We start from the raw sequence: 53,088 nt of genomic DNA, 5'->3' as shown, positions 1-53,088 counted from the left end.
AGGCCGAAGATTCCGGTGTCGAGCAGTGCGTCCCGTGCGTCGAAAGTATCCATCGCCGCCAGGGCCACCTCCGCCCCGACCCGGTAGGTCGCCTCTGCACTCAGCGCCTGCAAGAAGGCCGTCAGGAACACCGAGGCGTGGACGCAGCGGGGGTCGGCGTGCGTGAGGGCCGTGACCACGGCCGACTCTCGGGCGAGCGCCCCGCCGGTGAAGCCCGCGATCCACACGGCGGCGACGCGCATCAACCCACCGTTTCCCGCACTCTCGAAACCGCTCGCCGTCCAGGCCCGGGCGCCGCCGTCGGGGGTGCCGTGACTCAGGGCCGCGCGGGTCAGGCTGCCCACGTCCGGAGGTCCGGCGCCCAGCCACGCGCGCAGGGCCAGCCGCACTCCCTCCAGCCCTTCCCCCCGCGCGTACCCCAGGAGGGTCGCCACGGTCATCTGGCTGTCGTCGGTGCCCTCGCCGGGGGCGAAGCCGAAGACGCTGCCGGGCTGGTAATCGGTGAAGGTCTCGCCGTAGCGGGCGCGAATCGCCTCCGGGGTCTTGAACTCGGTCGCGGCCCCCAGCGCGTCGGCGGCGGTCAGGGAGAGGAGGGTGTGGAGGTGGGGGTCGGTCACGCCCTCATTCTTCCAGCCAGGGAAAGCCCCAGGGGTCGGTCCGCGAGAGGGCGTCCACCCGCGCGGCGTCGTGGGTGCGGACGGGCAGCGGGAAGTGAGCGGGCGTGACGGGCACGGCGAGCACGGGCCGAACCGGGGCCGGGTTGACCCAGTGCGGCTCCCGCACCTCGCCGAGTCCGGGCCACTCGTAGGCGGGCATGGGCTCGAAGCCGCCTTCGGGCAACACGTAGACGAAACCGGGGGAGAGGAGTGCGCGCCCATCCTTGACCGCCGGGTCGCGCGGCGCGAGGGAGAGGAAGTAACGCATGGGGGACCAGCCGCCATCGGCCTCCTGCACCTGCACCGCCGTGTTCAACATCCCGGCCACGCGGTTTCGGTCGAGCAGGGCGTACATCATCGCCCACAGCCCGTCCGACGCGGCGAAGACGCCCGTGCGCTTGCTGAACTCGTCCGGGCCGAGGTCGTGCGGCGTGCGGGGCTCGAAGAGGGTGAGGTCGCCCCGTGCCGAGCCGTGCAGGAGCCAGCCCTCCCCGGCCAGCCACGCGAGAAAGGCCCAGCGGGGCACGTCTCCGGGGAGCCGCGAGGAGTCCCGTTCGTCTAAGGCCGCGCGAAAGGCTGGTACGGCCCCTCCCGGCAGGTCGAGGGGCGGGGCTTCGAGCATCCAGGGGCGCACGTTCGGGCTACGCCTCCCTCTCCGCCAGTTCTTCGAGCAGGTAGGCCAGCCGCGTCTGCGCGTTCTCCTGGCTGCCGTACACGCTGCGGACGAGTTCGCCGTTCGGGGCGAAGGCGAACCAGTGGGGGGTGCCCTCCGTTCCCCACGCTCGGGCGAGGTCACCGCTCACGTCGAGGGCGACGGGAAAGGGCAACCGGGCGAAGTCCCGCGCAAAGCGTGTGACGGTCGGCTCCACGTCCTCTCGCGGAAGGAGACGGTGGCCCCGGCTGGTGTGCAGCGCCATCAACTCCACCCGGTGGCCGAACTCGGTGTGCAGCCTCTTGAGAAAGGGAAGACCGCGCGAGACGCAGGCGGCGCATTCCAGGTTGAAGACCATCACCAGCCCCGCCCTGCCCCACTCGCCGGGCGGTGGCAGAGGCTCCCCGTGCACGAAGTCGGCGGGGGCGGGCCAGTTCATACGGAGGAGTCTACCCGCCGCTCGCCTGTGCTCGCCTATGCTGGTCCCATGCCGCGCGCCCTCCTCGTCCTGTCGGCCCTGGTCCTGTCCTCCGCCTCGCTCGCCGCCACCGTCGCCGAGGTGAAGAAGAAGGGCGTCCTCGTCCTGGGCACCGACCCCACCTTCGCCCCCTTCGAGTTCAAGGGGCCCGGCGGGGAGGTGCAGGGCTTCGACATCGACATCGCCCGCGCCCTCGCCGCCGACCTGGGGGTGCGGCTGGAGGTGCGCCCCGTGGGCTTCGGCGCCCTGATGCCCCAGGCGGTCACGTCGGGTCGAGTGGACATGGCGATGAGCGGCATCACGATCACCCCCGAGCGGGCGAAGGTCGTCAGTTTCAGCGCGCCCTACTACCGCAGCGCGCAGGTCTTCATCGTGCGGGGCGGTAATCCCGGCAAGTTCTCCTGGCCTGGCGACGTGAAGGGCAAGACGATTGGGGTGCAGGCGAACACGACCGGGCAGTACGTGGCGGGCGACGTACTGAAGCCCAGGGGCGCGACCATCAAGGTCTACGACGACTTCGCCGCCGGGCTCGCCGACGTTAAGGCGGGCCGCATCGCCGCCCTGATCGGAGACGCGCCCACCGTCGCCGACCTGCAAAAACGGCTGCCGGGCCAGTACGCGCAGGCCGGGAAGGACCTCGCCGCCGAGGACTACGGCATGGTCTTCGCCAGGGGCAGCGACCTCGCCGCCGCCGCGAACCGGACGCTGGCGCGGCTGCGGTCGAGCGGGGAATATCAGAAGCTGCTGAACAGGTGGATCGTGCAGAAGTAGGCCGAGGGTGGGTGCGGGGAAAAGGACGTTACTTCTCGTGCCCCGATTGCAGGTACATCAACCGGTTCGTCTCCGGGTTCGCCGCCCGGAAGCCGAAGCGTTCGTAGAAGCCGGGGCGCCCGGTGCCGTCGATCAGGCTGAGCCCCAGCGCCTCGCCGCGTAGATGCGTAAGCAGGGCCCCCATCACCGCCGTGCCGACGCCCTGCCGCTGCCAGTCAGGACGGGTGATCAGGTCGAGGAGTTGGGCACCGTAAACGTCTCCCGAGGCGCGCCCAAAGCCCACGAGCCGCCCTTCCTGGTAGGCACAGACGAAGGCGAGGGTCCGTGAGAGCATCCGCGCCGTCTGCTCGGGGCTCCTGCGACCATCCACGTTCCAGCCCACAGCGGTGCACAGGGCGGTGAGGGCGACGGCGGATACCTGTGGGTCGTTGAGAACGAGGTGCAAGGGTGTGGTCATAGGAGCACGGTCACGGCCCCGGGTGCGTGGTCGCCCAGGCCGACCGTCTACACTGGCCCCGCATGGCCGACCTCCTCACCGGCTTCCGCACCATTCTGGCGGGGGACTATCCGGCGCTCCTGCTCTCCGGCCTGGGCCTCACGCTCGCCGTGAGCCTGTGTGCGCTCGGCGTGTCGGTGGTGCTGGGCACGGCGCTGGGGGTGGCGCGGGTGTTCCGGCTGCCGGTGCTGGGCACGTTCGGCAGCGCCTACGTGGAGGTCGTGCGCGGCATTCCCCTGATCGTCCTTCTCAGCGTCGTGTACTACGGGCTGCCCGCGCTCGGGATCACGTTGGAAGGTTTTCCGGCGGCGGTGATCGCGCTGGGCCTGTACTCGGCGGCGTACACGAGCGAGATCGTGCGCGGGGGACTCACGAGCGTGCCGCACGGGCAGGTCGAGGCGGCTCGGAGTCTGGGGCTGAGCCGGGCGCAGGCCCTACGCTTCGTGATCCTCCCGCAGGCGTGGCGGGTGGCGCTCCCCGCGCTCGGCAACGAGTTCGTCAGCCTGATCCTGGGGAGCAGCCTCGCCAGCGCCGTCACCTTGCAGGAACTCTTCGCGCAGGGCAAGTACATCACGGGCGTGACCTACCGCCAGTTCGAGGTCTACGCGGTGCTCGCCGCCGTGTACTTCGTCCTCACCTTCGCGCTGACCCGCCTCGTGCGCGCCCTGGAGCGGCGGCTGAGCCGGGGGCAGACGCTTCCCGCCCGGCGGGTGATCTGATGCGGGTTCGCCGCCTGACCCTGGCCGCGCCGCGCGCTTTTGTCTGGGAGGAGGTGACCCTGCCTCCGCCCGGTCCCGGCGAGGTCCGCGTCCGCACCCACCTGAGCGCCGTGAGCGTGGGGTCGGAACTCGGCGTGGTGGAGGGCCACCTGCCCGGCTGGTCCTACCCGTGCCCGCTCGGCTACCAGACGCTCGGGCTGGTCGAGGCGGCAGGGGAGGGGGTGAACCTTGCGCCCGGCACGCGGGTCGTCACCACGCTGGGCCACGTGGGCGGCGGTGTTCACCGGGTCGAGACTGCCCTGCCCGTTCCCGACCCGGTGCCCGACCGGGTGGCCCTCGCCGCGATCCTCGGGGAGGAGACGCACAAGGGCATCCGCAGGGTCGCCCCTGGCTCCGGTGAGCGCGTCCTGGTCGCTGGAGCGGGCCTGCTGGGGCTGCTCACCGTCTTCAACCTGACGCGGCGGGGCATCTCCGATGTCACCGTGACCGAACCGGACCCGGCGCGGCGTGAGTTAGCCGTGGCCTTCGGGGCACGGGAGGTGGTGCCGCCCGGTCACGTGGGCCGCGACGACTTCGACGTGGGCTTCGAGTGCAGCGCCTCCCCGCAGGCCTTCGCGGAACTGCTCGCCCACCTGCGACCCGGCGGGCGCGTTTGCGTCCTCTCGGACGGGAACTGGGGGGCGCTGACACTGCCCCCCGCCTTCCACACCCGCGAGCTGACCGTCACGGCGTCGAGCGACGGCCAGGATTACCCGGCCTACGCCCGCTGGTTGTGGGGGCACGCCGATCCGGTGCTCGCACGGCTTTTCGAGGTGACCGTCACGCCCGAGGACCTGCCCGACGTCTTCGAGGGGCTGCGGGGCCTGCCGCGCCCCGTCTCCCCCGTCGTGGACTGGAGGGGTGGGGGGTGAGGGCGGACGAGACCGCCACCTTCACGCGCCCCCGGGAATTGCCGGGCGTGGAGACGCTGACGGCCCGCTACATCACCCACCGCTTCCTGCCGCACACGCACGAGGCGCTGGTGCTGGGGGTGATCGAGGGCGGGGCCGAGAGCTTTCGGTTTCGCGGTGGGCGGGTGGTCGCCCCGGCGGGGAGCGTGGTCGTGGTCCCGCCCGGCGAGGTCCACACCGGGGAGGCCGCCGGGCCCCAGGGGTGGGCCTACCGGGTGCTGTACCTGGGCGAGGGCTGGCTGACGGAGGCGGGCGTGGCGGGAGCGGTGGGCTTCGGGGCCGCCAGCCTGCACGATCCGGACCTCGCCGCCCGCGTCCGCCGCGCCCACGCCGCCCTGACCTCGCCCGGCGCCTCCCCGCTGGCCCGCGAGACGCTCCTGCGGGAGGCGCTGGGGCACCTCGCCGCGCGGCACGCCGACACCCGGCCCCGCCCCCTCCCTTCCATCCTCGCCCCGGACGCGGTGCGGGAGGCCCGCGCTTACCTCGACGCCCATCCCGAGACCGCCGTCACGCTCAGCGGGCTCGCCGCGCGGGTGGGCCTGAGTCCCGCGCACCTCGCCCGGTCCTTCCGCGCGGCGCTGGGCGTCCCGCCGCACACCTATCAGATGGCGGCCCGCGTTCGCCTCGCGCGCAAGCTGCTCGATGCGGGCGAAGCTCCTGCCGACGCCGCCCTGCGCGCGGGTTTTGCCGATCAGGCCCACCTGACCCGGGTGTTCAAGCGGGTGGTGGGGGTGCCGCCCGGAACGTACCGCCGGGGCCGCTAGCCCAGGGAGCAGGATTGTTCAAGACAGCCCTTCCGCCGCCCCGCTAAGCTCGCCCGCATGGTGTCTGCCTCTGCTCCTTCCTTCTTCCCCGCCTTCTGGCGCGGCTTCCGGGCGCTGGCACCGCTGTGGCTCGGCATCATTCCCTTCGCGGTCGCCTACGCCGTCACGGCGCGGGCGGCGGGGTTGACGGTCTGGGAGACGCAACTGCTCAGCCTGACGGTGTTTGCGGGGGCGTCGCAGTTCGCGGCGGCGGGGCTGTTCGGGGCGGGGGCCTCCGGCTGGGGCATCGTGGCGACCACCTTCCTGCTCAATGCCCGGCATGTGCTGTACGGCCTGAGCCTCGCGCGGCAGCTTCCCCTGGGGCGGGGGGAGCGGCTGATGGCCGCCCAGTTCCTCACCGACGAGGCGTACGGGGTGGCGGTCGTGCGCGGGCCGCAGGAGCCGGGGGGATTGACCTTCGCCTTCCTGCTCGGCGCGGAACTCAGCCTGTACGTCGTGTGGAACGCGGCCACCCTCGCCGGGGCGCTCGCAGGCGCGGTCCTCCCCGACCCCGCCGCCCTCGGTGTGGGGGTGGTCTTCCCGCTCGCCTTCCTCGGCCTGCTGGTGCCGATGCTGCGTGACCGGGTGACCGTGCTCGTCGCGCTCCTGTCCGGTCTGGGGGCGTGGGGCCTGTCCCGCGTGCTGCCGGGCGGATTGGTCGTGCTGCTCGCCGGGGTGGGCGGGGCCCTGCTCGGCGCCCTGTTGACCACCCGAACGGCCCGGGAAGGCGGCGAGGCGGGGGAGGGCGCGTGAGCGTCCCGGTCGTCATCCTGCTGATGTGGGCCGTCACGTACCCGGCGCGGCTGCTCGGCCTCAGCCTGGGCCGCCTGCGGCTCCCGCCCTTCTGGCTGGCCTTCCTGCGCTTCGTGCCCGTCAGCGTCTTCGCGGCCCTGATCGTCCCCGACGTGCTCGGCAGCCCGGAGTGGCCCCGCCGCCTGGTGGGCTGCGCGGTTGGCGGCCTGCTGATGTGGCGCACCCGCCACCTCGCCCTGGGCATCCTGGGCGGCTTCGCGGCGTACTGGGCGGCGCGGCTGGCGGGGTTGTGAGTGAGGTCAGAGAAGCCCTGCCCGGGCGTGTTCGAGCGCCAGGAGAACGAGGTCCCCCAACTCCTCGAAATAGTCGCGGCACTCGCCTGATAATCCCCGGACCACCCCGGCGAGCCTCCCCTGGCTTTCTCGCAACAGATGGAGAGTCAGGGCGTCTGCGGCACCCTCGCTCCGGGAAAGTCGTAGGAGCAGCCCGGCGGTATCCGCGTCCAGCATCATGAGGTCCACGTTCCTCACGCTGGACGGGCAGGGCGGGTACTTCCACTTGCGCCAGGTCGCCAACGACTCCCGCCAGGTCGTGTCTTGGTCTTGTTGAGGTCGCATGCGGCCACGGTAGCTGAGGGTGCCCTGAAAGCTGACGGGTGACCGCTGACGGCTCCCCCGCCACCCCACCCTCACCCGGCCGCGCTATCCTGGGCGGCGAATGACGGCACAGGCAGGGGTCATCGACGGGAAGTACGAGGTCGTCCGCGAACTCGGGCGGGAGGGCAACGTGACCCTCAGCGAGGTGCGCTCGGGGGAGGGTGTGACCCGGCGCCTGGCGTGGTTCGAGGTGTCCACCCCCGAGGGCCGCCAGGGCTTCCACGCCTACCGCTCGGCCCTGCGCGCCATCGAACCGGCGGGGCTGACCGACGTGGTCGCCCGGCCCGGCGCGTATTACGCGGTGTGGCAACCGGTGGCGGGGATGCCCCTTTCCGAGTTCGCCACCCAGCCCAAGAAGCAGGAGGAGACGCTCGACGCCGTGCGCGCCCTCGCCGCCCGCCTCGCCGAGCACGGGTACGCCCTGCCTGACGCGGACGTGGTGATCGACGGGCGCGAGCCCCGTGTGGCGTACCTGCGTCCCGCGCCGGGGGGCCGCTCTCCCGAGGAGGTCGTCCGGCTGAGCGAGGCGGCCCTTGCTGCTCTGAACGGGGGAAAGATACGGCGCAAACGTGAGCGGCAGCCCGACGCGTGGCTGGCCTTCGTGCCGGGGCTGCTGCTGCTGGGCGGGGCGGTGTACCTGGGGGCCCAGGCGGCGCAGATCTACCTCAACCCCCCCGTGCGCGAGGTGGTGGCGGTGGCGGGTAAGGGGGCGCAGGCCGCCGCCGAGAGCCTGACCGGGGCGGGCTTCCGGGTGGAGTACACCCTGGGTGACGCGAACAACGTGCCCATCGGCGCGGTAATCCGCCAGGACCCGGCGGCGGGCACCCAGCTTCCGGTGGGGCGCCTGGTCACCCTGACGGTGAACAACCCGCCCAGCCTGAGCGTGCCGCGTCTGGAGGAACTCACGGTCGCGCAGGCCCGAGCCGCGCTGCGGGACTCGTCCCTGACCCTGGGGCAGGTGTACCGGGTGGACGGCACCCTGACGAACACGCCGGAGGGCCGCATCGTCGCCCAGGTGCCCGAGTCGGGCGCGAACCTGCAACGCGGGCAGCCTGTCCAGATTCTCGTCTCGACCGGCGTGCGCGGCCAGGACACCTGGATCGCCGACCTGACCGGGCTCCCGTACCAGGCCGCCCGCGAGCACGCCCGCGCGGCCGGGCTGGTCGTCAACCGGGTGGTGGAGCGCGCGAGCGACGCCCCCGAGAACACCGTGCTGGAGCAAAAACCCGCCCCCTACGTGCGCGTCCCGGTGGGCAGCCCGGTCACCCTGACGGTCGCCGTCGCCCGGTACAGTACCCCCAGCCGCCCGGCGGGAAGCCTCCCCCTGCCCCCGCAGCCCCCCACCCCCGAGACCCCCGACACGCCCGAGGCAGTGCCGGGCGAGCCCACCACGCCTCCCGCCGGAACGGACGCCGGGCAGGCCAACGCCGAACCGCTCGCGCCCGAGAACATCCCCGCCACCCCGCTGCCGACGCCCGAGGGGAACGCCACCGGCGGGGAGGAACGTACCGTGAACTTCCGGTACGTCTTCCCCAGCGACCTCCCGGCCGGGACGTACACCATCGCCGTGCGCGACTCGAACGGGGAACGCGAGATCCTGGCTGCCACAGACGGCGGCCAGCTCGCAGGCGCCACCGCCGAGCAGCGCGACATCCAGGTCACGGGCGACGCCGTGTTCGTGATCCGGCAGAACGGGGCGGAGTACACGACGGTCACGCCGTAGGCATCTGGTTGGGGGTCGTGCGGCGTTTCGCTTTTCCCCACCCCGCGAACCTCCACCCCAGGCACGCGTCCTCCCGAAACGCTCCGGCCCGCCCGGACCTCCTTCTTGTCCGGGCGGGCCGTCCCTTTCCTCAGCGCGACGACGTTTCTGACTTCAGCGGTGGCACACGCAGGCCGCCGCGCCCGTCCCAGCCCTTGAAGGCGTAGAAGCGGCCCGGCTCGCCCGTCCGCAGGTAGTCGCTCAGCGGCTCGCGCATGGGGGGCGACTCCAGCCGTTCCAGCGCCTCGTCGGGGGTGCAAAACCTCGCCTCCACGATGAAGCCGTCGGGGTCGGCGGGGTTCAGCAGCCCCTCCCAGGTCGCCTCGAAGGCGACGGCGATGGCGCGTTCTCCCCGGCGCTCGTCCTCGATGTGGACGGTGTAGGCCATGTGCTTGATGCCGGTGAGCTTGAGGCCCGTCTCCTCGGCGATCTCGCGGTAGAGGGCTTCGAGCAGGGTCTCGCCCGACTCCACCACCCCGCCCGGCAGGGTGTAGCGCACCCGACCGAGCCCCTGCCAGTCGTTCCCGACGAGGAGCACCCGCCCGAAGCGGTCGCGCAGCACCCCGGCGGCGACGAGGAGGTCACGCCGCCCCATACTGCCCGCCCCCGTCCGCGCCGCCCATCTCCAGCAGTTGCCGCTCGCGCTCGTCCCGTGCGAGGGCCGCCACGACCGGCGCCAGTCCCCCCGCCATCACCGTTTCCAGCGCGAAGTTCTTGACCTCGCCCTCCAGCCGGTGATCGGTCACCCGGTTCTGCGGGTAGTTGTAGGTCCTGATCTTCTCGCTGCGCTCCCCCGTCCCGACCTGCGAGGCGCGCGTCTGGCGTTCCTGTTCCTCCCGGGCGGCCCTTTCCCGCTCGGCGAGGCGCGAGGTGAGGACGAGCAGCGCCTTCTCGCGGTTCTTGATCTGCGAGCGGCCGTCCTGGCACACGACCACGATCTCGTCGGAGGTCCCGGCGCGGTACACGGCGCGCACGGCGGAGTCGGTCGTGTTGACCCCCTGCCCGCCCGCCCCCTGCGAGCGGAACACGTCGATTCGCACCTCCGAGAGGTCGAGCCCCACCTCCCCCTGCTCGGCCTCGGGCAGCACGGCGACCGTCACCGTGCTCGTGTGGATGCGGCCCTGCGACTCGGTGGCGGGCACGCGCTGCACCCGGTGGACGCCCCGCTCCCACTTGAAGGCCCGGAAGGCGAAGTCCCCCGTCACCTCGGCGACCACCTTGCTCGCGCCGCCCAGGTCGCTCTCCGAAGCGTCGAGGACGCCCAGCTTGAGGCCCAGCCCCTCGGCGTAGCGGGTGTACATCCGCAGCAGATCGACGACGAAAAGGCCCGCCTCCGCGCCTCCCGCCCCGGCCCGCAGCTCCAGAATCACGTCCTTGGCGTCGTCGGGGTCGGTGGGGAGAAGCAGGACTTCCAGCTCGGCGTCGATCTCGGTGAGGCGGTGAGTCAGGGTCTCGACCTCGCCCGCCGCCAGCTCGCGCATGTCGGCGTCGGCGAGGAGTTCGCGGGCGCCCTCCAGGTCACTGAGCACCGCCTCCCGCTCGCGGTGGAGGGTGACGAGCGGCAGGAGTTCGCGGTGACGGCGGGTCAGCCGGGCGTATTCCCGACCGTCGGCGAGGGCCGCCGGGTCGCCGAGCGCCCGCTCGACCATGCCGAATTCGGAGGCCAGCTCCTCCAGGCGGCCTCCACGTCTCGCGTCCCTTACCACGGCGGACGCGACCAGATGAGCGCAAGGGTGGACACAGGCATCATGAACCCAGTCTAGCGCCCGACCCGGCTAGACGACCGGAAGGCCGCCCCTATTCCTTACCAGCACTGCCCCCCAGGATTGCCCCCTCGGTCTAACCCGCCCGCCGCCGCTTTCCTCCGGCCGACGTTACATTCCGGGGGATGAGAACCGTCACGGTGGGCGTGCTGGGTTGCGGCACGGTGGGACAGGACGTGCTGCACCTCCTGCGGCGCCGCAAAGACATCTTCGACAACCTCGGCGTGCGGGTCGAGGTGGCGGGCGTGCTCGTGCGCGACACGGCCAAGGCTCGCAGCGTCCCGGGGGGCACGCCGCTCACCACCGACCCCACCTTCCTCCAGGAGTGCGGTGTGGTGATCGAGGCGCTGGGCGGCATCGACTCTCCTCTCGCCCTGTTGCGGCCCTACCTGCGTTCCGACCGCCCCGTCATTACCGCCAACAAGGCCCTCCTCGCCGAGCGGTGGGACGAGTTGCGCGAGTACGCCCTGGACGGCCGTCTCTACTACGAGGCGTCGGTGATGGCGGGCACCCCGGTCATCGGCCCGATGAGCACCGTCCTGCGCGCGAGCACCTTCGTGCGGCTCCAGGCGGTCCTCAACGGCACCTGCAACTACATCCTCACCCAGATGGAGGGGGGCAAGACGTACGCGCAGGCGCTGGAGGAGGCCCAGGCCCTCGGCTACGCGGAGGACCCGCCCACCCTCGATGTCGGCGGCTTCGACACCGCCCACAAGCTCACCGTGCTCGCCCGCTTCTGCGCGGATGGGAACTTTCCCTACGAGGCCGTCCAGATCGAGGGCATCGAGGGCGTCACCCTGGACGACGTGGCTGAGGCGCGGGCGGCGGGGCAGCGGATCAAGCTGGTCGCCGAACTCGCGCGGGACGGGGACGGCTGGCACGCCCGGGTCTCGCCACAGCGCCTCCCCGAGACCCACCCTCTCTGTACGGCGGGGGCGAGCCGCAACGCGCTCGTCTACGAGGGGGAGGAGAGCGGCACCCTGATCTTCGCGGGGGGCGGGGCAGGGGGGATGGTCACGGCCTCGGCGATGGTGGGCGATCTGCTCGATTGGCTTATCGGGTTCCCGGGGCATGTGCCGCTGCATTGAGGAGGGTGAGGGGTTGAGGGGCAGGGCGTCGTGCCACGGTTTGCCCCCACCCCCCAGCCCCCTATCCCCAGGGGGGGCAGGGGGAGCTTTCCGCTGCGCTCGGCAAGGACACACGGGCGGCGCGGGTGGACGTGTTCCTCTGAACGCAACGTGTGATCTTGTCGCGTCCCGTCTGCGAGCCCACCGTCTCGCTGCGCGAGCAAGGCGGGGTCGTGGGCCAGGATCGTCCACTCACTTCCACTGATGGGGTGTCAGGATTCGCGTTTTGAAGAGCGAAGGCTTCAGCATCTTTTCTCCCTCCCCTTGCGGGACTCGTAGAGCTGTTTGCAGAGAGGGCTGGGGAGAGGGGGCGTGTGACCACCTCCAATGCCCTTTGCCACCCAATACGCTGTCTTTTTGCTCCTCCCCCCCTGTGGGGGAGGCTGGGAGGGGGGGCGTGCCACCAATCCCGCCGCCAGGAGGTTGCCCGCGCCTCCTCCCCCTCGTGGGAAACTCGCAGAGCTGCGAAGCGGAGGGGAAGCCCTCACCGCCTGCTCAGTTCCCGGCTCAAGGCGCCCCCCAACCTTCAAAACGTCATCGTCATGCCCGAACCAGCACCACCGCTCCACGCCCCGGAACCTCGACCTCGGTGTTGCCGCCCAGTTCGAGGGTCCGCCCACTCAACACGTCACGGTACGTGCCCGGCTGCACGTCGGTGAGAGGAATGCGGGCGCAGTCCCCGGCGCAGTTGAGGGCGACGTGGGCGTTCCCCTCCGCGTGCTCCCGGGTGTAGGCAAGGTGGTCGCCCCGCGCGTGGGTGACCTGGAAGGTGCCGCGCCGCAGGGCCGGGCTGGCGTGACGGGCGGCGGTGAGGGTGCGGGTCAGGTCGAGGGTCTGGCGGTCCCAGCTCGCCTCGTCGTGCCAGGGGAAGGCGCGGCGGCAGTCGGGGTCGGGGCCGCCGTGGAGGCCCACCTCGTCGCCGTAGTAGATGCAGGGGGCGCCGAGGTAGGTCATCTGGAAGACGGTGGCGAGGCGGTACGCCGTGGCGTCGCCTCCCACGGCGGTCAGGTAGCGGGCCGTGTCGTGTGAGCCCAGCAGGTTGAGCTGCGCGGCCACGATGTCGGGGTGGTAGAGCCGGGTGACCTCCGTCATGCGGCGGGCGAAGGCGGCGGCGTCCATCGGCTCCACGCGGCCCGTGCCGCTGCGCTCGTTCATGGGGTGGTCGAGCGTCCGGGCGCCGAAAAAGGCCAGGCAGGGGCGGGTGAAGTGGTAGTTCATCACCGCGTCGAACTGGTCCCCGGCAAGCCAGCGGTGCGCGTCGCCCCAGATTTCGCCCACGATGTAGGCCTCGGGGTTGATGGCCTTGACCCGGCGGCGGAACTCGCGCCAGAACTCGTCGTCGTCGATCTCGTTGGGCACGTCGAGGCGCCAGCCGTCGATCCCGAAGCGCGTCCAGTACTCGGCCACGTCCCACAGAAATTCGCGGACGGCGGGGTTGTCCGTGTTGAACTTGGGGAGTGCCCTGTTTCCCCACCAGGCCTGATACCCGGCGGGCCCGCCGCCGTCGTAGGCGTGAAGGGGCCAGCCCGAAACGTGGAACCAGTCGTGGTAGGCGCTGTCCGGGCCCTGCTCGAGCAGGTCGTTGAACTGGAAAAAGCCCCGGCTCGCGTGGTTGAACACCCCGTCGAGCACCACCCGGATGCCCCGCGCGTGCGCCTCGCCCAGGAGGTGCCGCAGCGCCTCGTCCCCGCCCAGCATGGGGTCCACTCGGAAGTAGTCGTGGGTGTGGTAGCGGTGGTTCGAGGCCGATTGGAAGACCGGGCAGAAGTAGATGGCGCTCACCCCGAGAGCCTGGAGATGGTCGAGGTGTTCGGCCACGCCCCACAGGTCGCCGCCCATGTAGCCGTGAATCTGCGGCGGGCCGCCCCACGGCTGGAGGCTAAGCCCCCGGACGCGTCCGCTCCGCGCGAAGCGGTCGGGGAAGATCTGGTAGAAGACGGCGTCCTTGACCCACTCGGGCGTGACGGGGGGCGACTCGGGGCTCATCGGGAGGCAGGATAACGAGCGCGGCCGTACCGAACCGTCACCGGGCGGGGAAGCAACGTTAACCCTCCCCGGCCCGCGAGAGAACCAGCGCCCGCGCCTCCCCGGAGGTCCGCACCTCTCCCACGGCCTGCGCCTCCGCCACCTCCCGCAGCGCCCGGCCGACGGCGGGACCGGGGCCGATTCCCAGCAGCGCCATCACGTCCTCACCGGTAAGAAGGGGAGGGGGCGCGGCGGGCTGCTCCTCCAGCGCCGCAAGCACCCGGTCCATCGCTTGCGTATAGGCGTGCCGGATCGCGGGGTGGCTGTCCGGTCCCCGCGCCGCCTCCCGGTCGGCGAGCATCAGGCGCAGCAGGTCGGGCAGGAGGTTTCGGCGGCGGTGGACGAACCGCCGGGCCTCGCGCTCCCCCGCCGGAAGCGGGGCCATGTGCGCCCGCACCAGGGCCGAGGCCCGCTCCACCTGCGCGGAGGGCAGCCGCAGCCGCGTGAGCATCTGCCCCGTCAGCGCCGCGCCGATCCTGTCGTGCTCGTAGAAGGTGGTGCGGCCCGACCGAGGGTTGGTGCCCCGGGCGCGCGGTTTGCCGACATCGTGCAGCAGGGTGGCCCAGCGCAGGGGCAGGTCGGCGTCCGGGAAGCGCGCGAGAAGCTGGTGCAGCGCCTCCACGCCATGCCCGAACACGTCGAGGTGGTGAAACCCCCCCTGCACGACCCCGATGCCCTCCCGCAACTCGGGGAGGGTCAGGGCGAGCAGGCCCAGGTCCTCCAGCCGCAGGATGCCGCGCGCCGCCGCCTTGTGGGCAAGCAGCGCGTGCAGCTCCTCGCGCACCCGCTCGGGCGCGGGCATGGGGAGTCTTCCCGCTGCCAGTTCAACCGCGACCGCCCGCACCTCGGTTTCCGTCGCCGCCTCCAGCCGGAAGCCGAGGGCGATCTCGAAGCGCACGGCCCGCCACGCCCGCAGGGGGTCCGCGCGCAGGTTCGCCGCCGACACCATCCGTAGTCGCCGGGCGCGCAGGTCGGCACGTCCGCCGGATGGGTCGAGCACGGCGTGCCTCTCGGTGAGCGCGAGCGCGTTCACCGTGAAGTCGCGCCGCAGCAGGTCGTCCGCCATATCCTCCGGGAGAGGCACGAAATCGTGCTGCACCCCGTCCCCCGCGTGAACCCGCCAGTACCCGCGCTCCTCGTCGAGCGGGAAGGCCGAGCCTCCCAGCGCCGCCGCCAGCGTCCGCGCCGCGCCTTCCGGGTCAGGGGCCGCCCAGTCGAAGTCCTTGGGCTCGGCGCCGCGCAGCCAGTCGCGGGCGGCGCCGCCCACGAGCAGGGCGCCCGGCGGGAAGGGAGGCAGGGGAGGGCGGCGGCGGAACATGGGGGACATGCTAGCGGGGGGTGTGAACCGTTATTGTCGGCGTGTTGGCTTAAGCCTTGCCTCGCCTCCCGGGCTCTGCTAGCCTGGGGCCGCTGGGGATTTAGCTCAGCGGGAGAGCATCCGCTTTGCAAGCGGAGGGTCTGGGGTTCGAATCCCCAAATCTCCACCAGCCAGAAAGCCGCGCCGCGAGCGCGGTTTTTCTTTTGGTCGGTGGAGGATCACCGCTTTGCAATGCGCGGAGCAGAAGCACCGGGTTCCAAAACGGCCGGGTGATACCGCCCGCGAGGACAGTCACCCCTCTTCGCGCCGCGCCTCGATTCCCCGCAGGAGCAGCGCCGCGAAAGTCTCCGCCACCTCCTGCGGCCCGAGGTTCCCCTGCGGCTTGAACCAGTTGGGCAGCCAGTTCGCCCCCGACAGTGCGAGGACGGCGGTGAGCTTGACATCCGTCTCCGGCACGAAGTATCCCGCCGCCACGCCGTCGCGGATGATGTCGCGGAACACGCGCTCCACCGCGTCCCGCCGCGCCTTGACCTGTGCCTGACGCTCGGGGGGCAGTTGCCGCCACTCGCTGAACAGCACCGTCGCGTATTCCAGGTTGCGGGTGACGACCTGCGTGTAGGCCGTCAGCGCGGAACGCAGCCGCCCGGAGGGGGAGAGGGACTCATCCTCTGCCGGGCGCAGGGCCTCGTCGAACTCGTCGGCGACGCGGCTGACGATGCCCCACAGCAGTTCCTCCTTGCCCTCGATGTGCGAGTACAGGCTGCCCGCCTTGATCCCCAGCGCGGCGGCGATGTCGCGCATGGACGTGGCGCGGTACCCAACCTCCGAGAACAGCCGGGCCGCCGTGCGGTAAATCTGCTCCTTGCGTTCGGAGGAAGGGCCGGGGGCCGTCGTCATCTCCCGCGCAGGGTAGCAGGTAGGACAGGCCGGGCAGGCGCCGGGCAGCCGGATTTGACGCCGCCCCTCCACTTTCCTATAATTGCCTAACTACTGTTAGTTCGACCCTCGCGAGTCGTCCCCGCTCCACCCGCAGGTCACCCAGGAGGTTTCCCATGACCACGCCTATGGACAGTGCCATCACGGAGACTGCCGAACAGCACGCCGCGTTCGAAGCCCGCATCGCCCGAGGCGAGAAGATCGAGCCCGGTGACTGGATGCCCGCCGGGTACCGCCGCCAGCTCATCCGCATGATCTCCCAGCACGCGCACTCCGAGGTCGTGGGGATGCTGCCCGAGGGCGAGTGGATCACCCGCGCCCCCAGCCTCAAGCGCAAGACCATCCTGATCGCCAAGGTGCAGGACGAGGCGGGGCACGGCCAGTACCTCTACCACGCCGCCGAGACGCTGGGCGCGACCCGCGAGGAGATGCTGGACGCCCTGCTGAGCGGCAGGGCGAAATATTCGAGCATCTTCAACTATCCGACCCACACCTGGGCCGACGTGGGCATGATCGGCTGGCTGGTGGACGGCGCGGCGATCAAGAACCAGACGATGCTCGCCGGGTGCTCCTACGGTCCCTACAGCCGGGCGATGGTTCGCATCTGCTCGGAGGAAACCTTCCACCACAAGCAGGGCAAGGAGATGATCGTCACCTACGCGCAGGGCACGCCCGAGCAGCGCCAGATGGCGCAGGAGGCGTTGAACCGCTGGTGGTGGCCTGCCCTGATGATGCTCGGCCCGCACGACGCCGACAGCCCGAACACGGGCGCCCTCGCCAAGTGGGGCATCAAGCTCAAGACGAACGACGAGGTGCGCCAGGAGTTCATCAACGAGCACGTCCCCGAGTTGCTGGAGGCGGGCCTGACCATCCCCGACCCCGACCTGCACCAGGACGCGGACGGCAACTGGCGGCACGGGCCGATCAACTGGGACGAGTTCTGGGCGGTGATCAAGGGGCAGCAAGGGCTCAACAAGGAACGTCTCGGCGCCCGCCAGAAGGCCCACGAGGACGGTGCCTGGGTGCGCGAGGCCATGCAGGCGTACGCGGCTCGGCAGGTCACGCAGGCGGCGGACTGAGCTGAAGGCAGACCCCTCAGTCAGCTTCGCTGACAGCTCCCCTGAGAGGAGAGCCGAGCGGGCACTTTGCCTCCCCTTTAAGGGGAGGTGCCCCGAAGGGGCGGAGGGGTCAGACGCGGCGCCCCCGCCCACCAAGGACCCCAACCCATGACCCAGCCTCAGCCCATCCCCGATACCCAATGGTCCCGCTGGGAGGTCTTCAAGCAGGACGCGCCAAACCGGCCCTGGCAGGCGGTGGGGAGCGTCCACGCGGGGGACCCCGACCACGCCCTGCTCACCGCCCGCAACGTCTTCGCGCGGCGCCCCTCCGCCGTGAGCCTCTGGACGGTGCGGGAGAGCGACATTCTGACCGCCACCCCCGAGGAACTGGAGACGCGCCCCGAGGTGCAGGACACCCCCGGTGAGGCGGGCACCTACCACCTGGGGCTCAAGCGGACCCACAAACGCTCCATGACCTTCGTCGATCTGGTGGGCACGCTGGAGGCGAGCGGCCCCGGAGACGCGCTGCGCCAGGCGCGGGAGGCACACCCGGACGCGCTGACCTGGCTCGTCTTCCCCGAATCCGGCGTTGTCCGCACGGATGATGACCCCGGCACAGTGGAAAGCTGGTTTGCGCCCGCCAAGGACAAGACCTACAAGCAGCAGCAGTACTACGGGGTGATCGGCAAGCATGTCGGTGAACTCAAGCGCGAGGGCAAGATGCCGGGGCGCGTGAACGAGGAACCCCACGTCGGCGACCACAAGGTCTACGACCACCCGCACGACAAGGCGCCGAAGGTGCAGCGATGACGCTGAGCGGTCAGCCATCAGCCGTCAGCAGTCAGCAGGGGACGCTTACGCCCCAGCTTCAAGCTGTGTTGATCCGCAAGCTCACCGCCCTCGCCGACGACGAGATCATCCTGGCGCACAGAGGCGGCGAGTGGACCGGGCACGCGCCTATCCTCGAAGAGGACATTGCCCTCGCCAACATCGCGCAGGACGAGTTGGGGCACGCCACGCTCTACCTCGACCTGCGGCGTGCGCTCGACGGTTCCGACGCTGATCAGCTCGCCTTCTTCCGGAACGCGGGCGAGTTCACGAACGTCCGCCTCGTCGAACTCCCGAAGGGCGATTGGGCCTTCACGATGCTGCGCCAGTTCCTCTTCGACGCTTACGAGGCGCTGTGGCTGGACGCGGCGCGGGGAAGCACCTACGCCCCGCTCGCCGAGGTCGCCGCCAAGGCGGTGCGCGAGGAGAGGTTCCACCTCCAGCACACCGCCCTGTGGGTGGAGCGCCTGGCCCTCGGGACCGAGGAGAGCCGCCGCCGCACGCAGAACGCGCTGGATGAGCTGTGGCCCCACGTCGCCCAACTGTTCGCCCCGGTGCCCGGTGAGGCGGAACTCGTGGCCGCTGGAATCGTCCCCGACCTCGGGGAAGTCCGCGCCCGCTGGGAGGGCTTCGTGGTGCCTCACCTCACTGGGAAGTGTGGCCTTCTCCTGCCGCTGACCCTGGCCGATGCGGCGGAAGGGCGGGACGTGCACACCGAACACCTCGCCCCCCTCCTCGCCGAGATGCAGGGCGTGGCGCGGCAGCACGCGAACGCGGAGGTGTGGTGATGGAGCGGTCAGCGATCAGCCGTCAGCTTTCAGCAGATGATGTGTGGGCCGCCCTCGCCCACGTCCCCGACCCTGAGATTCCCGTCGTGTCCGTCACCGATATGGGCATGGTGCGGGATGTGGCAGTGGATGGCAGGCGGGTGACGGTCACGTTTACCCCCACCTTCTCCGGCTGCCCCGCGTTGCACGTCATCCGCGAGTCCATCGGCGAGGCGGTGAGGGCCCTGGGCGTGCCCGACGTGGAGGTTCGCAGCACCCTCACGCCCCCCTGGACGACCGACTGGATACAGCCCGACGCCCGCGAGCGGCTGCGCCAGTACGGCATCGCGCCACCCGCCCCCGCCGGAGACACCCCCCTCATCACCCTCGACCCCGAACCCACCCGCTGTCCCCGCTGCGGCTCGCTGAACGTGAGGATGACGGCCAGCTTCGGCCCGACGCTGTGCAAGCGGCTGTACGTGTGCGAAAGCTGCAAGGAGCCGTTCGAGGGGTTTAAGAGTGTATGACGGGGACTGCGTTACTACCGCCTGAAGAGGCGGCTTACTATTTAAAGCTGTTCCGTCAAGCTAGATACAAAACTTTAGAGGACGCTGAGGACTTCAAAAGCGTTTGTTACGCGCTTGAAGAATTTGGACGCCGCCTAACGGGCGCCCATCAGAACGGTTTGGGTCGGTACAGTGTTGCCCTGAAGAGCTTTGTAGGGCGGCATAATAAAGTTGAATTTGACGCGCTATTTTCCGTTGTCAAAGCTGCCAGGAACGACGTTTCTCACCAAGGAGTCTTTGCGAGGAATCTTGCGTCGAAGGCTGCAAAGTTGGTAACTATTATAGAGGAGGAGTTGTACACTATGACTACGCTAGTGCGTCACGTTATGGTTGAAGGTGTAGTTTTTGTACAGCCCTTTCACACCCTTTCCAAAGTTAGGGAAATAATGCTTGAGAACTCGTTTTCTCATCTGCCAGTGAAGATTGATAACGAGTTCCTCCTTATATCAGACCATCACATTGTCAAACTGTGGAGCGCTAGTAATTTAACAAGCAACCAAAAATATGTTGAACCACTCATAGCATTAGCTCAACTGCCAGACTTGCCGAGTGTTGGGAAAATACGAGAGAGTGATCCCGTGCCGACAGCATACCAAACAATGCAGGGTTTGCCTCTTCTTGTCTTGGATAATAATGACAACCCTGTAGGCATTCTTACGCCTTTTGATTTGCTCTAACACGAGAAATTTTATGATTACCCTTACCATCATAACATTTTTCGCCCCGCCTCCCACGTCTACGGCACCTGGCACGCCGACGCCATTTGAGAGCGTGTGACTTCAGGCCGTCAAAATCAGCGGCGCACCCTTGGTGATCATGATGGTGTGTTCAAAATGGGCGGCGATGCCCCCGTCCGTCGTGGAGATCGTCCAGCCGTCCCGCAGAGTTTTTGTGCGCCAGTTTCGACCGCTGGAAACCATCGGCTCGACGGCGATCACCAGCCCCTCGTGCAAGGGTTTCTGGAGCGCCGGGTGGTAGAAGTTGGGCACCTCCGGCTTTTCGTGAATGGCCCGGCCCACACCATGCCCTTGCAATTCGCGCAGCAGGGTGAAGCCACGTCGCGCCACTTCCGTTTCAATCGCCCTGCCGATGCCGTTCAGGGGGCGGCCCGCGCGGGCTGCCTTCATGGCCTGGGCAAACGCGGCTTCGGCACAAGCGATCAGACGAGTGGCGACAGGCGACACTGGAGGCACGGCGACCGTCACCGCCGCGTCGGCGACGTAGCCCCCCACGTTTGGCGTGACATCAATGCACACCACGTCGCCCGCCGCGAGAGGCCGATGCGTCGGCAGGCCATGAACGATGTCCTCGTTCACGCTGACGAACACGTTCACGGGAGCGTTGTACTCGGCGCGGGGAGCGGAAAAAGCGCCATACTGGGCAAAAATCTCGCCCGCCAGCGTGTCCAGATCGGCAGGGGTAATGCCGGGTTCCACAGCAGTCTTGAGCGCCTCAAGCGTTCTGGCAACCACTTTCCCCGCCAGCTTCATGCCTTCCAGGTCACGCTCGTTGTTGATCGTCATACGCGATTCTAGTCCGGCACCAAGGAGCCCCATGACCACCCTCCCCACCCCCGACATCCTCCGCCCCGCCTCCTACGTCTACGGCACCTGGCACGCGGGCGCCGACGGGCAGACGCTCGTGGACGCCGTGTATGGCCGCCCCGTGGCCGTCATCTCCTCCGAGGGGGTGGATTTCGGCGAGGCGCTGCGCTACGGGCGCGAGGTGGGCGGCCCGGCGATCCGGCGGCTGACCTTCCACGCGCGGGCGCGGGCTTTGAAAGCGCTGGCGTCGTATCTGCTGGAGCGCAAGGAGGACTACTACACCCTCAACCTGCTGACGGGCGCGACCCGGCGCGACGGCTGGGTGGACATCGAGGGCGGGATCGGGACCCTGTTCAGCTACGCGAGCATGGCCCGCCGTGACCTGCCCGACGAACGCTTCCTGCCCGAAGGCCAGGTGGAGCGGCTGGGGAAGGGCGGGACCTTCGTGGGCCGCCACCTCCTCGTGCCGCGTGAGGGCGTGGCGGTGCAGATCAACGCCTACAACTTCCCAGTGTGGGGGATGCTGGAAAAGCTCGCGCAGGCGTTCGTCGGCGGGATGCCCAGCTTTGTCAAGCCCGCGCCGCAGACCGCCTACCTCACCGAGCGGGTGGTGCGCGACATCATCGCCTCGGGGCTGCTGCCGGAGGGGGCGCTGCAACTCGTGACGGGGGAGCCCGGCGACCTCCTCGACCACCTGGAGGAGCAGGACCTCGTGGCCTTCACGGGCTCGGCGGCGACCGCAGCGAAGCTCAAGGTCCACCCCACCATCGTCGCCCGCAACGTGCCCTTCAACACCGAGGCCGACAGCCTCAACGCCTCCGTGCTGGGCCTCACCGTGCAGCCCGGGGACCCCGAGTTCGCCCTGTACGTGAAGGAGGTGGCGCGCGAGATCACGAGCAAGGCCGGGCAGAAATGCACCGCGATCCGCCGCGCCATCGTCCCGCGTGACCGGGTGGAGGAGGTCGTGGAGGCCCTGCGCCGCGAACTCGGCAAGGTGACCCTGGGTGACCCTGCCCGCGACGACGTGCGGATGGGTGCCCTCGTCAGCACCGGGCAGCGCGAGCGGGTGCAGGGGACGCTGGACGCCCTGAAAGCCGAAACGAGCGTCGTCATCGGCGGCGAGGAACGTGAGCTGCTGGGCGGCGACCGCGAGAAGGGCGCCTTCCTCGACCCCACCGTGCTGCTGTGCGAGTCGCCCCTCACGGCGCGGGGCCCGCACGAGCTGGAGGCGTTCGGCCCGGTCGCCACCCTGCTCCCCTACGACACGCTGGAGGACGCCGCCCGCCTCGCCCGGATGGGCCGGGGCTCGCTGGTGGGAAGCATAGTCACCTTTGATCGCACCGAGGCCACCGAACTCGTCCTCGGGTTGAGCAGCACGCACGGGAGATTGCTCGTCCTCAACCGGGAGAACGCGGGGGAGAGCACCGGGCACGGGTCGCCACTTCCGCAACTCAAGCACGGCGGCCCTGGTCGCGCAGGCAGCGGTGAGGAATTGGCTGGCCTCTCGGGCGTGCGGCACCACATGAACAAGGTCGCCGTGCAGGCCGACCCCACCACCCTCACCGCCGTCACGCGCGAGTACGTGCCGGGGGCGCAGGTGCGCGAGGACGTGGTGCATCCCTTCCGCAAGACCTTCGAGGAGTTGCAGGTCGGGGACAGCCTCCTCACCCCGCGCCGCACCGTGACGGAGGCGGACGTTATGGCCTTCGCGGGCCTGAGCGGCGACCGCTTCTACGCGCACACGGACGAGATCGGGGCGCGGGAGAGCCTGTTCGGGCGGCGGGTGGCGCACGGGTACTTCGTGCTGAGTGCGGCGGCGGGGCTGTTCGTGGACCCGGGGGTGGGGCCGGTGCTGGCGAATTATGGGTTAGAAAATCTCCGGTTCACCGAGCCCGTGGGCTTTGGCGACACCATCCGCGCCCGCCTGACGGTGCAGAGCAAGACGGCGAAGGACCCGAGGCCCAGTGAGCCCGCCACCGGGGTCGTGAAGTGGCGGGTGGACGTGACCAACCAGAACGAGGTGCTCGTGGCGACGTACTCCATCCTGACGCTCGTGGCGCGGGAGGTGGGGGAGACCCATGCCTAACCCGGCGATACACTCAGCCATGTTCAACCCATCTGCGGAGGCCATGCCACTTCCGGCCCTGCGTGCCCTGCAACTGGAACGCCTGCAAGCCACGGTCGCCCGCCTGAACGAGCGCGTGCCCGCCTACCGGGAGAAGTTCGCCCAGGCCGGGGTCACCCCCGAAGACCTGAGGACGCTCGACGACCTGCGGCGCTTCCCCTTCACCCGCAAGAGCGACCTGCGCGACGGCTACCCGTTCGGTCTGTGCTCGGTCCCCCGCTCCGAGTTGCGCCGCGTCCACGCTTCCAGTGGCACGAGCGGCAAGCCCACCGTCGTCGGGTACGACGAGAACGATCTGGAGGTCTTTTCCGAGGTCGTGGCCCGCAGCCTCCATGCCGCAGGGGCGCGGCCCGGGATGCTCTTCCACAACGCCTACGGTTACGGCCTCTTCACGGGCGGGCTGGGAACGCACGCGGGCGGCGAGCGGTTGGGGCTGGGCGTGATTCCCGTGTCGGGCGGCGGCACCGAGCGACAGGTGCAGATCATCGAGGACCTGGAGCCCGAGGTGATCGCCTGCACGCCGAGCTACGCCCTCGTCCTCGCCGACGCGCTGGCCCGGCGGGGGCACACCCCGGAGACCCTCAGCCTGAAATACGCCGTCCTGGGCGCCGAGCCCTGGTCCGAGACGATGCGGCAGGAGGTGCAGGCCCGCCTGGGTGTGAAGGCCACCAACATCTACGGCCTCTCCGAGATCATCGGCCCCGGCGTCAGCAATGAGGACGCGGACGAGCAGCGGGGGAGTTACCTCTGGGAGGACCACTTCTACCCGGAGATCGTTGATCCCGAAACCGGCGAAGTGCTGCCCGACGGCGAGTACGGCGTCCTCGTCCTCACCTCCATGACGCGCACCGCCCTGCCGCTGCTGCGCTATTGGACGGGCGACATCACCTGCCTGCTCCCGGGCGAGAACGCGACGGGCCGCACGATGCGCCGTATGGACGCCATCCGGGGCCGCAGCGACGACATGATCATCCTGCGCGGGGTGAACGTGTACCCCACCCAGATCGAGGCGGTCCTCGCGCACCTCAACGAGGTCAGCCCGCACTACCAGCTCGTGCTCTCCCGCTCCGGCATGATGGACGAACTGCTGCTGCGGGTGGAGAGCACGCGCCTAGACGGGCCGCTCGGCCACGAGATCGTGCGGCTCGTCAAGACCCAGGTGGGCGTCTCCATCGGCTGCGAGCTGTGCGAACCCGGCACCCTGCCCCGCAGCGAGGGCAGCAAGCTGCGGCGCGTCGTGGACCTGCGGGAGAGCCGTTGAGCGCCCCCGACCTCACACCCTACCGGGAGCGGTTCGCGTCGCTGAAGTTCGGGGCGCACTCGGGCGGCATCCTCGAACTCATCCTGTCCAACGAGAAGACGCTGAACTCCGCCGACGCCACCATGCACCGCGACCTCGCCTACGTGTGGCGCGAGGTGGACCTCGACCCCGGGGTGCGCTGCGTAGTCGTGCGCGGGGAGGGCCGGGGCTTTTCCTCGGGCGGGGACCTGGGGCTGGTGGCGGAGATGGCCCAGTCATGGGAAACCCGCGCCCGGGTGCACAAGGAAGCGCGCGATCTCGTCTACAACGTCCTCAACTGCTCCAAGCCCGTCGTAAGCGCCATCCACGGGCCGTGTGTCGGTGCCGGGCTCGCGGTCGCCCTACTCGCCGACATCAGCCTCGCCTCGCCGAATGCGCGCATCCTCGACGGTCACACCCGGCTGGGGGTCGCCGCCGGGGACCACGCCGTGATCATCTGGCCGCTGCTGTGCGGGCTGAACAAGGCCAAGTATTACCTGCTGCTCAACGAGCCGCTGAGCGGGGCGGAGGCGGAACGGATCGGGCTGGTGAGCCTGTGCGTGCCGGAGGAGGAACTGCTCGACCGTGCCTTCGCCGTCGCCCGGCGCCTCTCACAGGGGAGTCAGACCGCCGTCCGCTGGACGAAGGAGGCGCTGAACAACTGGCTGCGGCTGGCGGGGCCGAGTTTCGACGCCTCGCTGGCGCTGGAGTTCCTGGGCTTCTCCGGGCCGGACGTACATGAGGGCGTGGCGTCCCTGCGGGAGAAGCGCCCGCCGAACTTCCCCGATGCGGCCGACGGCTGAAGCCGGACTGTCAGAACCTCATCACCCTCTTGCCCCACCCTGGGGTATGCGTCCTTTCCTCCTCCTGGTGACCCTGGCGGCGATGGTCCAGTCTGCACGGGCGGCCACGCCGGGCCCCCTGAGTGGCACCTGGCAACTCACGAACGTGCAGGGCTTCGGGAGCGGCCGGGTGTCTCCGGGCACGGCCTACCTCGTGGTCTCGGGCGGCGCGGTGCAAGGCCGCTTCGGGTGTGGGACCTTCGCCGGGTCCGCCCAGGCGGCCGAGAACCGGGTGAGGCTTGATGTCCGGCCCCTCACGCCCGCTCCCGGGGACCGCTGCCCCTTCGCCATCCCGGAGGCGTTCCTCGGCGCCCTGAATGCCTCGGAGCAGTACGTCATGAGCGAGGGGGCGGGGCAACTCGTGCTGTTCTCCAAGGCGGCCCGTCTGACCTTCGAGCGCCCGGGAGGCTCGGGCGACGGACGCTGACGATCCCGCCCAGGTTCCGCCCTTCAGCCGGGCACGAAATCGAACACGACGACCTCGGGCGGGCAGTTCAGCCGGAAGGGAAGGGTCGTTACGCCGAGCCCGCGTGAGACGAAGCCGGGCGCCGGACCCTGCACGAACCCGGAGGCGAAGCGCCGCCCGAAGCGGCTGGACGTGACGAGGGGCCCGACGAGGGGCAGGCACACCTGTCCCCCGTGTGTGTGGCCGCACAGGCTCAGGCCGACGCGCCCGGGCACCTCGGGCAGGAGGTCGGGGGTGTGGCTCATGAGGAGCACGGCGCCCCCGGCCGGGGCTTGGCTCAGAGCCGCCTCAAGTCTCACCTCTCCCCGCCGCAGATCGTCCACGCCCGCCAGGAACACGTCCTCCCGCAGCGGCGCCCCCTCGTTGCGCAGGATGCGGATGCCTGCCCGCCGGAGCTTCCCTGCGAAAGCCTCGCGCGCCGCCTCGGTGGACCTGCCTTCGCGGTGGGCCGCCCGGCGGAGGTAGGCAAGGTCGTGGTTGCCCCAGACCCCCCACACGCCCAGAGGGGCGCGCAGCCGGGCGAGTTCTTCGAACAGGGGTTCCAGAGAGGACGTGCCGCGCCGGTCCACGAAGTCCCCCGTCACGAGCACCACATCGGGCCGCAGGGCCAGCGCCGCGTCCACCCACCCTCGCACCGACCCGCGCCCCATATAGGGCCCGTAGTGGAGGTCCGAGAGCTGGACGACCCGCAGCGGTGAGCGCAGGCCGGGAAGCTCGTGCCGGTGATGGTTGACCTCGAAGGTGTAGGCCTGGGCGAGCGCGACTCCCGTCAGGGCACTCAGCCCCAGCCCCACCGTCCAGGCTGCCCGTCTCAACCCTCCCGCCTGAACGCCACCTTCCCTCCCACCACCGTGAGGGTCGGCCAGCCCCTTAACGTCTCGCCCGCCCAGGGGGTGAACTTCGCCTTGCTCCTGAACTCGGCCGGATTGACCTCCCGCTCCGTGTCGAGGTCGAGGACCACGAGGTCGGCGGGGGCGCCCTCCTCTAGCGTCGGCTCGGGCCAGCCCATGACCCGGGCCGGGGCGGCGGTCATCAGGTCCAGAAGCCTCTCCAGCCCCAGCCGCTCCCCGAAGCGCGTCCACATCAGCGGGAAGGCGATCTCGATGTACGCGATGCCGGAGGGCGCGCTCAAGAGGTCGCGCTCCTTCTCCGCCCGGGTGTGCGGCGCGTGGTCGGTGGCGAGGCAGTCCACCGTGCCGTCGAGCAGCCCTTCGAGAAGGTGGTCGGCGTCCGCCTGGGTCCGCAGCGGCGGGGCCACCTTGTAGATCGCGTCGAAGCTCCGCAGCGCCTCGTCTGTCAGCGTCAGGTGGTGCGGGCAGACCTCGCAGGTGACCGGCAGGCCGCGCCCCTTCGCCTCCCGCACGAGGTCGAGCGCGCGGGCCGTGCTGAGGTGCTGGACGTGCAGCCGCGCGCCCGTCTGTGCCACGATCTCCAGGTCGCGGGCCACGCGCGCCGCCTCCGCTGCCGCCGGGTTGCCGGGCAGGCCCAGTTCCTCGGACACCGGTCCCTCGTTCATCACCCCGTCGGCGCGCAGGGAGGCGTCCTCGGCGTGGACGCTCACGACCATGCCGAGCGAGCGGGCGTATTCCAGCCCCAGGCGCAGCACGCGGGCATTCTCGTTCGTGCGCCCGTCGTCGGTGAACATGGCGGCCCCCGCCTCCCTGAGGTAGGTCAGCTCGGAGAGTTGCTCCCCCTGCTGCCCCTTCGTCAGCGCCGCCGCCGGGCGCAAGCGGGCGAAGCCCAGCCCCTCCGCCCGCTCGATCAGCGCCCGCAGGGTGGCTGGATCGTCCACGACCGGGGACGTGTTCGGCATGCAGACGACCGTCCCGTACCCCCCCGCCGCCGCCGCCGCGAGCCCCGAGGCCAGGTCTTCCTTCTCCGTCTGCCCCGGCTCGCGCAGGTGGGCGTGGAGTTCGACCAGCGCAGGCGCGACTGTGCCGCCCCCCCCGTCGATCACTTCCCCGAGTTCGCCGAGGTTCCAGCCTTTGATGACGCCGTTCTCGACAGTGACGGATTCGAGCCGTTCGGAGCCGGGGCGTTTGATGTTAGTGATGGTTAGAGTCACAAATAACCTCTTATGTACGTACAGGACGGGAAAGCCACAGATGCAATACCAACGCCGCACCCCAGAGCAAAAACAGTGGGTCCCAGAGGGCTGCGTGCCCCAGCATGGCCGAACGGTTATACCCTGGCGAGGCAACCAGACCGCTCAGGACGCCCCAGGCCACCAATGTGTTGACGCCACCGTACAGGATCAGGAACACACCGCCCACCCAACTGATGCCGCGCCAGAGCTTCGGCCAGGGCAGACGATCCTGCCCGTTCAATACAGGAAGAATGGCCGCTGCCGCCTTGAACAACGCGATCAACCCCAGTGAAGCCCCCACACTCAAGGGCCCTGACTTCAACAATTCCCGTGGTCCCTGGCCCACCGTTTCCAGTAGCCAGCGTCCGCCCAGTGCCCAGTACAGGCTGAACGCCGCGTGGATCAGACCCAGCACACAGGCAAGTTGGAGGGGTGAGAGGGCAACACGGGGCATCGCCCTCACGCTTACTCCCGCCCCACCAGCAGGTGATACAGCACGCTCATCCGCACGGCCTGCCCGTTTTCCACCTGCCGCACGATGCGGCTGCGCGGCCCGTCGGCCACGTCCGAGCTGATCTCCACGTCGCGGTTCATGGGGCCGGGGTGTAAGGCGATGGCGCCGCTCTCGGCCTCCCGCATCAGGGACTCGTTGACCTGGTAGGTGTCGGCGTACTCCTGAAGGCTGGCGAGGTATCCGGCGTCCATCCGCTCCTGCTGGAGCCGCAGGGCCATGACGGCGTGCGCGCCCCGCACGGCCTCGCGGGGATCGGTCGTCAGCGTCACGCCGGGCAGGTGGGCGAGCCCTTCGGGGAGGAGGGTCGCCGGGCCGCACAGCACAACCCTCGCCCCCAGCTTGGGCAGCAGTTCCGCGTTGCTGCGCGCCACCCGCGAGTGCCGCACGTCGCCGACGATGGCGACCGTCAGGCCCTCCAGCGTGCCGAACTCCTGCCGCACCGTGTAGGCGTCGAGGAGGGCCTGGGTGGGGTGCGCCCGCCGCCCGTCGCCCGCGTTGACCACGGGTTTGCCGGAGTAACGCGCCACCAGATGCGCCGCCCCCGCCGCGTGGTGCCGCACGACGTAGGCGTCCACCTTGTAGGCGGTCAGGACCTCCACGGTGTCGCGCAGGGACTCGCCCTTCGAGAGGCTGCTCGCGCCCGCCGCGAAACTCACCACGTCCGCGCTCATGCGCCGGGCGGCCAGCTCGAAGGAGACACGCGTGCGGGTGGAGTTCTCGAAAAAGGCCGTGCAGACCGTCAGCCCTTGCAGCGCCGGGACCTTCCTCACCGGGCGGTCGAGCACCTGATTCATCGTGTCCGCGTTGTCGAGGAGGGCGGTCAGCCGCTCGCGCGACCACCCCTGAAAGTCGAGCAGGTGCCGGGGTCGGGCGGAGGTGATGGAGGCCGTCATCGCTGGGCCTCCAGGTCGTGCAACTCCACGAGGTCCACCCCGTCCGTCTCGGTGAGCCTCACTTTCACGACCTCGGAGCGGGCGCTGGGAAGGTTCTTGCCCACGTAGTCGGCGCGGATCGGGAGTTCGCGGTGCCCCCGGTCCACCAGGACGGCGAGCTGGATGCTCTCGGGGCGGCCCAGGTCGATCAAGGCGTCGAGGGCGGCGCGCACGGTGCGCCCGGTGTACAGCACGTCGTCCACCAGGACCACCCGGCGCCGGGCGAGGTCGAAGGGCACCTGCGTCTCGCGGATGATGGGCTGATGGGCGATCTCCGTCAGGTCGTCCCGGTAGAGGGTGATGTCGAGCCTGCCGGTCGGGACGTCCACGCCCTCCAGCTCGCTCAGCTTCGCCGCTAGCCGCCCGGCGAGCGGGATGCCGCGCGTGTGAATGCCGATCAGGGCGAGGTTCTCCGCGCCTTTGTTGCGCTCCACGATCTCGTGCGCGATGCGGGTCAGCGCCCGGCGCACCTCGTCGGCGGTGAGGATGGTGGCTTTCGGCGTCACTGGCGTTCCGCCTTGCAGAAAGTAGAAGGCAGCAGGCCAAGGCGCCCGGAGCCTTCCGCCTCCTGCCCATAAAAAACGCCGCCCAGCCCACGCTGACGGCCCACCAGATCACGTTGCATCTTCGCTCCTTCTCCTGCCTCACGGGGCGGGTGCGGTCTCACGGGGCCGCTGAGAAAGGCCGGGGGGCGTGTGTGCTCACCCGCTGCCCCGGGGAGTGTACACCGGAGCGCAGCAGGCTGGGAGGGGAGGGCCCAGGCTCAGCCTTGCTTGCCCTCTTTAAGACGCATTAAACTTGACACGCAGGCACTCAGGTTTTAATCTATGAGCAGTTGAGCGGGAGGCACTGCGAGAGCCGCCGAGCCGCTTCCAGTCACAGGAGGTAACGACCTTGATGCGTTTTGACCCTTTCCGTGAGATCGAAGAACTGACCCAGCGTATGGACCGCGCCTTCGGGAACGGGATCGCCGCTCAGACCGCGAGGCTGGCGCCCCCCGTGGATGTGCACGAGGACGAGGGAGGGCTGGAGCTGACGCTCGACCTGCCCGGCGTGCAGCCCGCTGACATCCAGATCGAGGCCGAGAACCAGACGCTGACCGTGCAGGCCAAGCGGAACTACACCCGGGGCGAGGGCCGCACCGCCCACCGCGTCGAGCGGGCGTACGGGACCTTCTCCCGCACCTTCAGCGTGCCCGCGAAGTACGACCTCACCAAGGTCGAGGCCGAGTTCGACCACGGCACCCTGACCCTGCGCGTGCCCCGCAGTGAAGCCGCCCAGAAGCGCACCGTGCAGGTTCGCACGGGCGGGCAACTGAGCGCCCCGAAGACCGTGGACGCCGCCCAGACCACCCCCGCCACCTCGGACACGCCTGCGACCGAGACGCAGAACGCCGAAGTCTCCCAGGGCGCGTAACCCCCATCACACCAAGCTCCCGCCGAGGTTCGCCCCGGCGGGAGCTTGCGTTGTGCGGGTTGCGGGCCAGGGAAGGTCAGCGCCCCGTGGCGACGGCCTGCCTCCGGGCGTCCGCGAAGATCAACTCGTTGTTCAACGTGGCGGCGGCGAGCGCGCCCCCGGCGACCGCCTGCGCCACCTGCTGGAGAGGTCCGGTCATGTCACCCGCTGCGTACACGCCGGGCACGCTGGTCTGCCCGCCAGGCTGGGTGTTCACATACACGCCGTCCTCTGTACACGCGCACCCCAACTCGGTCGGAAGCGTGGAGCGTTGCTCCTGCCGGGGCCCGACGAACAGGGCCGAGCGCGCGAGACTCCCGCCGCCCTGAAACACCACCCGCTGGAGCTGCGGCCCCGGACCTTCGAGCCGCTCGACCGCCGACTCGATCACCTCGATTCCGAGGGCCGAGAGCTGGTGGCGTTGATCTGCCGTCATCTCAGCAGGGCCGCCCGTCAGCAGGACCAGGTCGGGCGACCAGTGGTGCAGCAGCACGGCCTGGTGAAAGGCCATATCTCCCCGGCCATACACGGCGATGGGCTCGTCCCGCACCTCCCAGCCGTGGCAGTACGGGCAGTGGTGGACGCTCTGGCCCCACCGCTCGCGCAGGCCCGGCACCTCGGGGAGAAGGTCGCGGACACCCGAGGCGAGCAGCAGACGGCGTGCCTCCACCAACTCGCCGCCCGCCAGCTCGACCTGGAAGCCTTCGGGGAGGGCTCGCGCTCCTGCCGCCGCCACGGGCCGAACCTCGACGCCGTAGGGGATGAGCTGTTCGCGGGCGATCCGCAGGAGTTCGGCGGGCAGCGTGCCGTCGCGGGTCAGGAAGCCGTGCGCGGCGTCGGCGGGAGCGTTGCGGGGCGGGCCGCCGTCCAGCACGAGCACCGAGCGGCAGGCCCGCCCCAGCACGAGGGCGGCGCTGAGACCGGCGTTGCTGGCGCCGACCACGATCACGTCGTAGGAAGTTTTCATGTCTTGTTCTCGCTTCGCGTGGGAAGAGGGGGAGACCTCGGCGTGTTCGGCGCCAGGGTCGAGGGGGCAATGGGGTCAGCGTGACCTCTGTCAGCAGCTTGTTGCTGCCCGGAAGATGGCGGTCAAGCCACCCTTCCGGCCACACCGCTAGCTGGAATCCCAGAGTTTTCCCACGCAACGAGCGCAGCGGCACCGGCAGAGACGGGGGCTTCTATGCCTCCCCGTCCTGCTCGATGCTGGTATTGATAACACGCTCTCAATAAAGACGAGATGCTGCCCCCTGTCAAGTGGGGACAGCACGAATGAGGGGTGCTCTGCCGGTCGGCCTCAGGCGAGCACATCCGGCGAGAGCTTGGAGGGTTCCAGGGCGCCCGTCATCACCGACACGGTGTCCGCCATGCTGAGCTTGCGCGGGTTGACGACCGCCGCGCGGCGCCCGAGTCGCTGGATGTGGATGCGGTCGGCGATCTCGAAGACGTGGGGCATGTTGTGGCTGATGATGATGACGGGCAGCCCCTTGTCGCGCACCCGGCGGATCAGGTCGAGCACCATGTTGCCCTCCTTCACGCCGAGGGCAGCGGTCGGCTCGTCCATGATGACGACGTGCCGGGCGAAGGCCGCGCTTCTCGCCACCGCCACCCCCTGCCGCTGCCCGCCGGATAGCGTCTCGACGGGCTGGGTCATCGAGCGGATGGAGAACTGGAGGGTCTTCATGTGCTCGGTCGCCTCGGTCAGCATCCGCTTCTTGTCGATCAGGCGCAGCATCCGCCCGAGTGAGCCGCCCCGGTGCAGCTCGCGGCCCAGGAACAGGTTCTCGGCGATGGTCATGGCGGGCGCGACGGCGAGGTCCTGGTACACCGTCTCGATGCCCTGCCGCCGCGCGTCGATGGGACTGCGGAAGTGGACGGGCTTGCCGTCGAGGAAAATCTGGCCGCTGTCGGGGACCACGGCCCCCGAGAGTGCCTTGATCAGGCTCGACTTGCCCGCCCCGTTGTCGCCGATGACCGCCAGGATTTCGCCCTGGCGCAGCTCGAAGTCCACGCCGTCGAGGGCGGTGACGTGTCCGTAGCGTTTGACGAGCTGCCGTGCCTCGAAGACGGTGGGGGCGGCGGGGCTAGCCTGAACGGCACTGGCCTGCGAAGGGTAGGTCTGCATCTCGTTACGCCTTCCTCCGGGAGAGCTGGTCGACCGCAACCGCCAGAATCGTCAGCACGCCGGTGATGATGTACTGGTACACCGAGGGCACGCCCATCAGGGTCAGGCCGTTCGTGAACACGCCGACGATCAGGGCCCCGAGCAGCGTCCCCACGACGGCGCCCCGCCCGCCGAAGAGGCTGGTGCCGCCCAGCACGACGGCGGTGATGGACGCCAGCGCCTCGGTCTGCCCGGCGTTGGGGTCGCCCACGCCCGTGCGAGCGGTCAGCAGCAACGCGGCGATGCCGTAGGTCAGCCCGGCGAGCGTGTAGACCAGCAGGATCACCCGGTTGGTGGGAATGCCCGTCAATCTCGCGGCCTCGGGGTTGTTGCCCACCGCGTAGAGGTGGCGCCCCGGCGAGGTCTGGGTCAGGATCAGGTGGGTCAGCAGGTACAGCGCCAGCATCAGGACCGTGCCGTAGGTCCAGCTCGTCGCCCCGATGCGGAAGACGGAGCCGAAGAAGGTGAGGGGGTCCGGCAGGCTGGAGACCGTCTCCGAGCGCGAGTAGACCTGGGTGAACCCGAACACGATGCCGAACATGCCCAGCGTCACGATGAAGGGGGGCAGCCTCAGGCGCGTGATCAAGAGGCCGTTGATCCACCCGACGAAGGTGGTGGCGAGCAGCCCGAGCCCGATGGCGAGGTACGGATTGAGGCCCGAGTTCACCGCCAGCCGGGTCATGACCACGCCACCCAGCGCCATGATCACGCCCGCCGCGAGGTCGATGCCCGACGTCAGGATGATCAGGGTCTGCCCGATGGCGAGCACGGCGACGTAGGACACCTGCTGAAAGATCAGCGAGAAGTTCTGCGGGCTCAGAAAGCGGTCGGACTGGGTGGAGAAGAAGATGACGGCGAGGAGCAGCGCGAGCAGCGGCCCCAGGATGGCGACCGAGGGCAGCCGCTCACGCAGGGTGAGGCGGTCGGGGGCCTTGGCGAGAGGGGGAGGAGTGGTGGTCATCCGCCGGGGTCCTTTCAGGGGGTTCGGGGGCAGGGCTGGGGCAGTTCCTTACCGAGAAGCGGGAAGGCCCGCGCGAGCAGACCCTCCCGGGAGGCGTCAGGCGCGCCGGGCCTCCTCGCTTGGCTTACTTGCCCCAGCAGTTGGCGAGACCGTACTGCACGCCCTGGCTGGGCACCCCGGCGGCGGGCTTGGCGGCGATCAGGGTCACGCCGGTGTCGGTGTACCCGCTCTTGACCGCCTTGTTCGCCTTGGCGAACTGCACGCCCGCCTCCACGCCCATCGCCGCCATCTTCAGCGGGTACTGCTGGCTGGTCGCCGCGAAGACGCCGCTTTGCACCCCGCGCACGCCGTTGCAGCCGCCGTCCACCGAGACGATCATCACGTCCTTTTCCTTGCCCGCGTTCTTCAGGGCCTGATAGGCGCCGTAGCCGGAAGGCTCGTTGATCGTGTACACGAGGTTGATGTCGGGGTTCTTCTGGAGGCAGTTCTCCATCGCGGTCTGCCCCTTGGCCTGGTCGCCGAAGCCGTCTTGCGAGCACACCACGACGCCGCCCGTCACCTGGGTGGTGAGCTTGTCGGTGATCGCCTGACCATTGTTCTTCTGGCCCAGCCCGGCCAGGAAGCCGTTGTGCCGCAGCACGCCCACCGCCGCCCCGGGGAACAGGTCGATGGTGGCGATCTTGAGGGGCTTGTTGCCCATCATGGCCTTCGCGTAGCGCCCGATGAGGACGCCCGCCTGGAAGTTGTTGGTGGCGAACAGGGCGTTGACCGCGCTGGCAGGCTCGGTCGGGGAGTCGAGCGCGATGACCTGCACACCCTGGGCCTGCGCCTTTTTGATCGCGGGCACGATGGCCTTGGAGTCGGCCGGGGTGATCAGGATGGTCTTGGCGCCCGCACCCACCATGTTCTCGATGGCGGCGACCTGCGAGGCGTTGTCGCCGTCCGACTTGCCCGCCGCAGTGAGCAGCTTCGCCCCGAGCTTTGTGGCTTGCTGTTGCGCGCCCTCTTTCATCTTCACGAAGAAGGGGTTGGTGTCCGTCTTCGTGATGAGTCCGATCACGGGCTGGTTGCCCTGCGCGAACGCGAGGCCGAGGACGGTGGCGGCGGCGAGGGTGGCGGTCACGAACTTGGTGGGGGTGCGCATGGTGCTTCTCCTGGGGTGAGTGGGGGCGAAGGGCCGGGGGCGGACGAGAGCGGTGCCGGGGAGAGGTCGGGGAGGTGGCGGGCACCGGGGGGAAGGGCCAGGATCAGGGGCTCGGCACGGGGCTGGCCTCCAGGCGGCGTGGGGGAATCTCCAGGGTCTCGATGTCGTGCTCGGGCGTCTCGGCGCGCAGCACGATCAGGAAGCTGGCGGTGGGGGTGAGGGGATACGGCGCCCAGTGCCAGGTGCCGGGATGCAGGAGCACGCCCTCGCCCGGCTCGATCACGAAGACGCGCAGGCTCCCCGGGTCGGCGTCCCCGGGCGCCCCGACGACGAACATGCTCCGGCCGCCGAGGGCCAGGAACACCTCGGGCGTCTGGACGTGGCGCTCGATCTGGGTCAGGAGGGTGTCGCGGCGGTGGGCGATCAGGTGCCCGGTCACCCCGCTGCCCCCCAGGCCCGCGAGGTCCCCGGTCGCGTGCCAGAAGGTGATGTCTCCGCGTTCCAGGGTGGGCTCGCCGACGGGACGCCCCAGGACCGTGCCGAAGGGGGCGAAGGCGGCGGCCTCCAGGGCGGAGGCGGGGAGCGGCGCGGGAGAGGTCACGCGGAACCCACCTTCTGCGCGTGGGAAGCGGAGGGAGCGGCCGAGTCCCGCTCGATGAAGGTCGTGTTCAGGCGTGTGGAGGTGGGGACCACCCTCCCGTCCAGCAGGCTCAGCAGGGTGCGGCAGGCCAGGGCGCCGAGTTCGTAGGCGGGCTGCGCGACCACCGTGAGGGCCGGGAGGATGGTCTGCGCCCAGCGCGAGTCGTCGAACCCCACCAGGGAGAGGTCCCCCGGCAGGCGCAGGCCCAGGTCGCGGGCGGCGAGCACCGCGCCCACCGTCATCTCGTTGTTGCCCACGAAGAGGGCGGTGGGGCGTTCCCCCGGCGCGAGGGCAAGGAGCGCGTGGGCCGCCGCCCGACCGTCTCCTTCGCGGTGGTTGCCGGGGCGCACGAGTTCGGGGCGGTAGGGGAGGCCCGCGTCCTGAAGGGCCCGGCGGTAGCCCTCGTGACGCTCGACCGCCGTGGAGATGTCCTGCCGCCCCACGATCATGCCGATGTAGCGGTGCCCGAGCCCGGCCAGGTACGACACTGCCCGGTAGGCCCCCACCTCGTTGTCCACGAGGACGGTGTGCGCCCCGGGGCGACCGCTCGCCCGGTCAAGTTCAATCACGGGCAGGCCCGGCAGCAGGTCGAGGTTGGTGTGGGTGGCGGGCGTGGGCACCACGATGAGTCCCCGGGGCAGGTGCCCGCGCAGGATCTCGAAGGCCCGGCGCTCCTTGGCGGACTCCTCGTCGGTGTTGAACATGAGGACCGTGTAGTCCTGCGCCTCGGCCACGTCCTGCACGGCCTTGGCGAGCGTCGCGTGGAAGGGGTTGAGGATGTCCGTCACCACCAGCCCCAGCGTGCGGCTCCCGCGCTGGCGCAGGCTGCGGGCGAGCACGTTCGGCCGGTATCCCAGGGTCCGCGCCGCCTCCTGCACCCGCTCGCGCGTCGTCTCGGCCACCAGCTCCGGCCGCGAGAGCGCCCGCGAGGCCGTGGCCGCAGAGACCTGAGCGAGTTTTGCGACGTCCTCTAGACCGACCATGCAAACGCTTTCACTTTCACGAGAAGGTGAGGCCGGGGCCGAACAAGCACGGTACAATGCGAGTTTGGCAGGAAAATCCCCAGATAGGGATGCAAACGATTTCAAACTGTGTAGGGGCAGTGTGTCCGACTTTGTGGGAAATGTCAAGCCGGTTCCAAGGCGGTGCGGGGCACCTGTCCCGCGACCGTGTCGTGGGCCGCTCTTCCCGGGCCCGGTGAGACGAGCCTCAGGGCAGGCTCTGGCCCGCCCGCACCGGAAAAACGGCCGCCCTACGCTAGCCTGCGTCCGGATGCCCACCCTGCTCGCCGCCGAGAGCCTCTCCCTGTCCTTCGGGGAGAAGGCGGTGCTGGCGGACGTGTCGGTCTCGGTGGCGACCGGGGAGCGGGTGGCGCTGCTGGGCCGCAACGGGGCGGGAAAAACAACGCTCCTGCGCGTGGTGACGGGAGAACTGACTCCCGAGGAAGGAACGGTGTGGCGCGCTCCGGCCCTTCGGGTCGGGATGCTGGAGCAGCACCACGCCCACCCCCCGGGCCTGACCGTCCGCGCCCTGATCGACGCGGCACACCCCTACCGCGAACTGGAGACCGAGCTGCTGGCGCTGGAGGCGAACCTCGGCGACCCGGAGACGCTGGCCGCATGGACCGCCCTGCACACGCGGCTGGAGGACGCGGGCGCCTACACCTGGCCTGCCCGCGCCGCACGGCTGCTGGGGGTGCTCGACCTCACCCGCTTCGTGGACCGCGAGGCGGCCACCCTCTCCGGCGGGGAGCGGACCCGGCTCGCCCTCGCGCTCGCCCTTGCCCGCGAGCCCGACCTTCTGATCCTCGACGAGCCCACAAACCACCTCGACGTGCGGATGCGCGAGTGGCTGGAAGAGCACCTGAGAGCTTTCGGGGGGGGCGTGCTCTTCACCAGCCACGACCGCGACTTCCTCGACGCGGTCGCCACCCGCAGCCTGTGGCTGGAGGGGGGGGAGGGGGCGGAGTACCCGGGGGGCTACTCCCGCGCTCGCGCCCAGCGCGAGTTGGAACGCCGCACCCGGGAACGGGCCTCCCGCCTCACGGGGCGCGAGGCCGCCCGCCTGTCGGGCAGCGCCGAGCGCGAGGGCGAGTGGGGGAGACGGTCGCGGGCCCTGAGGTCACGGGTGGAGCGCCTGCCCGTCACGGAAGCGCCCCTCCCCGAGCGGCAGATCAGGATGCGGCTCCTGGCGGGCACGGCGCGGGCGCGGCTGGTCGCGTGGGGCGAACACCTCTCCAGAAGCTACGGGGGCCGGGCGGTGCTGCGAGACGTGGCCTTCAAGCTGCGCCAGGGCGACCGGGTGGCCCTGATGGGGGCGAACGGCACGGGCAAGACCACCCTGATGCGCCTCCTGGCGGGCGAGACGCACCCCGACCCGCCCCCGCCCGGCGGGCCCGAACCCGTGCTCCGGGTGGCGAACGGGGTCGGCGTCGCCAGCCTCGACCAGACGTGGCACGGCCTGACGCCGGGGGAGGGACTGCGGGCGCAGTTCGAGCGGCGGTTCGGTGAGCGGGCGAAGGCGCTGCTGGGCCGGGCGGGCTTCGTCGCCGCCGACTGGCCCAAGACTCCCGAGACCCTGAGCGGCGGCGAGCGGGCGCGGGCCGGGCTCGCCCTGGTGAGCGCCCTGCGCGCCGACCTGCTGCTCCTCGACGAGCCCACCAACCACCTCGACGTGGAGGCCTTGCAGGCGCTGGAGGAGGCCGTCCACGCCTACGGGGGGGCGGTCGTCATCGTCACCCACGACCGCCGCTTCGCCCGCGAGGTGGCGAACCGGCTGTGGGTGATCGAGGACGCGGGGCTCCGGGAGGTCGCCGGGTGGGGCAGCCGTGACTTTACCGACCCCGCGCGCACGCTGACGGGTGATCCACCCCCTCCCCCGCCACCCCCCACCCCCCGCGAGCGGCTGGTGCCCGTCGAGACGCAACTGGCGGACGTGCGCCGCCAGCTCGACGCGCCCCCTGGCACCCTCACCGGGCGGGAGGAGGCCCGGCTGCGGGCGCAGGCGCACGGGCTCCAACTCGACCTTTACGACCTTTACGGGCAGGCCTTTGCGGCCCCCCAGTTCGACGCCGAGGTGCGCGAGCCGCCGCTGACCGTCCGCGCTCAGAAACTCGGCGAGGTCGGGGGCATGTTCTGGGCGGCCCGCGACGAGGAGTGTCCCCACCTCGCCTGGGACGGCCACACCCTGCGCTTCGACCGTCCGCCGCCCGCGTGGTACGGCGCGGCCCTCCTCGGCGGGGCGCTGCGCCTCCTCTTCGAGCGCTGGAACGTGGGCCGGGCGCGGCTGGGGGAGGAGGGCCCGGTGCTGACCCGGCGGGAGTATTTCGAGCGGACCGGGGTGATCCGGGGCGGGGAGGAAAGGGGAGGATCGGCCGCCGGGAGCGTTGGGGGCGCCGAGGTCCCACCGTCCCTGTGAGCCGTCCGTTCTGAGCGTTCGGGGGACCGTCAGGCGTGGGTGGAGTCGGCACTTGCCCCCTGGTGAACGCGGCGCTGGAGCGGTCCGTTGAGAAGCAGAAAGCCCAGGGACCCGAGCAGCCCGAGCCCCAGACAGCCCCACCACAGCCCGTTCCCGTACTGCTCCAGGACCCAGCCGCCCAGGGCGGGGGCGATCAGGGCCCCTAGCCCCCGGGTGGCCCCCAGCACGCCCGCGTACAGGCCGCGCAGGTGGGCCGGGGCCAGGGCGGCGGCCAGGCCCGGGGCGACCGCCGCCTGCGCGACCTCGCCGAGGGTCCAGACCACCACGCCCAGCGCGTAGACGGCGGGCGTGTCGGCCAGGGCGCCCAGCCCGAAGCCCAGACCGGCCAGCAGCAGGGCCGCGCTCAGCACGCGGGGGGCCACGAGGGGCGCGAGGACCCGCGCCGAGAACAGCCCGACCGCCGCGATGACGAGGCCGTTGAGGGCGATCACCGCGCCGTACGTGTCCTCGCCCAGCCCGTCGGCCCGCATCGCCAGCGGCAGGGTGACGTACGCCTGCCGCATGATCAGGGCGAACAGCAGGGTCAGCGCGCTGAAGGCCAGCAGCATCGGCTCCCGCCCCAGCACGGCGAGGGTCCCCGGACGCGGCCCCCGGTGCCCTCCCGGCCGCCCGGTCTCCGGCACGCCGAGGAGGATGAACACGCCGTACAGCAACAGGGTCAGGGCGTCCACCGCGAAGAGCAGCGTGTACGAGCGCGCGGCGATCAGGCCCGCCAGGATGGGGGCGAAGGCGAAGCCCAGGTTGACCGCCCAGTGCATCAGGCCGTACGCCCGGGTCCGCTCGGCGGGCGGCACGAGGTCGGCGATGGCGGCGCTGGAGGCGGGCCGGTACATGTCGCTGATCAGGGCGAAGACGAACGCGGCCACCAGGATGAGCGGGTAAGTCGGGGCCAGCCCCAGGACGATCAGGAAGGGCGGGCTGAGCGTCAGCGCGAGCACCATCACCCGCCTCCTGCCCACCCGGTCGGCCAGCGCCCCGCCGATCAGTTGGGAGAGGAAGCTCCCCAGCCCCAGCGCGCTCACGACGACGGCGGCCTGAACGGGCGTCAGGTCGCGCCGCGCGGTCAGGAACAGCGTGAGGAAGGGCACGACGAACCCGCACAGCCGGTTGACCACCGTGCCCCACCACATCACCCAGAAGGGACGCGGCAGACCTCCCGTGAAGGTGGAAAGGAGATGCCGGGAGGTCACCCCGGCAGGATAGGGCGCCGCCCCCCTCCCGGCCCCCGCTATACTCCCCCGCATGGAAGACCTCATCAAGGGCCGTCTGGGCGGCGCGGCGGACGGGTACTCTGTCCGCTGCGCCATCGACGGGGACCGGATCACGGGCCGGGCGGGCGGCAAGCTCCACGGCAAGGACATCGAACTGGAGATCACCGAGCGCGGCGTGCAGGGCACCGTCGGCGACGAGCCCGTCCGCATCGAGCTGGAGGAGGGCGAGCTGCGCGGCAACGTCGGCAGCCAGCGCCTCGTGCTGCGCGGGGTGGACCGGGTGACGGGCTTTCTCGGAGAGCCCATCGTGGGCTGGAACGTCGTCGCCCAGCAGCAGGGCGACAAGCTCCAGGGCCAGCTCGGCAGCACGGTGCTGGGCCGCCCCTTCGAACTCTCCCTGGGCACCGCCCCCGGCTGGGTAGGCACCCTCGTCGCCGTGGTCGCCTTCTACGCCCTGGAGCCCCGCGCGAGCGTCAGCGTCGGCCGCTAGGGGGGGAGAAGACAGGGCCGCCCGGTGGCATGGGGCGGCCCCGCCTCTTTGAGTGCCCGATGCGCAATACGCGGAACAGCGTCTCGCCCTCGGTCTCTCCCCTTGCGGGTGACTCGCAGAGCCGCGCAGCGGACCTGTCAAGCTCCGAAGGAGAGGGGTGACGAGCGCCGCTCGTCCTGCTGTTTGACAACGACAACGCATTTTTCACCGGGTTCGCCATTCCTCTCAAGCGGTTTGAGGGGTGCGGCCAGGCCCTCACCCGTGCCGTGCCAGAAACGCCTCCCGCTCCATCCACGCCATCCGGGGCTCGGTCTCGGAGGGCGCGACCCTCGTGCCGTACACCAGCCGCATCACCCGGAAGCCCAGGCCGTACACGCGGGCCTGCGCGGGCGGCAGGCTCACCACCGCGAAGCCGTTCTTCTCCAGCGGCCCGTGGAAGAGGGTGACGGCGAAGACGGCGCGGGCGTCCCCGAACTCGGGCCGTTCCCGCAGCGCGCCCGCCACGTCCCGCAGGGACCGCTGATAGGCCCGGTAGGCGGTCAGGGAACCCCGCGCGTTGAGGCCCACCAGGCGCGGGCTGTGGAGGTGCAGTTCGGCGGCGAGGCTGCCGGGCGGGAAGGGCAGCGCCCCCGGCATGGGCCGCAGCGCCACCCGCATCACCGCGTCCGCCCGCCCGGTGAGGGGGAGAACCCCGTGCGCCCGCGCGAACCGGTCGTCCACCATGCGGCGGTACACGTGGATGAGGAGGTCGCGGGGGGTGGCAGCACGCAGCTCCGGCAACTCCCGCACGGGCACGGGCCGGTACCTCAGCGTCCGCAGCCGCGCCACGGTCCCCGGCAGGTCGGCGGGGGGCACCCGCAGGGTCAGGCCGAGTTCCGGCGACGGTGAGGGGAGGGGGAGGGGACGGACGCCCCGGGCGGCCAGGGCGCGGAGCTGGCCCAGGGTCAGGGCCTCGTCCCAGGTCCAGGCGGTGACCGGCTGCCCCGCCGCCACCTCCAGCCCCGGCAGCCCGGCGGGGTCGCCCTGCCCGGCGACCTCGTGCCCGGCCCCGGTGGCGAGCCGCAGCGTGTCCGGGTCGAGGTCGGCCAGCCGGACCGGCACGAGCAGCGTGGCCCGTGCCCCGGCCGCCCCCAGGGCCGCGAGTGCCTCCCGCAACTCGGCGGGCGTGGCGACGGGGACGGTCAGGCCCACGCGCGGGTCGCCGGGGTGACCGCCGTGGAGGGCGCCGTGGGCCCCGGCCCGGATCAGGGCTTGCGAAACAAGGGAGAAGGGCAGCCGGGAGTGGGCTTTTTGGGGAGAAACGGCCATGCGCCACTGTAGCGGTGACCCGCGCGCGTGAGGATTTCTGAAGGGCGATGAAGGCGCGGGTCAGCCTCGGCATCGTATGCTCTCGGGCAATGGCGCTTCAGCTTTCCTTTAACAAAGAGACGGGTGGGGGGGTCGCGTGAGGCCCCTGCGCATCGGTCTGTTCACCGACACCTTCTTGCCCGACCAGAACGGCATCGTCACCAGCGTCGGACTGCTGAGTGACGAGCTGCGGGCGCGGGGGCACCACGTCGAGGTGGTCGCCCCCTCCTTTCCGAATGAGTACGGCCCCGAGGAGCACGACACCCGCCCCGACGTGCGGCGTGTCTCCAGTGTCCGCTACGTCTTCCTGCCGACCTACCGCCTGGCCTGGCCCACCCGCAAGGACTTCGAGCGCAAGTACGACCTCGTCCACACCCACACGCCGCTGACCCTGGGGCTGGCGGGCGCGCGGCTGGCCCGCAAGTGGCGGGTGCCCCACGTCACCACGTACCACACCCACATCGAGGCGTACACCCACTACCTCCCCGGCCTGACTCCCCTCCAGAAGCACACCGGGATCGTCACCCGGATCATGGGGCTGTATTACCGCCGCGCCCAGGCCGTGATCACCCCCACCGCCGCGATGCTCGACGTCACGCAGGCGATGGGCGTGAAAAACCCCGTCGTCATCCCCACCGCCGTCGAGCCGGAGGTGCTGCGCAAAGCTCCCCCGGTCGAGAATCCCTGGCCTGCGGGCAGGCGGCGCCTCCTCAGCGTGGGTCGCCTCGCCCGCGAGAAACGTTTCGACCTCGTGCTCGACGCCCTCGCCGGGCTCCCCGACGCACACCTCGTCGTGCTGGGGGAGGGGCCCGAGCGCGAGCACCTGATCGGTCACGCCGAGCGGCTGGGGGTGGCGGACCGGGTGAGCTTCCTGGGGGTGCGCCCCTGGACCGAGATCGGCGCGTACTACCGCCTCGCCGAACTCTTCCTCTTCGCCAGCGACACCGAGACGCAGGGGCTGGTGCTTCAGGAGGCGCAACTGATGGGCGTGCCCGTCGTGGCGGTGGGGGCGCGCGGCACCCTGAGCGGGGTGGCGCACGGGGGGAGCGGCTACCTCGTCCCTCCCGGGGACGTGGGGGCGCTGCGGGGTCACGCCGCCGAGATTCTGGCCGACCCGGCGCTGTGGGCGCGGCTCTCGCGGGGGGCGCGGGCCTTCGGCACGGCCTGGACACCGGGCGGGGTGGCCGAGCGGGTGCTCGACGTGTACGCGGGCGTCCTGGGGGTGCCGCGTCAGGTCCCGTTCCCGGTGGAGGCGGGGGCCCTCACTCCTCGAAGTACCCTCGCGTATGACCGCTGAGGTTTTGCGCGTGGCGCCACAGGAAGGGCAGCCAGCCGCCCTCCAGCCGCCGCGCGCTCGTCTCCACCAGCGCGCCGGGCACGTAGGTGACCTCGCCGAGCCTCTCCAGGGCGCGCCCCAGCAGCACGTCCTCGTAGGCCTCCACGTCGGGATAGCCGCCCGCGAGGTGAGCGGCCCCGCGCGAGAAGGCCATGTTCGCCCCGGCGAGGTTGGGGCGCCCGGCGACCTCGCAGGCGTGCAGGAAGGTGCCGTAGGCGAGTTCGGAGAGGACCGACACGGGGCGCGACACGCCGCAAAAGCGCATCGGGCCGTAGAGGGCCACCCGGCCGCAGTGACCGGACCCGGCGGCCCCCTTCCCAGCGGCCTGGTCGAAGCGGGCGAGCCACTCCGGGCACGGCAGCGAGTCGGCGTCGGTGGAGGCGACCCAGCCGGTGCGCGCGGCGTCCAGGCCCGCCTGGCGGGTGGGGGCGATGCCGCGCACGTGGCAGGAGACGACCGTGGCACCCCAGGCCCGCGCGACCGCCGCCGTCTGGTCGCGGCTGGCGTTGTCCACCACGATCACCTCGGCGGGGGGATGAAGCTGGCGTTCCAGGGCGCGCAGGGTGAGGGGCAGGTACTGCGCCTCGTTGCGCGCGGGGATCACGACCGTGAAGTCCGGCACGGGCACAGGCTAGCAGGAGATCGCAAAATCCCCGTCACGCCCGCGCCGGGGGGGGAGCGATGACCCGCCGCTCGCCGCTGCGCCCGGGCACCCTGGGCCCCGTCGTCGCCGCCGCCGCCGCGCTCGCCTGCGCGGAGTTCGTGCGCAGCGGGGTGTACGCGGCCTACCTGCCGCAGGCAGGCCCCCGCGAACTGGGTCTCCCCCAGGCCGCCGTGGGCCTGGCGTGGACCGCCCACTTCGCGGCCGACACCCTGATGCGCGGCCCGGCGGGAGCCCTGATCGCCCGGCGCGGCCTGCGGGTGGTCATGCTCCTGGGGGCGTTGCTCAGCCTCCTGGCGCTCGCGCTGTTGCCGCTGGCGCACTGGCCGTGGTTGCTCGTCCTCGTCGCCGCCCTGCACGGAGTCGGCTTCGCGGCGATGTGGCCGGGGGCGATGAACCTTACCGCCGACGCGGCGCGCGAGGGCTACCAGGGCCGGGCGATCACCGGGGTCGCGCTGGGGGTGATGCCGCTCGTGGGCGGGGGAGTCCTGCTGATGGGGGGGCTGGCCCAGGGGGACCCGGGGCTCGCCCTGCTCGTCGCGCTGGGCATGCAGACGCTGGGGGTCCTCGCCACCCTTGCCCTCCCCGCCCGCCCGGTGCGGCCCCGGGAGGAGGGAAAGGCCCCGGCGCCGGAGAGGGTGCGCCGCGCCGCCCGGGCGCTGGCGCCGCTGCTGCCCGCCGCCTTCATGCAAAACGTCACCATGTCCATGCTCGGGCTGCTGCTGTTTACCCTCGCTCCGGGGCTGGGGTTGAACTACTGGGGCATGGTCGCCCTGCTCGTGGTGGGCGGGGTGGTCGCCTACGGCTCGCTGCCCTTCACCGGGCGGGTGGCGGACCGGGGCCGGGCCCGGCTCGCCCTGACGGCGGGCTTCGCCCTGGTCGGCCTCGCCCTGACCGCCATCTCGGCCACCCCGCCCGTGTGGGCGCTCTACCCCCTGGCGGCGGTGGCGGGCCTGGGGTACGCCTGCATCTCGCCCGGCTGGGCTGCCCTCGTCACGGGCACCCTGCCCGAGGCCGAGCGCCCCGCCGCCTGGGGCGCCCTGATGACCTTCGAGAACGCGGGCACGGCCCTGGGCCCGCTGCTCGGCAGCCTGGCCTTCGCGCAGCTCGGCGTGCCCGGCCCCTTCCTGGTGGGAGGCCTGCTGGCGCTGACGACGGCCACCGTGTACATCATCTTCCGCCGCGCGTTCCCCGAGGGCCGGGGGGCACAGCCCGCTTGAGGCCGGGCGTCCCCTCCTGGGCGCGCATCCCGCTCGCTCTGGCCGCCCTCGCCGTCCTCCTCGCCGACGTGCTGGGCCGCGCCGCCGGGTGGGGTGCCCTGGGCCCCGGGGACCGCACCTCCGGCCGGGTCGCCGTCACCTTCGACGACGGGCCGGGGGAGCGGACGGGTGAGCTGCTGGCGGTGCTCGCCCGGCACCGCGCCCCCGCCACCTTCTTCGTGACAGCCCCGGCGTGCGCTGGGTTCCCGGATCTCCTGCGGGCGCTGAGGGACGCAGGGCATCAGGTCGAGTCGCACGGCCGCTGGCACACCCACGCCCTGCGGCTGCCCCCCGGGCGGGAGTGGGCCCAGGTGCGCTGGCACCCCCGCGCCGGGGAGCTGGGGCCCCACCTCTACCGCCCCCCCTACGGCGGCCACAGCCCCCTGACCCGCCTCCTCGCCCGCCTCGCCCGCCGCGAAGTCGCCCTCTGGGACGTGGAGGGCCGCGACTGGACCCCTGCGCCCGCCGCCGATCTCGCCGGGCGGACGCTTGGGCAAGTCCGCCCGGGGAGCGTGATCCTGCTGCACGACGGCCCCGGGGTGACGCCCGACCTGCTCGACCTGCTGCTCGCCGGGTTGAGGGCGCGGGGGCTGACGCCCGTCCTGCTGCGCGACCTGCCTCCGCGCCCCATCGGATTTCGGGACGGCCTGTTGCGTCTGCGGTCGAGTTACGGGGGGTAGGAGGATGCCCCGCCGAGCAGCCCACGCACCTCGGCGGCGATGACGGGAAGGGCCCCCGCCGCGCCCACCCGGCCCAGCCCCGCCACCGCCGCCCGCGCCCGCCGCGCCGGGTCCCCGAGCAGAGCGCGCACCTCCGCCGCCACGGCCTCCGGGCTGGGGGCGACCACGCTCAGCGCGTCCCCCAGGAGCCGTCCCTGCCGCCGCGCGAAGCCTGCCGTGTACTGCGGCCCGCCCGTCGGAAAGGCCACGACGGGCACGCCCAGACCCGCCAGTTGCTCGTTCGCGGTGCCCGCCGTGCCCACCGCCACGTCCGCCGCCCGTGCGACCGCCCCGAACGCGCCGCGCAGGAGGAGAGCCCGGGCCCCCTCGCCCTCCGCCCGGGCGGTCCGGTCGTCCTCCACCCGCAGCGTCCAGCCGTCCGGCAGGGTCACGGCGTCCCACCTGTGCGGCCACGCGACGACCCCCACCGTCCCTGGCACCCGCGCCGCCGCCCGCAGCATCACGGGCAGGCTCTCCCGGTGGTCCTCCCGCGAGCCGGGCAGGAGGGCGAGGACTGCACGACCTCGCGTCAGCGCCGGGAGGTCCCGTTCGGGCGGGGGCAGCACGTCGAGGGCGAAGCTCCCCGCCCAGTGTGCCGGGACTCCCCGCGCCCGGTAGTACTGCTCCGTCTCGGCGTCGCGCACGAAGACCGCCCGCGCCCCGCGTGCCAGCCGCAACTCGTACGGCATCGGGAGGTTGGCGCCCAGGGCGTTGAGTTCGGAGAGGGCCCCCCGCAGGCCCAGCCCCTCCAGGTAGTGCGCGCTCAGGAGCGGCTGGACGTGGACGAGTGGCACCCCTGCCGCCCGCGCCGCCAGCGTCCCCACCATCAGGGCGTAGGCGTCCCCCACCACGACGACCGCGCCCGCGCCCCGCGCAGCCCGCGCCGCGTCCCGCCACTGCCGCAGCGACCCGCCCACCAGCCCCGCCCGCAGGTCCGCGAGCAGGTTCGCCGCGCTGCCGAAGGGAAAGCCCCCGCTGGGGAGGGGCAGTTCCTCGCCCACCCGCGTCACACCCGGCACCCCCGCGTAGGCCCGCCCCGCGCCCACGAGCGGCAGCACCCGCGCCCCCACTCCAGGAGGCGCCGCGCCGAGGTGGCCCAGCAGCCGCGCCCCGATCAGGTCCTCCGCCGTGCCGTTCGAGACGAGAAAGGCGGGCCGGGGGGCGGGGAAGTTCACGGGGGGCAGGATAGCGGGCCAATGGAGGCGTGCGCTTCCCCGCCCGGCGCCCGCGCGTGGTACGAATGGCCCGTGAACGACTTCGACGCCCTGCAAGCCGCCATCCGCCGCGCCGCCGACGCCCGGCAGGCCGAGCAGCGGGCCTGCGAGGCGTTCCTGAACGCCCTGTACCACGCCCTGCGCACCGCGAGCGGCCCGGGACTCCCCCTCAACAACGTGACGCTCGACCTCACCCCCGACCCCGAGAACCGCCTGCGGCCCGTCCCCCCCGGGGGCTGGTACGCCGCGTGGCTGAGGCTCGGCCTGTGCGAGGTGCTCGTCCGCGTTCGACGCGAGGGCGGCGCCTTCGTGGGGGAGTACGGGGGGCGCGGCGCCTTCCACCTGACCGGCACCACGGAAGACGACCTGATCGCCCTCGCCCGCCGCCTGCTGCGCGACGTGGCCGCCGTCTACGCGGGCGAGGAGGTCCCCGTGCCGCCGAGCCCCGAGCGATTGAACTGAGCGTCCTCGGGGTGGAAGTGCGCTAACAGAGGGTGAAGGTGCTCTTCCCGACAGTCCTCCTCCCGCCCGGGCCGAAAGATCGCCGTATGACCCCGCGCTCCGGCCGCCGCTGGCGCCTGCCCCTCGCTGCCCTGCTCGTGCTCGTGGGGGTGGCCGCCGCGCGGACGCTGCCTCCGGGCTCTCCCGCCCCGGCCCTGCGCCCCGCGCTCTCCGGCGAGCGGCGCTTTCTCGACCTGCCGGGGATCGGGCGGGTGGCGTACTACGCCGATCCCCGGGGAGACGGGCGACCCCTGGTCCTCACCCCGTCGGTGAACGCCGCCGCGAGCGCCTACGAGATGAAACCGCTCTGGGACGCCTACGCGGGCACCCGGCCCCTCTACGCGTTGGAGTGGCCCGGCTTCGGCAGCAGCGACCGCCCCGACGTGCCCTACACCCCCGAGCTGATGACCTCCGCGCTGGCCGCACTCGTCTCGCAGCTTGGAGGCGACGTGGACGTGGTGGCCCTCAGCCTGGGGAGCGAGTTCGCGGCCCGGGCCGCGTTGAGCGAGCCCCACATCCGGACCCTGGCCCTGATCAGCCCCAGCGGCCTCGGAGCCTCGCGCGGCACCCAGCAGGCGAGCGCCGAGGACGACGGGCAACGGCTCTACCGCCGTCTCCGGGCGGTGGGCACGCCCCTGTACGCCCTGCTGCGGACCCGGCCCAGTATCGAACTCTTCCTCGCCCGCTCCTTCCGTGGCCCCGTGGATCAGGGCCTCGTCGAGTACAGCCTGGAGACCACCCGCCAGCCCGGCGCCCGCAACGCGCCCCTGTACTTCATCAGCGGCCAGCTTTTCACCCCTGACGCCTACCGCGACCTCTACAGCCGCCTGGGCGTCCCCACCCTCGTCCTGTACGACCGCGACGGCTTCGTGAGTTTCGACCGCCTGCCGGAGTTCGCCTCGCGCCCCGGTGTGAGGGCCGTCCGTATCGAGGGCACCGACGGCCTGCCCCACTTCGAGAGGCTGACCGAGGTGCGGGCGGCCCTGGACGCCTTCTGGGGCGAGAACCGTTAGCGCCTGTTTGAACGGCCTTCTCGTGGGAAGTGGGGCGCGCCGGGGTGGCGTTTGCGTTCCCCTTCCAACCTCTGCCAGCAGCTCTGCGAGTCTCGCGGCGCGAGCCGGCCCGGTCCCCGTAAGGGGGGAGGAGCACGATTTCCCTTTTCAAATTCCCTTTCCAAACACGCGCTCAGGGTCGGGGGCGGGCGCGGCATCTGCGGCCACCCCACCCCGCCCCGCGTGTCACCCTGCCCCCATGAGTGACGATGCCCACGCCCAGGCGAACGCTGAACAGGTCCGGATGCTGCGCGAGGCGCTGACGGGAGCCGAGCCGGTGGAGGGTGAGGTCAGGGCGGCACCGGAGGCGGGCGGCGACCCGTCTCCTCCCCCCATTCCCGGCCCCTCCCCGCAGACGACCTCCTGACCGGGCGGCCCGCCTTCCCCCGGACTTTCCAGGTTCCCTCAAGTCCAGGTAGGCGTTTCGGAAAGCGCCCGTCACCCGGGGAGGTGTGACTTTCCGCACACTGAGCCATGGAACTTGTCCTCGTGCTGGCCGCCGCCATCCTCCTGCTGATGGTGCTCGCTTTCCTGTCCCTGACCCGGGAAGACCGGGAACTGGCGGCGGAGGACCTGCGGTGGACTTCGGATCAGCCCCGGGCTTCCTGAGCCTCAACGCGTATACCCCCAATGCCGGGCAATGGGGGGGGCGGATTCGTGGTGGAAAATGAAGAATCTCACACTCTACCCTTGACGCAGGCCATGACACCCCCCCATCCCCTTCCTCCGCTCACCTCCTTCTGGACACCGGCGGGTCGGCTGCACGTCTGCCCCACGCGTGATGGCGTCTACCTCGTAGTAGACCGGTACGGCGCCGATTCCCAGGAACTGACCCTGTCCCGCGAGCAGGCCCTGGACCTGCTACGGCTGCTCCGGAAGGAAGTCGGCGGGGACGACCGCTGATCAGGTCGACCTTCCCAGGGCCGCTCCGCGTGACGGGTGTTGAAGGAATTCGGCCCAGGCAGGTCGATGCCTTCCCAAAGAGAAGCCCCACCCGGCCGAGTCAGGCGGGGTGGGGTGCTTTCTCCGCGTGTCCCTACTTCACCACGATATTGATAATTCGCCCCGGGACGTAAATCTCTTTCACCCTCGTCTTGCCCTCGATGAAGCGGGCCACGTCGGGGTTCGCGCGGGCGGCGGCCAGCGCCTCCTCCTGCGAGGCCGCCCTGCTGATCTCGACCTCCCCGCGCACCTTCCCGCTCACCTGCACGCCGACCGTCACGGTGTCGCGGGTGGCGGCGGCCTCGTCCACCTCGGGCCAGGGCTGGACATGGACGCTTTCTGCGCCGCCGCGCTGGGTCCAGATTTCCTCGGCGATATGGGGCACGACCGGGGCCAGCATCCGGTTGAAGATGTCCAGCGCCTCGTCCCAGGCGGGCGTGCCGTAGCTCGGGCTGCGCTTGGCCTTGACCAGCGTGTTCGTCAGCTCCATCAGCGAGGCGATGATCGTGTTGAAGCTCAGGCGGTCGAAGTCGCCCGAGACCTTTTTCAGGCCACTGTGGACGGCGTAGCGCAACTCGGCCTCGGTGACCTTCTCCTCGGGCCCAGGCACCTTCTCGTCGAAGTACAGGGCCCAGACGCGGGACAGCCACTTCGCCGGGCCGTTGATGCCGCTGGGGTCCCAGGGGCCGCCCAGTTCCCACGGTGCGATGAACATCAGGTACGCGCGCACCGTGTCCGTCCCGTACTCGCGCACCAGGTCGTCGGGGTCCACCACGTTGCCGCGCGACTTGCTCATCTTCTCGCCGTCCGGCCCCAGGATGATGCCCTGGTTGCGCAGCGCCTTGAAGGGCTCATTCAGCGTGGTCAGGCCCATGTCGCGCATCAGTTTCGTCCAGAAGCGCGAGTACAGCAGGTGCAGGATGGCGTGCTCGATCCCGCCCGTGTAGAGGTCCACCGGCATCAGGTTGGCCTTTGAGGGATCGTAGGGGTGCTGGTCGTCGTGCGGCGACAGGTAGCGGTACATGTACCAGCTCGAATCCACGAAGGTGTCCATCGTGTCCGTGTCGCGCTCCGCTGGGCCGCCGCAGACGGGGCAGGTCGTGGCGATCCACTCGCGGTCCAGCTTCAGGGGACTCTGGCCGGTGGGCGTGAACTCCACGTTCTCGGGCAGGCGGACGGGCAGTTGATCGTCGGGGACGGCCTGCGCGCCGTGCTCGGGGCAGTACACGATGGGGATGGGCGTGCCCCAGTACCGCTGGCGCGCGAACAGCCAGTCACGCAGGCGGTAGGTGGTCTTGGCCTGCGCCACGTCCAGCTCGGCCAGGCGGTCGATGACGGCGGAGATGTGCGCCTTGCCGCCCCTCATCCCGTGCAGCGGCCCCTCGTTCACGATGATGCCGTCGCCCGCGTAGGCCTCGGTGACGGTCGCCACGTCCATCGGCTCGGCGCCCCCCGGCCGCACCGTCTCGATGATCTCCAGCCCGAACTTGCGGGCGAAGTCCAGGTCGCGCTGGTCGCCGCTCGGCACGGCCATGATCGAGCCCGTGCCGTAGGTCACCAGCACGTAGTCGGCGACCCAGATAGGAATTTGATGCCCGGAGACGGGGTGGGTAGCATAGCTCCCGGTGAACACCCCCGTCTTTTCCCCTACGTCCTGCTGGCGCTCCACGTCGGTCTTGCGGCCCGCTGCCTCGACGTAGGCGCGCACCTCGTCCGCCTGTCCCTCCGTCGTCAGCGCCGGCACCTTGGGATGCTCGGGGGCCAGGACCAGGAAGGTCGCGCCCATTACCGTGTCGGGGCGGGTGGTGAAGACGGTCTCCGGCCCGGCGGGCGTGTCGAAGGTGATCTCGGCGCCCACCGACTTGCCGATCCAGTTCGTCTGCATCAGCCGCACGCGCTCGGGCATGTCGGTGTCCGAGAAGTCCAGCAGCTCGTCGGCGTAGTCGGTGATCTTCATGTACCACTGGCTCAGGTTGCGCCGCTCGACGGGGGTGCCGCAGCGCTCGCACGCGCCGTCCACGACCTGCTCGTTCGCCAGCACGGTCTGGTCCTTCGGGCACCAGTTCACCAGGCCGTCTTTTTTGTAGACCATGCCCCGCCGGAAGAACTCGGTGAAGAACCACTGGTTCCAGCGGTAGTACTCGGGGTCGCAGGTGGCGAACTTGCGGGACCAGTCGATCATGGTGCCCATCCGCCTGAACTGCCCCGTCATGTGCTCGATGTTCGAGTACGTCCACACCGCCGGATTCAGGTTGTTCCTGATCGCCGCGTTCTCGGCGGGCAGCCCGAAGGCGTCGAAGCCCATCGGGAACAGCACGTTGTAGCCCCGCATCCGCAGCCAGCGGGCCCGCGCGTCCGGCGCCACGTTCGCGTACCAGTGGCCGATGTGCAGGTTCCCCGAGGGGTACGGGAACATCGTCAGGGCGTAGAACTTGGTCTTGCTGGGGTCCTCGTGGAAGGTGTACAGCCCCTCCGCCTCCCACCGCTCCTGCCACTTGGGCTCGATGGCGTGCGGGTTGTAACGCTCGGCGCGCGGCTCCTGAATCTCGATCTTGGTCATGTCGGCTACTCCTTAGAAAAAGAAAGCGCCCCGGCCAAACGCAGCCGGGGACACACGCTCAAGCTCTTGGGCTAGGCGAGGCGTCCCCGGCTGGTAAGCGCAGAGCGGATCACGGGAGACAGTGTAAAGGAGTCGGGAGGAAGGGGGAAGGGCCGAATGGCGGAGAGTCGGCGCATCATGCCCTCATGAACTCCCCGGGATGGATCGCCCTCGGCCTGCTCGCGGCCCTCGGCGGGGCGGGCGTCACGATGTTCGGCAAGCTGGGGCTGGAGGGCGTGAACCCGACCCTCGCCACGGCCCTGCGCGCGGTCATCATGGCGCTGGTGATGGTTGGGGTGGCGTTTGGGACGGGGCAACTGGGGCCCCTTCCGAGCAGAAAGACGGAACTCGGCGGGCGTGGCTGTTCATCGTCCTGGCGGGGATGAGCGGGGCGGGCTCATGGCTGGCGTACTTCGCTGCGCTCAGGATCGGGCCGACGGCGGGCGTGGCGGCCCTCGACCGCCTCAGCCTCGCCTTCATCTTCCTCCTCAGCGCCCTGGCCTTCCGGGAGCCGCACGGGTGGCAGGGGTGGGTCGGGGTCCTCGTGCTGCTGGCGGGGGTGTACCTGATGGCGAGCGACCGCTGAGGGCCGACCGGGGACGCTTCCCCGGGCCTCACCCCTTCCTGGCCCGGGTGAAGGCCATACGCTTGGAGACTCGCCATCCACCCGCCCCGAAGCGGGAGGCCAGGGCATCTCCGAGGGCGGCGCGGACGCGGGTCCGGTCCTGCGCGGCCAGGCGTTGCAGCGCCGTCATGGACTCCAGGTAGGCCAGCACCGGCCCAGGCGAGGGGAAGACGAGGGCGTTGTCGAGGAATTCGACGTGGACGTTGCCGAACGCCTCCCGCACCAGGGCCTCCCCGTTCAACTCCGAGAACACCGCCGACCCCGCCCGGCTCTTCAGCAGTCCGGCGAGCGCGGATTCGTCCGGCACGACCTTCGCCACAACGTCCCACAATTCGGACATGTACCCGGAGGCGTTCGTCACCGCCAGGAACCGTCCACCGGGTCGCAGCACCCGCGCGAACTCGGCCAGGGCGGCGGGAACA

59 protein-coding genes and 1 tRNA gene (2 of these 60 only partly in view) are annotated in these 53,088 nt (G+C 70.9%); 31 read left to right on the top strand and 29 right to left on the bottom strand.

The features are described 5' to 3' along the window. The 3 genes in view from DAETH_RS11965 to DAETH_RS11955 are tightly spaced (at most 7 nt apart) and all read right to left on the bottom strand, a layout consistent with a single transcriptional unit that may run on beyond the window. Window positions 1-617, bottom strand: partial view of an ADP-ribosylglycohydrolase family protein gene (locus DAETH_RS11965; RefSeq protein ID WP_264775120.1) — the 5' portion only. Its footprint begins 379 nt before the window's first position; only the first 617 of its 996 coding nucleotides appear in the window; the start codon lies at window positions 615-617; the stop codon falls past the left edge of the window. 4 nt (window positions 618-621) lie between these two features. Beyond that, window positions 622-1,290: a hypothetical protein gene (locus DAETH_RS11960; protein ID WP_264775119.1), complete on the bottom strand. Its 669-nt coding sequence runs from the start codon at window positions 1,288-1,290 to the stop codon at window positions 622-624. A 7-nt stretch (window positions 1,291-1,297) separates the two neighbouring features. After that, window positions 1,298-1,747 (bottom strand): TlpA disulfide reductase family protein, encoded by a 450-nt coding sequence (locus DAETH_RS11955; RefSeq protein WP_264775118.1) that lies wholly within the window; start codon window positions 1,745-1,747, stop codon window positions 1,298-1,300. A 48-nt stretch (window positions 1,748-1,795) separates the two neighbouring features. On the opposite strand from DAETH_RS11955, the gene DAETH_RS11950 reads away from it, so the two are divergent. After that, complete coding sequence (locus DAETH_RS11950) at window positions 1,796-2,557, top strand: ABC transporter substrate-binding protein (RefSeq protein WP_264775117.1); 762 nt, start codon at window positions 1,796-1,798, stop codon at window positions 2,555-2,557. 28 nt (window positions 2,558-2,585) lie between these two features. Here DAETH_RS11950 and DAETH_RS11945 read toward each other — a convergent pair whose 3' ends face one another. Next, window positions 2,586-3,014: a GNAT family N-acetyltransferase gene (locus tag DAETH_RS11945; RefSeq protein ID WP_264775116.1), complete on the bottom strand. Its 429-nt coding sequence runs from the start codon at window positions 3,012-3,014 to the stop codon at window positions 2,586-2,588. Window positions 3,015-3,076: 62 nt separating this feature from the next. Here DAETH_RS11945 and DAETH_RS11940 point away from each other — a divergent pair, with 62 nt between their 5' ends. The 5 genes from DAETH_RS11940 to DAETH_RS11920 are packed head-to-tail and all read left to right on the top strand — an operon-like array spanning window position 3,077 to window position 6,571. Continuing rightward, the gene (locus tag DAETH_RS11940) at window positions 3,077-3,772 is read left to right on the top strand and encodes an amino acid ABC transporter permease (protein ID WP_264775115.1); all 696 of its coding nucleotides are present in this window, start codon (window positions 3,077-3,079) and stop codon (window positions 3,770-3,772) included. Then, entirely contained in the window at window positions 3,772-4,683 is a 912-nt protein-coding gene (locus DAETH_RS11935; protein WP_264775114.1) for a zinc-dependent alcohol dehydrogenase, read from the top strand. Before DAETH_RS11940 ends, DAETH_RS11935 begins: the two co-directional genes overlap by 1 nt. Further along, a complete protein-coding gene (locus DAETH_RS11930) occupies window positions 4,680-5,486 on the top strand; it encodes an AraC family transcriptional regulator (RefSeq protein ID WP_264775113.1) in 807 nt (268 codons plus the stop codon). Before DAETH_RS11935 ends, DAETH_RS11930 begins: the two co-directional genes overlap by 4 nt. A 57-nt stretch (window positions 5,487-5,543) precedes the next feature. Next, complete coding sequence (locus tag DAETH_RS11925) at window positions 5,544-6,278, top strand: AzlC family ABC transporter permease (protein WP_264775112.1); 735 nt, start codon at window positions 5,544-5,546, stop codon at window positions 6,276-6,278. Then, window positions 6,275-6,571: an AzlD domain-containing protein gene (locus tag DAETH_RS11920; protein ID WP_264775111.1), complete on the top strand. Its 297-nt coding sequence runs from the start codon at window positions 6,275-6,277 to the stop codon at window positions 6,569-6,571. Before DAETH_RS11925 ends, DAETH_RS11920 begins: the two co-directional genes overlap by 4 nt. A 6-nt stretch (window positions 6,572-6,577) precedes the next feature. Here DAETH_RS11920 and DAETH_RS11915 read toward each other — a convergent pair whose 3' ends face one another. Continuing rightward, the gene (locus DAETH_RS11915; RefSeq protein WP_264775110.1) at window positions 6,578-6,895 is read right to left on the bottom strand and encodes a hypothetical protein; all 318 of its coding nucleotides are present in this window, start codon (window positions 6,893-6,895) and stop codon (window positions 6,578-6,580) included. Window positions 6,896-6,995: 100 nt separating this feature from the next. Between DAETH_RS11915 and DAETH_RS11910 the strand changes: the two genes are divergently transcribed. Next, window positions 6,996-8,657 (top strand): PASTA domain-containing protein, encoded by a 1,662-nt coding sequence (locus tag DAETH_RS11910; RefSeq protein WP_264775109.1) that lies wholly within the window; start codon window positions 6,996-6,998, stop codon window positions 8,655-8,657. Window positions 8,658-8,787: 130 nt separating this feature from the next. Here the strand turns inward: DAETH_RS11910 and DAETH_RS11905 are convergent, their stop codons facing one another. After that, window positions 8,788-9,291: an NUDIX hydrolase gene (locus DAETH_RS11905; protein WP_102127072.1), complete on the bottom strand. Its 504-nt coding sequence runs from the start codon at window positions 9,289-9,291 to the stop codon at window positions 8,788-8,790. Then, entirely contained in the window at window positions 9,278-10,402 is a 1,125-nt protein-coding gene (gene prfA, locus DAETH_RS11900) for a peptide chain release factor 1 (protein ID WP_264775108.1), read from the bottom strand. The genes DAETH_RS11905 and prfA overlap by 14 nt, the downstream gene beginning before the upstream one ends. Before the next feature lie 182 nt (window positions 10,403-10,584). Between prfA and DAETH_RS11895 the strand changes: the two genes are divergently transcribed. Continuing rightward, window positions 10,585-11,547, top strand: a complete 963-nt coding sequence (locus DAETH_RS11895; protein WP_264775107.1) for a homoserine dehydrogenase — start codon at window positions 10,585-10,587, stop codon at window positions 11,545-11,547. Window positions 11,548-12,126: 579 nt separating this feature from the next. Here DAETH_RS11895 and DAETH_RS11890 read toward each other — a convergent pair. Both DAETH_RS11890 and DAETH_RS11885 read right to left on the bottom strand, forming a co-directional pair. Next, window positions 12,127-13,572, bottom strand: a complete 1,446-nt coding sequence (locus DAETH_RS11890) for a glycoside hydrolase family 13 protein (RefSeq protein WP_264775106.1) — start codon at window positions 13,570-13,572, stop codon at window positions 12,127-12,129. A gap of 58 nt (window positions 13,573-13,630) precedes the next feature. Continuing rightward, entirely contained in the window at window positions 13,631-14,929 is a 1,299-nt protein-coding gene (locus tag DAETH_RS11885) for an HD domain-containing protein (RefSeq protein WP_264775105.1), read from the bottom strand. 94 nt (window positions 14,930-15,023) lie between these two features. On the opposite strand from DAETH_RS11885, the gene DAETH_RS11880 reads away from it, so the two are divergent. Continuing rightward, window positions 15,024-15,098, top strand: a tRNA-Ala gene (locus DAETH_RS11880). A 122-nt stretch (window positions 15,099-15,220) separates the two neighbouring features. On the opposite strand, the gene DAETH_RS11875 is transcribed toward DAETH_RS11880, so the two are convergent. Then, window positions 15,221-15,826 (bottom strand): TetR/AcrR family transcriptional regulator, encoded by a 606-nt coding sequence (locus DAETH_RS11875; protein ID WP_264775104.1) that lies wholly within the window; start codon window positions 15,824-15,826, stop codon window positions 15,221-15,223. Window positions 15,827-15,981: 155 nt separating this feature from the next. On the opposite strand from DAETH_RS11875, the gene paaA reads away from it, so the two are divergent. The 5 genes from paaA to DAETH_RS11850 all read left to right on the top strand — a co-directional run bounded on the left by paaA (window position 15,982) and on the right by DAETH_RS11850 (window position 19,761). Further along, complete coding sequence (gene paaA / locus DAETH_RS11870; protein WP_264775103.1) at window positions 15,982-16,944, top strand: 1,2-phenylacetyl-CoA epoxidase subunit PaaA; 963 nt, start codon at window positions 15,982-15,984, stop codon at window positions 16,942-16,944. Window positions 16,945-17,091: 147 nt separating this feature from the next. After that, window positions 17,092-17,733, top strand: a complete 642-nt coding sequence (locus DAETH_RS11865; protein WP_264775102.1) for a phenylacetic acid degradation protein — start codon at window positions 17,092-17,094, stop codon at window positions 17,731-17,733. Further along, window positions 17,730-18,539 (top strand): 1,2-phenylacetyl-CoA epoxidase subunit PaaC, encoded by an 810-nt coding sequence (gene paaC / locus DAETH_RS11860; protein WP_264775101.1) that lies wholly within the window; start codon window positions 17,730-17,732, stop codon window positions 18,537-18,539. The genes DAETH_RS11865 and paaC overlap by 4 nt, the downstream gene beginning before the upstream one ends. Then, window positions 18,539-19,045: a 1,2-phenylacetyl-CoA epoxidase subunit PaaD gene (gene paaD, locus DAETH_RS11855; protein WP_264775100.1), complete on the top strand. Its 507-nt coding sequence runs from the start codon at window positions 18,539-18,541 to the stop codon at window positions 19,043-19,045. The genes paaC and paaD overlap by 1 nt, the downstream gene beginning before the upstream one ends. After that, window positions 19,042-19,761 (top strand): CBS domain-containing protein, encoded by a 720-nt coding sequence (locus DAETH_RS11850; RefSeq protein WP_264775099.1) that lies wholly within the window; start codon window positions 19,042-19,044, stop codon window positions 19,759-19,761. Before paaD ends, DAETH_RS11850 begins: the two co-directional genes overlap by 4 nt. Before the next feature lie 102 nt (window positions 19,762-19,863). Here the strand turns inward: DAETH_RS11850 and map are convergent, their stop codons facing one another. Then, window positions 19,864-20,607 (bottom strand): type I methionyl aminopeptidase, encoded by a 744-nt coding sequence (map, locus tag DAETH_RS11845; protein WP_264775098.1) that lies wholly within the window; start codon window positions 20,605-20,607, stop codon window positions 19,864-19,866. Window positions 20,608-20,638: 31 nt separating this feature from the next. Between map and paaZ the strand changes: the two genes are divergently transcribed. Genes paaZ through DAETH_RS11825 form a run of 4 tightly spaced genes read left to right on the top strand, consistent with a single transcriptional unit; the run spans window position 20,639 to window position 25,301 of the window. Further along, on the top strand, window positions 20,639-22,714 hold the full coding sequence (gene paaZ, locus DAETH_RS11840) for a phenylacetic acid degradation bifunctional protein PaaZ (protein ID WP_264775097.1): 2,076 nt from the start codon (window positions 20,639-20,641) through the stop codon (window positions 22,712-22,714). A 19-nt stretch (window positions 22,715-22,733) separates the two neighbouring features. Further along, window positions 22,734-24,014 carry an AMP-binding protein gene (locus DAETH_RS11835; RefSeq protein WP_264775096.1) on the top strand — a complete coding sequence of 427 codons (1,281 nt, stop codon included), beginning with the start codon at window positions 22,734-22,736 and terminating at the stop codon, window positions 24,012-24,014. Continuing rightward, complete coding sequence (locus tag DAETH_RS11830; RefSeq protein WP_264775095.1) at window positions 24,011-24,835, top strand: enoyl-CoA hydratase/isomerase family protein; 825 nt, start codon at window positions 24,011-24,013, stop codon at window positions 24,833-24,835. The genes DAETH_RS11835 and DAETH_RS11830 overlap by 4 nt, the downstream gene beginning before the upstream one ends. A gap of 46 nt (window positions 24,836-24,881) precedes the next feature. After that, complete coding sequence (locus tag DAETH_RS11825; RefSeq protein ID WP_264775094.1) at window positions 24,882-25,301, top strand: META domain-containing protein; 420 nt, start codon at window positions 24,882-24,884, stop codon at window positions 25,299-25,301. A 23-nt stretch (window positions 25,302-25,324) separates the two neighbouring features. On the opposite strand, the gene DAETH_RS11820 is transcribed toward DAETH_RS11825, so the two are convergent. From DAETH_RS11820 to DAETH_RS11795, 6 genes are read right to left on the bottom strand one after another with little or no spacing between them, the layout of a single operon-like run. Next, window positions 25,325-26,155, bottom strand: a complete 831-nt coding sequence (locus DAETH_RS11820) for a metallophosphoesterase (RefSeq protein ID WP_264775093.1) — start codon at window positions 26,153-26,155, stop codon at window positions 25,325-25,327. Next, window positions 26,152-27,405, bottom strand: coding sequence for a dihydroorotase (locus DAETH_RS11815; protein ID WP_264775092.1), 1,254 nt, complete (start codon window positions 27,403-27,405; stop codon window positions 26,152-26,154). The genes DAETH_RS11820 and DAETH_RS11815 overlap by 4 nt, the downstream gene beginning before the upstream one ends. Window positions 27,406-27,415: 10 nt before the next feature. Then, window positions 27,416-27,841, bottom strand: coding sequence for a DUF3995 domain-containing protein (locus tag DAETH_RS11810; protein ID WP_264775091.1), 426 nt, complete (start codon window positions 27,839-27,841; stop codon window positions 27,416-27,418). A gap of 50 nt (window positions 27,842-27,891) precedes the next feature. Beyond that, complete coding sequence (locus DAETH_RS11805) at window positions 27,892-28,833, bottom strand: aspartate carbamoyltransferase catalytic subunit (protein ID WP_264775090.1); 942 nt, start codon at window positions 28,831-28,833, stop codon at window positions 27,892-27,894. After that, entirely contained in the window at window positions 28,830-29,378 is a 549-nt protein-coding gene (gene pyrR / locus DAETH_RS11800) for a bifunctional pyr operon transcriptional regulator/uracil phosphoribosyltransferase PyrR (RefSeq protein WP_264775089.1), read from the bottom strand. The genes DAETH_RS11805 and pyrR overlap by 4 nt, the downstream gene beginning before the upstream one ends. Next, a complete protein-coding gene (locus tag DAETH_RS11795) occupies window positions 29,375-29,497 on the bottom strand; it encodes a hypothetical protein (RefSeq protein WP_264775088.1) in 123 nt (40 codons plus the stop codon). The genes pyrR and DAETH_RS11795 overlap by 4 nt, the downstream gene beginning before the upstream one ends. A gap of 269 nt (window positions 29,498-29,766) precedes the next feature. Here DAETH_RS11795 and DAETH_RS11790 point away from each other — a divergent pair, with 269 nt between their 5' ends. Continuing rightward, a complete protein-coding gene (locus DAETH_RS11790; RefSeq protein WP_264775087.1) occupies window positions 29,767-30,288 on the top strand; it encodes an Hsp20/alpha crystallin family protein in 522 nt (173 codons plus the stop codon). Window positions 30,289-30,364: 76 nt separating this feature from the next. On the opposite strand, the gene DAETH_RS11785 is transcribed toward DAETH_RS11790, so the two are convergent. The 6 genes from DAETH_RS11785 to DAETH_RS11760 all read right to left on the bottom strand — a co-directional run bounded on the left by DAETH_RS11785 (window position 30,365) and on the right by DAETH_RS11760 (window position 36,216). Next, a complete protein-coding gene (locus tag DAETH_RS11785) occupies window positions 30,365-31,294 on the bottom strand; it encodes an NAD(P)/FAD-dependent oxidoreductase (protein WP_264775086.1) in 930 nt (309 codons plus the stop codon). A gap of 327 nt (window positions 31,295-31,621) precedes the next feature. After that, entirely contained in the window at window positions 31,622-32,449 is an 828-nt protein-coding gene (locus DAETH_RS11780) for an ATP-binding cassette domain-containing protein (protein ID WP_264775085.1), read from the bottom strand. A gap of 4 nt (window positions 32,450-32,453) precedes the next feature. Continuing rightward, window positions 32,454-33,449 carry an ABC transporter permease gene (locus DAETH_RS11775; RefSeq protein WP_264775084.1) on the bottom strand — a complete coding sequence of 332 codons (996 nt, stop codon included), beginning with the start codon at window positions 33,447-33,449 and terminating at the stop codon, window positions 32,454-32,456. A 124-nt stretch (window positions 33,450-33,573) separates the two neighbouring features. Beyond that, window positions 33,574-34,593: a sugar ABC transporter substrate-binding protein gene (locus DAETH_RS11770; protein ID WP_264775083.1), complete on the bottom strand. Its 1,020-nt coding sequence runs from the start codon at window positions 34,591-34,593 to the stop codon at window positions 33,574-33,576. A 103-nt stretch (window positions 34,594-34,696) separates the two neighbouring features. Next, on the bottom strand, window positions 34,697-35,194 hold the full coding sequence (locus DAETH_RS11765) for an ureidoglycolate lyase (protein WP_264775082.1): 498 nt from the start codon (window positions 35,192-35,194) through the stop codon (window positions 34,697-34,699). After that, entirely contained in the window at window positions 35,191-36,216 is a 1,026-nt protein-coding gene (locus tag DAETH_RS11760; RefSeq protein WP_264775081.1) for a LacI family DNA-binding transcriptional regulator, read from the bottom strand. Before DAETH_RS11760 ends, DAETH_RS11765 begins: the two co-directional genes overlap by 4 nt. Before the next feature lie 289 nt (window positions 36,217-36,505). Between DAETH_RS11760 and DAETH_RS11755 the strand changes: the two genes are divergently transcribed. Continuing rightward, a complete protein-coding gene (locus DAETH_RS11755; RefSeq protein ID WP_264775080.1) occupies window positions 36,506-38,650 on the top strand; it encodes an ABC-F family ATP-binding cassette domain-containing protein in 2,145 nt (714 codons plus the stop codon). A gap of 29 nt (window positions 38,651-38,679) precedes the next feature. On the opposite strand, the gene DAETH_RS11750 is transcribed toward DAETH_RS11755, so the two are convergent. Then, entirely contained in the window at window positions 38,680-39,900 is a 1,221-nt protein-coding gene (locus DAETH_RS11750; protein WP_264775079.1) for an MFS transporter, read from the bottom strand. 52 nt (window positions 39,901-39,952) lie between these two features. On the opposite strand from DAETH_RS11750, the gene DAETH_RS11745 reads away from it, so the two are divergent. Beyond that, the gene (locus DAETH_RS11745) at window positions 39,953-40,411 is read left to right on the top strand and encodes a hypothetical protein (RefSeq protein ID WP_264775078.1); all 459 of its coding nucleotides are present in this window, start codon (window positions 39,953-39,955) and stop codon (window positions 40,409-40,411) included. 255 nt (window positions 40,412-40,666) lie between these two features. On the opposite strand, the gene DAETH_RS11740 is transcribed toward DAETH_RS11745, so the two are convergent. Then, window positions 40,667-41,719, bottom strand: a complete 1,053-nt coding sequence (locus DAETH_RS11740; RefSeq protein WP_264775077.1) for a YkoP family protein — start codon at window positions 41,717-41,719, stop codon at window positions 40,667-40,669. 136 nt (window positions 41,720-41,855) lie between these two features. Here DAETH_RS11740 and DAETH_RS11735 point away from each other — a divergent pair, with 136 nt between their 5' ends. Then, complete coding sequence (locus tag DAETH_RS11735) at window positions 41,856-43,055, top strand: glycosyltransferase family 4 protein (RefSeq protein WP_264775076.1); 1,200 nt, start codon at window positions 41,856-41,858, stop codon at window positions 43,053-43,055. Here the strand turns inward: DAETH_RS11735 and DAETH_RS11730 are convergent. Continuing rightward, window positions 43,021-43,716, bottom strand: a complete 696-nt coding sequence (locus DAETH_RS11730; protein WP_264775075.1) for a glycosyltransferase family 2 protein — start codon at window positions 43,714-43,716, stop codon at window positions 43,021-43,023. The two genes, DAETH_RS11735 and DAETH_RS11730, sit on opposite strands and share 35 nt — an antisense overlap. A gap of 59 nt (window positions 43,717-43,775) precedes the next feature. Here DAETH_RS11730 and DAETH_RS11725 point away from each other — a divergent pair, with 59 nt between their 5' ends. Together DAETH_RS11725 and DAETH_RS11720 are read left to right on the top strand one after the other, a co-directional pair. Continuing rightward, window positions 43,776-44,975: an MFS transporter gene (locus tag DAETH_RS11725; RefSeq protein WP_264775074.1), complete on the top strand. Its 1,200-nt coding sequence runs from the start codon at window positions 43,776-43,778 to the stop codon at window positions 44,973-44,975. Further along, entirely contained in the window at window positions 44,972-45,694 is a 723-nt protein-coding gene (locus DAETH_RS11720; RefSeq protein WP_264775073.1) for a polysaccharide deacetylase family protein, read from the top strand. The genes DAETH_RS11725 and DAETH_RS11720 overlap by 4 nt, the downstream gene beginning before the upstream one ends. Here DAETH_RS11720 and DAETH_RS11715 read toward each other — a convergent pair. Beyond that, on the bottom strand, window positions 45,682-46,908 hold the full coding sequence (locus DAETH_RS11715) for a lipid-A-disaccharide synthase-related protein (protein WP_264775072.1): 1,227 nt from the start codon (window positions 46,906-46,908) through the stop codon (window positions 45,682-45,684). The genes DAETH_RS11720 and DAETH_RS11715 overlap by 13 nt on opposite strands. Window positions 46,909-46,980: 72 nt before the next feature. Here DAETH_RS11715 and DAETH_RS11710 point away from each other — a divergent pair, with 72 nt between their 5' ends. The 5 genes from DAETH_RS11710 to DAETH_RS11690 all read left to right on the top strand — a co-directional run bounded on the left by DAETH_RS11710 (window position 46,981) and on the right by DAETH_RS11690 (window position 49,403). Beyond that, window positions 46,981-47,409: a hypothetical protein gene (locus tag DAETH_RS11710; RefSeq protein WP_264775071.1), complete on the top strand. Its 429-nt coding sequence runs from the start codon at window positions 46,981-46,983 to the stop codon at window positions 47,407-47,409. Between the two features lie 86 nt (window positions 47,410-47,495). Beyond that, window positions 47,496-48,461 carry an alpha/beta fold hydrolase gene (locus DAETH_RS11705; protein ID WP_264775070.1) on the top strand — a complete coding sequence of 322 codons (966 nt, stop codon included), beginning with the start codon at window positions 47,496-47,498 and terminating at the stop codon, window positions 48,459-48,461. Window positions 48,462-48,699: 238 nt separating this feature from the next. Then, window positions 48,700-48,867 carry a hypothetical protein gene (locus DAETH_RS11700; protein WP_264775069.1) on the top strand — a complete coding sequence of 56 codons (168 nt, stop codon included), beginning with the start codon at window positions 48,700-48,702 and terminating at the stop codon, window positions 48,865-48,867. A gap of 107 nt (window positions 48,868-48,974) precedes the next feature. Next, the gene (locus DAETH_RS11695; RefSeq protein WP_264775068.1) at window positions 48,975-49,109 is read left to right on the top strand and encodes a hypothetical protein; all 135 of its coding nucleotides are present in this window, start codon (window positions 48,975-48,977) and stop codon (window positions 49,107-49,109) included. A gap of 81 nt (window positions 49,110-49,190) precedes the next feature. Then, window positions 49,191-49,403: a hypothetical protein gene (locus DAETH_RS11690; protein WP_264775067.1), complete on the top strand. Its 213-nt coding sequence runs from the start codon at window positions 49,191-49,193 to the stop codon at window positions 49,401-49,403. A gap of 133 nt (window positions 49,404-49,536) precedes the next feature. Here the strand turns inward: DAETH_RS11690 and leuS are convergent, their stop codons facing one another. Beyond that, window positions 49,537-52,002: a leucine--tRNA ligase gene (gene leuS / locus DAETH_RS11685; RefSeq protein ID WP_264775066.1), complete on the bottom strand. Its 2,466-nt coding sequence runs from the start codon at window positions 52,000-52,002 to the stop codon at window positions 49,537-49,539. Window positions 52,003-52,187: 185 nt separating this feature from the next. On the opposite strand from leuS, the gene DAETH_RS11680 reads away from it, so the two are divergent. Further along, on the top strand, window positions 52,188-52,427 hold the full coding sequence (locus tag DAETH_RS11680; protein ID WP_264775065.1) for an EamA family transporter: 240 nt from the start codon (window positions 52,188-52,190) through the stop codon (window positions 52,425-52,427). Next, window positions 52,424-52,627, top strand: coding sequence for an EamA family transporter (locus tag DAETH_RS11675; RefSeq protein WP_264775064.1), 204 nt, complete (start codon window positions 52,424-52,426; stop codon window positions 52,625-52,627). Before DAETH_RS11680 ends, DAETH_RS11675 begins: the two co-directional genes overlap by 4 nt. A gap of 28 nt (window positions 52,628-52,655) precedes the next feature. On the opposite strand, the gene DAETH_RS11670 is transcribed toward DAETH_RS11675, so the two are convergent. Continuing rightward, a protein-coding gene (locus tag DAETH_RS11670; protein WP_264775063.1) for a class I SAM-dependent methyltransferase crosses the window boundary here: on the bottom strand, window positions 52,656-53,088 show its 3' portion. The gene runs 374 nt beyond the window's last position; 433 of the gene's 807 nt are visible here — the last part of the coding sequence; its start codon lies off the right edge, out of view — the gene reads right to left on this strand; it ends in the stop codon at window positions 52,656-52,658.

It is taken from the genome of Deinococcus aetherius, assembly GCF_025997855.1.
Taxonomy (GTDB): domain Bacteria; phylum Deinococcota; class Deinococci; order Deinococcales; family Deinococcaceae; genus Deinococcus; species Deinococcus aetherius.
This window is presented reverse-complemented; position numbering and strand designations above follow the sequence as displayed.

Coding starts and splice junctions, on each gene's coding strand:
- DAETH_RS11945 (WP_264775116.1), bottom strand. CDS start 3,014: ATGACCACACCCTTGCACCTCGTTCTCAACGACCCACAGGTATCCGCC.
- DAETH_RS11825 (WP_264775094.1), top strand. CDS start 24,882: ATGCGTCCTTTCCTCCTCCTGGTGACCCTGGCGGCGATGGTCCAGTCT.
- DAETH_RS11910 (WP_264775109.1), top strand. CDS start 6,996: ATGACGGCACAGGCAGGGGTCATCGACGGGAAGTACGAGGTCGTCCGC.
- DAETH_RS11795 (WP_264775088.1), bottom strand. CDS start 29,497: ATGCAACGTGATCTGGTGGGCCGTCAGCGTGGGCTGGGCGGCGTTTTT.
- DAETH_RS11950 (WP_264775117.1), top strand. CDS start 1,796: ATGCCGCGCGCCCTCCTCGTCCTGTCGGCCCTGGTCCTGTCCTCCGCC.
- DAETH_RS11770 (WP_264775083.1), bottom strand. CDS start 34,593: ATGCGCACCCCCACCAAGTTCGTGACCGCCACCCTCGCCGCCGCCACC.
- DAETH_RS11745 (WP_264775078.1), top strand. CDS start 39,953: ATGGAAGACCTCATCAAGGGCCGTCTGGGCGGCGCGGCGGACGGGTAC.
- DAETH_RS11725 (WP_264775074.1), top strand. CDS start 43,776: ATGACCCGCCGCTCGCCGCTGCGCCCGGGCACCCTGGGCCCCGTCGTC.
- paaA (WP_264775103.1), top strand. CDS start 15,982: ATGACCACGCCTATGGACAGTGCCATCACGGAGACTGCCGAACAGCAC.
- paaD (WP_264775100.1), top strand. CDS start 18,539: ATGGAGCGGTCAGCGATCAGCCGTCAGCTTTCAGCAGATGATGTGTGG.
- DAETH_RS11850 (WP_264775099.1), top strand. CDS start 19,042: ATGACGGGGACTGCGTTACTACCGCCTGAAGAGGCGGCTTACTATTTA.
- DAETH_RS11700 (WP_264775069.1), top strand. CDS start 48,700: ATGAGTGACGATGCCCACGCCCAGGCGAACGCTGAACAGGTCCGGATG.
- DAETH_RS11890 (WP_264775106.1), bottom strand. CDS start 13,572: ATGAGCCCCGAGTCGCCCCCCGTCACGCCCGAGTGGGTCAAGGACGCC.
- DAETH_RS11895 (WP_264775107.1), top strand. CDS start 10,585: ATGAGAACCGTCACGGTGGGCGTGCTGGGTTGCGGCACGGTGGGACAG.
- DAETH_RS11955 (WP_264775118.1), bottom strand. CDS start 1,747: ATGAACTGGCCCGCCCCCGCCGACTTCGTGCACGGGGAGCCTCTGCCA.
- DAETH_RS11695 (WP_264775068.1), top strand. CDS start 48,975: ATGGAACTTGTCCTCGTGCTGGCCGCCGCCATCCTCCTGCTGATGGTG.
- DAETH_RS11785 (WP_264775086.1), bottom strand. CDS start 31,294: ATGAAAACTTCCTACGACGTGATCGTGGTCGGCGCCAGCAACGCCGGT.
- paaC (WP_264775101.1), top strand. CDS start 17,730: ATGACGCTGAGCGGTCAGCCATCAGCCGTCAGCAGTCAGCAGGGGACG.
- DAETH_RS11755 (WP_264775080.1), top strand. CDS start 36,506: ATGCCCACCCTGCTCGCCGCCGAGAGCCTCTCCCTGTCCTTCGGGGAG.
- DAETH_RS11760 (WP_264775081.1), bottom strand. CDS start 36,216: ATGGTCGGTCTAGAGGACGTCGCAAAACTCGCTCAGGTCTCTGCGGCC.
- DAETH_RS11780 (WP_264775085.1), bottom strand. CDS start 32,449: ATGCAGACCTACCCTTCGCAGGCCAGTGCCGTTCAGGCTAGCCCCGCC.
- DAETH_RS11740 (WP_264775077.1), bottom strand. CDS start 41,719: ATGGCCGTTTCTCCCCAAAAAGCCCACTCCCGGCTGCCCTTCTCCCTT.
- DAETH_RS11915 (WP_264775110.1), bottom strand. CDS start 6,895: ATGCGACCTCAACAAGACCAAGACACGACCTGGCGGGAGTCGTTGGCG.
- DAETH_RS11705 (WP_264775070.1), top strand. CDS start 47,496: ATGACCCCGCGCTCCGGCCGCCGCTGGCGCCTGCCCCTCGCTGCCCTG.
- DAETH_RS11865 (WP_264775102.1), top strand. CDS start 17,092: ATGACCCAGCCTCAGCCCATCCCCGATACCCAATGGTCCCGCTGGGAG.
- leuS (WP_264775066.1), bottom strand. CDS start 52,002: ATGACCAAGATCGAGATTCAGGAGCCGCGCGCCGAGCGTTACAACCCG.
- DAETH_RS11835 (WP_264775096.1), top strand. CDS start 22,734: ATGTTCAACCCATCTGCGGAGGCCATGCCACTTCCGGCCCTGCGTGCC.
- paaZ (WP_264775097.1), top strand. CDS start 20,639: ATGACCACCCTCCCCACCCCCGACATCCTCCGCCCCGCCTCCTACGTC.
- DAETH_RS11805 (WP_264775090.1), bottom strand. CDS start 28,833: ATGACGGCCTCCATCACCTCCGCCCGACCCCGGCACCTGCTCGACTTT.
- DAETH_RS11940 (WP_264775115.1), top strand. CDS start 3,077: ATGGCCGACCTCCTCACCGGCTTCCGCACCATTCTGGCGGGGGACTAT.
- DAETH_RS11905 (WP_102127072.1), bottom strand. CDS start 9,291: ATGGGGCGGCGTGACCTCCTCGTCGCCGCCGGGGTGCTGCGCGACCGC.
- DAETH_RS11875 (WP_264775104.1), bottom strand. CDS start 15,826: ATGACGACGGCCCCCGGCCCTTCCTCCGAACGCAAGGAGCAGATTTAC.
- DAETH_RS11885 (WP_264775105.1), bottom strand. CDS start 14,929: ATGTTCCGCCGCCGCCCTCCCCTGCCTCCCTTCCCGCCGGGCGCCCTG.
- DAETH_RS11935 (WP_264775114.1), top strand. CDS start 3,772: ATGCGGGTTCGCCGCCTGACCCTGGCCGCGCCGCGCGCTTTTGTCTGG.
- DAETH_RS11675 (WP_264775064.1), top strand. CDS start 52,424: ATGAGCGGGGCGGGCTCATGGCTGGCGTACTTCGCTGCGCTCAGGATC.
- DAETH_RS11680 (WP_264775065.1), top strand. CDS start 52,188: ATGAACTCCCCGGGATGGATCGCCCTCGGCCTGCTCGCGGCCCTCGGC.
- DAETH_RS11775 (WP_264775084.1), bottom strand. CDS start 33,449: ATGACCACCACTCCTCCCCCTCTCGCCAAGGCCCCCGACCGCCTCACC.
- DAETH_RS11925 (WP_264775112.1), top strand. CDS start 5,544: ATGGTGTCTGCCTCTGCTCCTTCCTTCTTCCCCGCCTTCTGGCGCGGC.
- map (WP_264775098.1), bottom strand. CDS start 20,607: ATGACGATCAACAACGAGCGTGACCTGGAAGGCATGAAGCTGGCGGGG.